Raw genomic sequence first — 54,339 nt, 5'->3', positions numbered from 1 at the left:
GCGGGAGTAAAACAGCACCAATATGTTAGCGGTATTCATAAACCAAAGCCCATTTCTCTTATTTCATTTTGTTCAATGATGGCCATATGCCCTTGCAATCTCTTATGATACGGCGATGCAGCTCATTCGTAATCCCCAATTATGGCTTGCTTTGGCCCGCGAGTTAGGTCAGCGCAATCGCCACCTGCTGCTAAATCAAGTGGCGGGCAGTTTGGCCTTTACGACGACCCTAGCCCTGGTGCCGATGTTTACCGTCGGATCGATCCTGATTGGTTATGTGCCGCAGGTCATTGAGATGAAATACGCCCTGCAAGAGTGGATATTGAATACCTATTTGCCTGGTGGCATCAATCAGCCCATATTGAGTTACATCGATCAGTTTTCCGAAAAAGCCAAGGGCTTAACTTTATTCGGTTTGGCGGGCTTATTTGTGACGACCGTGCTCACGATGGCGGTGATTGAGAAAGCCTTTAATCACATCTGGCAGATTAAAGACAAGAGGCCATTTTTCAAACGGACGGCAATCTACTTTTCAGCTACGGTGCTAGGCCCGCTGGTATTGGGTGTTGGGATCTACCTCAGCGGATGGCTGCTCAGCGAAACCCAGGGCCTTACCGAAGCAGTCTCGATGCGATTTGAGGTATTTGCCCTCATTATTCCGCTCTTGCTCACCATCAGTTTATTTACCTTGGTGTACAAAGTGCTGCCATTTACTTTTGTTGCATGGCGCGATGCACTCTTTGGCGCTTTGTTGGCCGCCATCGTCTTTGAGTTGATGAAGTACGGCTTTGGCTTTTTTGTAACTAAAGTCCCGTTTTATAAAACCGTCTATGGCACCTTTGCCATCGTGCCCTTGGCACTCATTTGGATTTACGTAACGTGGTGGGTGACCTTGGCCGGGGCTTTGCTCGTAGCCAATATGCCCCTGATTCGGTCTGGATTACTGCAGACGGAGCAATCGATGTAGGGTGTTCCGCCTTGCAAGCAGCTAAGCTTAGGGCTATATTGGAATCAGTTTGGCGGATTCAGTGGGTAGTAATCGATCAAGGAGCAATCATGAAAGTCAGTGATATTTTGCAGGTGAAGGGCAGTGTGCTCTATACCGTCGCCCCGGATACGCCCTTGCAAACTGCCATTTTGGTGATGAGTGAACACGATATTGGTTCATTGGTCGTGATGGACTACGAGAAGCTCGTTGGGATCCTGACCTTCCGCGAAGTGATTAAAACCTTGGCATTGCATCGCGGCACTGTGGATGGACTGACCGTCCGCTCGGTGATGAGTGCAGAGCCCTTAACCTGCTCGATGGACACGGAACTCGATGAGGTCCGCCGCATTATGCTCACACAGCATGCACGTTATTTGCCGGTAGTTGATCAGCAGGTCTTGATGGGGGTCATTTCCTTTTACGACGTAGCGAAGGCCGTCGTCGAGGCCCAAGACTTCGAAAACTCGATGCTCAAGGCCTATATTCGGGATTGGCCGAGCGATGAAACGGAAAAAACCGCAAACTAAGCCCCCAATGCCAGCAATGCCATAATGGCGGTATGTCTGGAAATACCTTAGGCCTTCTCTTTAGCGTCACCACGTTTGGTGAATCCCATGGCCCCGCTATTGGTGCGGTGGTGGACGGCTGCCCACCCGGAATGCTTCTGAGTGAGGCAGATTTACAGCACGATTTAGATCGTCGCAAGCCAGGTACCTCACGCCATGTCACCCAGCGCAAAGAAGAGGACCGAGTCGAAATACTGTCGGGCGTATTTGAAGGCAAAACCACTGGAACGCCGATCGCTCTGTTGATTCGCAATACGGATCAGCGCAGCCAAGATTACGGCAACATTTTGCAAACCTTTAGGCCTGGTCATGCCGACTATGCCTATCACCATAAGTATGGCTTGCGCGATCCGCGTGGGGGCGGCCGATCTTCAGCGCGATTGACGGCGCCTGTCGTAGCCGCGGCAGCGATTGCAAAAAAATGGCTAAACGAACAGTATGGCACTCGCATTTACGGTTACATGAGCCAATTGGGCGAACTTGCCGTGCCTTTTGAGAATGCCGAGCACATCGAGCGCAATCCTTTCTTTGTGGCCAATAACTCGATGCTGCCTCAGCTCGAAGACTATATGGATGCCTTGCGCAAGGCAGGGGATTCCTGCGGCGCTAAGATTGAAGTGCGAGCAACCCATGTACCCATGGGCTTAGGCGAACCCTTATTTGATAAGCTCGATGCCGATATTGCCCATGCGATGATGGGCATCAATGCCGTGAAGGGCGTTGAGATTGGCGCTGGCTTTGCTGCGGTATCGCAGCGCGGTAGTGAGCATGGCGATGAGTTGCATCCCGATGGCTTTGCAAGTAATCACTCGGGCGGTACATTGGGCGGCATTAGCACTGGCCAAGACTTGCGTGTTGCGATTGCGATCAAGCCAACCTCGAGCATCATGAGCCCAAAGGAATCGGTTGATCTGGATGGCAAGCCAATGACAGTACAAACCAAAGGGCGGCATGATCCTTGTGTGGGTATTCGGGCAACCCCGATTGCCGAGGCGATGTTGGCCTTAGTATTAATGGACCATGCTTTGCGTCACCGTGCACAGTGCGCTGATGTTCAGGTAGCGATGCCAGCTATTCCAGGCGCTCGTCCTGGCGCACAATCTTCCTAAAGCACAAGCACGAATGACGCTATCGGTACGCTGGGCCTTCGGGTCCTTTTTCTTTTTGTACTTTGCTTACGTCGGCCTGATTTCGCCTTTTGCGAGTCTGTATTTTGTAGATAAGGGATTTAGCGCAATTGAGATTGCGGTGCTGATGTCGATGCTGCAGGTAACTCGCATCTTAGGGCCATTTTCGTGGGGCTGGTTATCCGACTATCTCTCGAATCGCATTGGCATTATTCGTTTCTGCGCAGCCCTTGCTAGCCTCGTGTTCTTATGTATCTTCTTCCTCGAAAGCTACATTGCCTTTTTTGTATGGATGTTTATTTTGCATACCATCTTAAGTAGCCTGACTCCGCTAGGGGAGGCAGCTACAGTGCATGCTTTATTTAAAGATGACTCCTTTGATAAACGCTACGGGCGATTGCGTTTATGGGGTTCAATTGGGTTTATCTGCATGGTGCTGCTCGCCGGTGAATTTTTTGATCGCTTTGGTATTGCCTGGTTTCCCTGGATTGGCGCAGCAGTACTCTTTTTGCTGGCAATCGATACCTGGTGCATGCGTGAACCAAAGCTCGATCGACGCCCCATGGTGCGCGGCGAGTTGCGCAGTGTTTTGGTTAATCCCGATGTTCGGTGGTTTTTGGTCTCCGGGTTTTTTATGATCTTTGCGCACGCCGCCTTGTACGTTTTTTTCTCCTTGTACTTGGTGAGTCTTGGATACGACAAATGGGAGATCGGCCTTTTTTGGGCGCTCGGTGTTTTTGCGGAAGTGGTTTTCTTTTATTTTCAGAGCAAAGTGCTCAGCCGCCTTGATCCCGAAGTGGTGTTGCAAGCCACTTTCGGTATGGGGGTGGTGCGCTTCATGTTGATCGCCTTGTATCCGACGACTGCCGTATTAATCTTGGCGCAGGTATTGCATGCCGGTACCTTCGCTGCGCACCACAGTGCCAGCGTCAAACTGATTCAGCGCTGGTTCTCAGGCCCCTTGCAAGCCCGCGGTCAAGCGCTATTCACCACGGTGTCGTATGGCTTAGGCGGTACGCTGGGTGGCCTTGCTGCCGGCTGGGTTTGGGAGGCACTGCAGCCACGGGATGTTTTTGTGATGTCCGCTTTGGCTTGCGGTCTCGCGGGCCTGGCGATTCAGAAAGTACGTCCGCGCACTATTTAGCATGAAGAAGGTCCCATGCAGGGACCTCGCCACTACATTAAAACTACATGGATGAATAGTTGGGACCGCCGCCGCCTTCGGGCGTAATCCAAATAATGTTTTGCGTGGGATCTTTGATGTCACAACTCTTACAGTGCACGCAGTTTTGCGCATTGATTTGCAATTGCGATTCACCATTTTTTTCAACGTACTCGTAGACGCCAGCGGGGCAATAGCGTTGCTCCGGGCCGGCGTAGGTTTTTAAGTTGACCTGTACTGGCACCGATGCGTCTTTGAGTGTAAGGTGCGCTGGCTGATCTTCCGCATGATTGGTGTTGGAGATAAAAACCGAAGAGAGGCGATCAAAGGTAATCTTGCCGTCTGGCTTGGGGTAATCAATCGGACGGTGCTGCGCCGCCGGCTCAAGGCATTCGTGATCGGCGCGGCGATTATGAATGGTCCATGGTGGATTGCCGCCCAAGAGCTTTTGCTCAAGGCCGACCATAGCCGTACCCAGATAAAGCCCTTTGGCCATCCATGGCTTGAAGTTTCTGGCTTGATTGAGTTCGGTATGCAACCAACTGTTTTCAAACGCACTCGGGTAGGCCGATAAGATGTCGTTGGCACGATTTTCCGCAATGGCGTTTACTGCGGCATCGGCCGCCAACATCCCCGTTTTAATCGCGGCATGGCTGCCTTTAATGCGAGATGCATTGAGGTAGCCCGCATCGCAACCAATCAGCGCGCCACCTGGAAACACCGTTTGCGGCAAGCTATTTAAGCCGCCCGCAGCGATGGCTCTAGCGCCGTACTCGAGGCGCTTGCCACCTTCAAAGGTGGGACGAATAGCAGGGTGCAATTTGTAGCGCTGAAACTCTTCAAACGGACTCAAGTAAGGGTTCTTGTAGGACAGACCCACTACCAAGCCAACGGCTACTAAATTTGTTCCAAAGTGATACAAGAATGATCCGCCGTAGGTTTGCGCATCGAGTGGCCACCCTGCGGTATGTACTACTAGCCCAGGATGGTGCTCTTCGGGCTTTACTTCCCAGAGCTCTTTAATGCCAAGGCCATAACTCTGTGGATCGCGGCCTCGATTTAAATCAAAGCGCTGCATCAGTTGCTTGCCTAAATGGCCGCGGGCGCCCTCGGCAAAGAGGGTGTACTTCGCATGCAGCTCCATGCCAAGCTGAAAGTGATCACCGGGCGTGCCTGATTTGCTAATGCCCATGGAGCCCGTTGCAACGCCCCGGACTGCGCCCTGTTCGGTGTACAAAATTTCCGCTGCGGCAAAGCCCGGAAATACATCAACGCCAAGCGCTTCTGCTTGCGTGCCTAACCAGCGGGTCAGGTGAGCCAGACTGATAATGTAGTTGCCCTCATTTTTAAAGCACGCTGGCAAAATCCAATTGGGGAATTGGTAGGCTTTTTGCTCGGTCAAAAACAGAAATTGATCGGTGCTGACAGGGGTATTTAAGGGTGCGCCGCGCTCTTGCCAGTCGGGAAACAATTCGGTAAGCGCTCGGGGGTCCATAACAGCCCCCGACAGAATATGGGCGCCGATTTCAGAGCCTTTTTCAAGAACGCAGACACTGATCTCACGATCACGGGCAGATGCCAGCTGTTTGGCGTGGATTGCAGCCGAGAGTCCGGCTGGGCCGCCGCCCACAATAACGAGGTCATACTCCATTGCCTCACGGACGGCGCTGTTACTTGTGTCAAATTCACTCATAGCGCTAGTTTAGTTCTATTCTGGGACGCTTTTTGGAGCGTGCATGCATTTGCCGCCCTGCGGGGACAAAATTGGTAGTCACATCCCAGATGCGCTCTAGGGTTATGATTGTGTTTTTCTACTTTTGCATACATTTTTAGGACAAAAGCCCATGAATAAGACCTACCCATCGGCAATCGAAGCCTTGCGCGGTGTATTAAAAGATGGCCAGACCATTGCCGTAGGCGGCTTCGGTCTTTGCGGCATCCCTGAGGCGTTGATCGCTGCCGTACGTGACTTGGGGGCGCAAAACCTGTCGGCTATTTCAAACAATGCCGGTGTTGATGGCTTTGGCCTTGGCCTGCTACTGGAATCGCGTCAGGTTAAAAAAATGATCGCATCCTACGTGGGCGAGAACAAAGAATTTGAGCGCCAGTATTTGGCGGGCGAACTAGAACTGGAATTTACGCCCCAAGGCACTCTCGCTGAGAAGCTGCGGGCAGGGGGCTGCGGTATTCCGGGATTTTTTACCAAGACAGGCGTTGGCACATTGGTTGCTGAAGGCAAGGATGTGCGCTCTTTTGACGGCGAAGATTACATCTTAGAGCGTGCATTGATTCCGGATGTTTCATTAGTTAAGGCGTGGAAGGCCGATCGTGCCGGTAATTTGGTATATCGCTATACCGCACGTAACTTCAATCCAGTCGTCGCCATGGCTGGCAAGGTAACCATTGCGGAAGTAGAAGAGATTGTGGAAAACGGCGAGCTCGATCCAGATCAAATTCATACCCCCAGTATTTACGTGACTCGCCTGGTGCTCAATGCCAATCCCGAAAAGCGGATTGAGCAACGCACATTGACACAAGCCGCTTAAAGGAAAAGAAGATGCCGTGGAATAGAGATGAGATGGCAGCGCGCGCTGCTAAAGAATTACAAGATGGTTTTTACGTTAACCTCGGTATTGGTATGCCGACCTTGGTTGCTAACCACGTTCCCAAAGACATGGAAGTCTGGTTGCAATCTGAAAACGGATTATTGGGGATTGGCCCATTTCCGACTGAAGCGGAGGTGGATGCCGATGTAATCAATGCGGGCAAGCAAACCATTACCTTGATTCCTGGCTCTGCCATTTTTTCTTCGGCAGATTCTTTTGGGATGATTCGGGGCGGAAAAATCAACATTGCTATTTTGGGCGCCATGCAAGTCAGCGAGCACGGTGATTTAGCCAACTGGATGATTCCAGGAAAGATGGTCAAAGGCATGGGCGGCGCGATGGATTTAGTGTCGGGCGTGAAGCATGTGGTGGTCTTGATGGAGCACGTTGCTAAGAAAAAAGACGGCACCGAAGAGCTCAAGATATTGCCTAAGTGCACATTGCCCCTGACCGGATTGGGTGTAATTAACCGCATCATTACGGATTTAGGCGTGCTCGACATCACTCCCAAGGGCTTAAAGCTAGTGGAGCTAGCCCCTGGTGTGACAAAAGAAGAGATCATTGCCAAAACAGGCGCCCCGGTAGACGTTACAGGGTTTTGATTTAGTGAAATAATGGGATCAACCATGGTTGATCCCCGTTCTTCCCCTTCCCAAGCAGCATCAGCAAGCGACGCTGATCAGTACAGCCTGCTCCATATTCATAAGCGTGGCGATGCTGCGCATTCCCACCGCCGCGAAACATCCAATGCATCCCTGCTTGGCTTAGCGCTGGCGATTACCTTTTCATTTGCCATAGTTGAGGCGATTGCCGGCTACCTAGCGGGATCACTTGCCTTGCTATCCGATGCGGCGCATATGGTGACCGACGCCGCCGCACTTGGCTTGGCACTCTTTGCGCAAATCATTTCCCGACGTCCGCCATCAGCGCGCCATTCTTTTGGCTTTGGCCGGGCTGAGGCTTTAGCTGCGTTTGTAAATGCGATTGCCATGTTGCTACTGGTGGCCTGGATTGTGGGTGAGGCGATCACCCGTTTTTACACACCACACATTGTCGATGGATTAACGGTGGCGATTGTTGCTGCGATTGGCCTTGTGATGAACGTGATTGTTGCGGCGATATTGTCGCGTGATAAAAAGAGCGTCAATACCCGCGCTGCCTTAGTGCACGTCATGGGCGATCTATTGGGGTCAATTGCCGCGCTGATCTCGGGCGTCGTGATTTATTTTTCAGGCTGGATGGAAATCGATGCGTGGCTCTCGATCTTGGTAGCCTTGTTAATTCTGAAATCCACTTTCGCCATTCTCAAAGAGTCGTATCACTTTTTAATGGAAGGGGTGCCGCTGAGCATTGATTACATTGCGGTTGGCAAAGATCTCCATGCCGTGAAGGGCGTACGTGCCGTCCATGATTTGCACGTGTGGGAGATGTCGCCTAATCAGCCCGCCTTAATTGGGCATATTGAAGTCGATTCACTGCGTCAATGGCCGGCGCTCATGCGACGGATTAATGCGATGCTCCTGGAGCGGCATGGCATTGATCATGTGACCTTGCAACCGGAGCTGGTATCCGATCTGCAGGATGACGACAATGCCATCAATAATGCAGCACCAGCACCAGCATCAGCGGTAGCGCCAAAATTAATTCATCGTGGTGAACGTTTTTATGTCGAGTGCGCTAGTAGTAATGCCAGCGGCTTACATCGCATGGCGTATCACACCTGGGGTGATCCTTCCAATCCTCGGGTATTGATCTGCGTGCATGGCCTCACGCGCCGGGGCAGTGACTTTAGAACCTTGGCTGAGGCCATGTGCAAAGACTATTACGTTGTATGCCCGGATGTAGTTGGGCGAGGCGATTCAGATTTTTTAGAAAACCCCATGCTCTACGGCATTCCGCAGTACGTTGCGGATATGACCACCTTAGTAGCGCGTTTAAATGTCACGTCGATTGATTGGTTCGGAACCTCGATGGGTGGTTTGATTGGCATGGTGTATGCCGGTATGCCGGATTCACCGATACGTCGCATTTTGATTAATGACGTGGGTCCGCGGATTGAGCCTGAATCACTCAAGCGTTTAAGTTCCTATGTGGGTCAACCCTTTGCCTACTCCAATCGGGCTGAGGCATTAACGGTTTTAAATCGGATCTGCGCCAGCTTTGGTTCCCACACACCAGAAGAGTGGGAACGCTTAAATGGCCCGCTGTTGCAAGAAGTCAATGACCTCTGGTCGCTGCATTACGACCCCAAGATTGTGATTCCATTTGCAGCGGTTAATCCCGTTTTAGCGAAAGCCGGGGAGATGGCATTGTGGAATCACTTCGATGCGATTACGGTACCTATCTTGATTGTGCGCGGCGGTGATTCGGATTTATTGTCCGGCGCTACTGTTGAAGAAATGCTCAAGCGTAATCCCCATGCACGCAGCATCACGATTCCCGGGGTGGGTCATGCGCCTGCCTTTTTAAAGCCCGAGCAAATTGCCCTTGCCGCTGAATTCTTTTCATGAGCGTGAAGAAGGACCAGTCTTCCGCTGAGCTTTTGCCAACGCAGTCGGCTTTAGTGGATTCATGGCAGGGCGAGCCGCCTGAAGAGCATCAGGCTGGTGTTCTCAGCATCTTGCAGTTACTGCATTTGGATGAACCCAGTTTGCTGGCCGCAAGCCACCTGGATAGTTCTGTAGGTAAAGAGGCGCTTGCCAAAAAACTAGGTGACGAGTCTGCCCGTTTGCTGGCGGGTTATCGCAGCCTACGGCAAGCCCAAGCCAAAATAGTCAAAGCCGATGGTGGGATTAGCGTGGCCGGCCAAGAGGAAGTGCTGCGCAAAATGCTCTTGGCCTTTGGTGACGACTTGCGAGTTGTACTGATTTACCTTGCCTCGCGCTTGCAAACCTTGCGCTGGATTAATCAGGAAAAAATTCCGATGCAGGCTGCCTGGGCGCAGGCCTTTTTGGATATTGATGCCAGCTTAGCCAACCGCTTGGGTATCTGGCAAATGAAATGGGAAATGGAGGATTTGGCTTTTCGCGTTTTAGCGCCGCCGGTTTACCGCGAGATAGCCACCATGTTAGATGCCAAGCGTGCTGAGCGCGAAGGCTTTATCGTCAGCATCATTGAAGAGCTCAAGCGGGTATTGGGTGAGGCAAGCATATCGGCAGATGTGCAGGGCAGACCGAAACACATTTACAGCATTTGGAAAAAAATGCAGGGCAAGTCCTTGGACTTCGCGAATTTATATGACGTGCGGGCATTTCGTATTTTGGTAGAAGACGTGAAGGATTGTTATGCTGCGCTTGGTTTAGTGCATAACGTCTGGCAGCCCATTCCGCGCGAGTTTGATGATTACATTGCAAGGCCTAAGCCTAACGGATACCAGTCCTTGCATACCGTGGTCATGGATGTGGATGGCGTTGCGTTTGAAATTCAGATTCGCACGCACGCGATGCATCAACAGGCAGAGTATGGTCTGGCGGCACACTGGCGTTACAAAGAGGGCGCAGCGCCTGTACCTAAAAATGCGGGGGGCACCCACAGCGCGGCGGTAGCCTATGAGCGCCAAATTGCTTGGGCCAGGCAATTAATTTCCTGGAAAGAGGATGCCTGGGACCAACTGAAGAACCATGCGATTGACGATCACATCTATGTATTAACTCCGCTAGGCAAAGTGATTGCGCTGGAAAAGGGATCTTCACCCATTGATTTTGCCTATGCGGTTCACACTGATTTAGGCCACCGTTGCCGCGGCGCGCGGGTTGATGGCTCGATGGTGCCGCTCGATACGAGCCTATCCAACGGCCAAACGGTAGAGATCATTGCGGTAAAGCACGGTGGACCATCGCGCGATTGGATTAGCCCTGATCGGGGGTATTTGCGCTCCCAGCGTGCTCGGAGCCGCGTACGGGCTTGGTTCAATGCACTCGATGATGAGGAGGCGGGCGCAAGTAATGCAACGAAGTCAAACGCTGAAGCGAAAGGACCCACAAAGGACAATAAACCGGATGCGCAGCCCTTGGCGGTCGTATTGCACCAACAGACCCGCTCTACAAAGTCATCCAGCGATGTCCTGGTTGTCGGGGTTGATTCTTTATTGACACAGTTGGCGCGCTGCTGTCGCCCAGTGCCGCCCGATGCGATTGCTGGCTTCGTAACGCAAGGGCGGGGTGTATCGATTCATCGGCGCTCCTGCAGCACCTTCCGAGGTTTGCTGGAACGTGCTCCAGAGCGTGTGATTCAGACCGCATGGAATGCCATGCCCGAGCCTGAAAGCGGGCCATCGTCAACAAAACAGGGTGCCCAAAACCGATCCAAGGTCTTTCCGGCGGATTTGGCGGTGACCGGTCTTGATCGCCCCGAGCTAATGCGCGAGCTGTTTGAAGGCCTATCCCGCCAAGGAATTCATGTGATTGATTTGCGTAAATCGGTGCGTCGCGGGATCGCACAAATTTTGCTGACGGTCGAAATTGCCGATGCCGAGGCCCTGCGGCAAGTCCAAAATAGCCTAGAAGAGTTGAAAGGCGTGACCCAAGTACGCCGGCGGTGATAAACTCTTGATCTTTATAGGCTCGTAGCTCAGCTGGTTAGAGCACCACCTTGACATGGTGGGGGTCGTTGGTTCGAGTCCAATCGAGCCTACCAACGAAATACCTAGATAGGCGCGGTTGCCGCAAAGCATCCGCGCCTTTTTAGTAATGTATGACGCAGTAAGCCAAATTCAATGGAGATGGAATTTCATGGTTGCAGTCACTCTACCGGACGGATCCAAACGCGAGTTCGACGCACCGGTGCGTGTTCTGGACGTTGCGCAAAGCATCGGCAGCGGTCTTGCTAAAGCAGCCTTGGCCGGGATAGTCGACGGCCGGATGGTCGATACCAGCTTTTTGCTTGAGCGCGATAGTCAACTGGCCATCATCACCGATAAAAGCCCCGAGGCCCTTGATATTGTTCGGCACTCTACGGCACACCTCTTGGCTTACGCTGTAAAAGAATTATTCCCCGAGGCTCAAGTCACGATTGGTCCGGTGATTGAGAACGGTTTTTACTACGACTTTTCCTTTCATCGCCCCTTCACGCCAGATGATTTAACTGCCCTTGAAAAGCGCATGGCGGAGCTCGCTAAAAAAGATGAGCCAGTAACGCGTAGTGTGATGCCACGCGATGCGGCCGTGCAATTTTTTAAAGATCAAGGCGAGCATTACAAAGCCGAGATCATTGCCAGTATTCCGCAGGGTGAGGATGTTTCGCTGTATACCGAAGGTAAATTTACCGACTTATGCCGCGGCCCCCATGTGCCCTCAACTGGCAAGCTCAAGGTCTTTAAGCTGATGAAGCTGGCTGGCGCGTATTGGCGCGGCGACAGTAAGAATGAGATGTTGCAGCGGATCTATGGCACGGCCTGGCTTAAAAAAGAAGATCAAGATGCCTATTTGCATATGCTGGAGGAAGCTGAGAAGCGCGACCACCGCCGCTTAGGGCGTTATCTGGATTTATTCCATTTTCAGGACGAAGCGCCGGGCCTCGTATTTTGGCATCCCAAAGGCTGGTCGATTTGGCAAACCGTTGAGCAATACATGCGCAAGGTTTACCAGGACGAGGGCTATCACGAGGTAAAGGCGCCGCAGATTTTGGATCGAGGCCTGTGGGAAAAATCAGGCCATTGGGAAAACTACAAAGAGAATATGTTTACGACCGAGTCGGAAAATCGCTCGTATGCACTCAAGCCCATGAACTGCCCAGGGCATGTTCAGATTTTTAACTCGGGCCTCCATAGCTATCGCGAGTTACCGCTGCGCTACGGCGAATTTGGTCAGTGCCATCGCAATGAGCCATCCGGCGCACTGCACGGATTAATGCGGGTACGCGGTTTCACCCAAGATGACGGTCATATTTTCTGTACCGAAGACCAGATTCAGTCGGAAGTAGCCAGTTTTGATAAAGCGGTCCGGGCGGTCTATGCTGATTTTGGCTTCTCTGAGGTCGACGTCAAGCTAGCCTTAAGGCCAGCTAAGCGCGTGGGCGATGATGCGATTTGGGATAAAGCCGAGGAAGCCTTGCGCGGGGCCCTCCGGGCATCCGGCCAAACCTGGGAAGAGTTGCCGGGCGAGGGCGCCTTTTATGGTCCGAAGATTGAATACCACCTGAAGGACTCGATTGGCCGTTCTTGGCAGTGCGGCACGATGCAGGTGGATTTCTCCATGCCGGCTCGCTTAGGCGCGGAATACGTGGCGGAAGACAATGCTCGCAAAGTACCGGTGATGTTGCACCGGGCGATTGTGGGGTCCCTCGAGCGTTTTATTGGGATTTTGATCGAAAACCACGCTGGAAACATGCCCGTTTGGCTTGCTCCAACCCAAGCAGTTGTCCTCAATATTTCAGAAAATTCAGCTGCTTACGCTCAGCAAGTCCAGCAATTGCTGAAAAAACAAGGGTTTAGAGTGGATGCGGATTTGCGAAATGAGAAAATTACGTATAAAATACGCGAGCACGCATTGCAAAAGCTCCCTTATTTGCTGGTTGTTGGCGATAAAGAGCGTGAAAGTAATACGGTAGCCGTTCGTGCCCGTGGCGGAGTGGATCTAGGCGTAATGCCTTTAGACGCATTCGTTGCCCGACTCCAGCAGGATATATCCCAGAAGGTCGGTCCCGAGCTGAATTAAGCCTGGGGGATGACGGTTTTTATTGTTTTTGATGAAGGAATTAGAAGATCGCTACTGAAAAATTGCAACGCATTAATCGGGAAATAACTGCTCCTGAAGTGCGTTTGGTTGGAATCGATGGGGAAGCCCTCGGTGTAGTTAAGTTGAACGAAGCTTTGGCTTTGGCAGAAGAGAAAGAAACCGATTTGGTTGAGATTGCTCCGACAGCCGTGCCACCCGTAGTCCGATTGATGGACTTTGGTAAGTTCAAGTACCAAGAAGCCAAGCGTCAGCATGAAGCCAAGCTGAAGCAAAAGGTAATTCAGGTGAAAGAAGTGAAATTTCGCCCGGGTACCGATGATGGTGACTATGGTGTGAAACTACGCAATCTGATCCGTTTTTTAGAAGATGGCGATAAGACAAAGATTACGCTGCGGTTTCGGGGTCGTGAAATGGCCCACCAAGAAATCGGAGTACGGATGTTGGAACGCTTGAAGTTGGATTTGCAAGAGCATGGCCAAGTTGAGCAGTTTCCGAAGATGGAAGGTCGGCAGATGGTAATGGTGCTAGCACCAATCCGTAAGGCCAAGGCTTAAGTAGTTTAGTTTTTGTAGGGAGGCGTCGTAAGGCGCTGGCAGTTTGAAGTGCTGCTAGGTACAGGAAGAATAACCGTCGGTTATCACCTAGGTAGTGCGAATGAAAGAAGGGGAACTTCATGCCCAAAATGAAGAGTAAGAGTAGCGCCAAAAAGCGCTTCACGGTCCGCGCAGGCGGCACCATCAAGCGAGGTCAGGCATTTAAACGCCACATCCTCACGAAGAAAACAACCAAGAACAAGCGTCACTTGCGTGGCTCCACTGAAGTAGCGAAAGCGGACGTTAAGTCCATTCGCTCGATGCTTCCGTACGCTTAACCTCAGACTAATTTAGGAGAATTCAATGCCAAGAGTCAAACGTGGGGTTACAGCAAGAGCCCGTCATAAGAAAGTTACCGACGCCGCAACTGGCTATCGTGGACGTCGTAAAAACGTATTCCGTATCGCTAAAGAAGCGGTTATGCGCGCAGGCCAATACGCCTATCGCGATCGCCGTAACAAAAAGCGGGTATTCCGTGCTTTGTGGATTGCGCGTATCAACGCCGCAGTACGTGAGCATGACCTGAGCTACAGCGTATTCATGAACGGTATGAAGAAAGCGGAGATCGAACTCGATCGCAAAGTGCTTTCCGATATGGCGATCATGGACAAAGAGGCATTTGCCGCTTTGGTCACACGGATTAAGTCCGTCGTTAACGCCGCAGCTTAATTACAAGCTGAAATGGTTTCTCTCGACCACATTGTCGAGGATGCCAAACGCGATTTCTCCGGGGCTGCTGATGCAGCCGCCTTGGAGGACGCGAAAGCCAGGTACCTCGGTAAATCAGGTGTTCTCACTGAGCGTTTAAAAGCGCTTGGTGGAATGTCGCCTGAAGAACGCAAAAGTGCCGGCGCATTAATCAATCAAGTTAAATCTGCAGTAGAGGCTGCCCTACAAGAGCGCCGTCAGGCATTGGCCGATGCGGTATTGCAAACCCGTCTCGCAGCTGAATCCATCGATGTATCGCTGCCAGGTCGGACTCAGTCAGTAGGTAGTCTGCACCCGGTGATGCGAACCTGGGAACGGGTAGAAGCGATCTTTCATTCGATTGGCTTTGATGTTGCTGATGGTCCTGAGATCGAAACCGATTGGTTTAATTTCACAGCGCTCAATAGCCCCGAAAATCACCCCGCGCGTTCGATGCAAGATACGTTTTACGTTGATGGTGTCGATACCAAGGGCAAGCCTTTATTGCTGCGTACCCACACCAGTCCGATTCAAGTGCGCTACGCGAGTGAGCACGTTAAAAAGTACGCGGGCGCGAAGGTGATGCCACCTATTAAAGTGATTGCCCCGGGTAGAACCTACCGGGTCGATAGCGATGCCACGCATTCACCGATGTTCCATCAGGTAGAAGGTTTGTGGATTGCTGAAAAAGTATCCTTTGCTGATCTCAAGGGTGTTTACACCGATTTCTTGCGGACTTTCTTTGAGACCGATGCCTTAGAGGTACGCTTTCGTCCATCGTATTTTCCATTCACCGAGCCTTCCGCCGAAATTGACATGGCGTTTGCGAGCGGCAAATTAGCAGGACGTTGGCTGGAGATTTCAGGAGCAGGGCAGGTGCATCCGAATGTATTACGCAATATGGGCATTGATCCCGAGCGCTATACCGGCTTCGCATTTGGCTCGGGTCTTGAGCGCATGACCATGCTGCGTTATGGCGTCGACGATCTACGCCTCTTCTTTGAAAACGACTTGCGCTTTTTGGCGCAGTTCCCTGCTTAATACTTCCATACTGAAATTGATCTAGCCCATGCAATTTTCTGAATCCTGGCTCCGTCAGTACGTCAATCCCGCTCTGGATAGCAAGGCCTTGGGTCATGCGATGACAATGGCTGGCCTTGAGGTTGAAGAGCATTATTCCGTGGCGCCGCCATTTTCTCAGGTGGTCGTTGCCGAAATTATGTCGGCAGAGCAGCATCCAGATGCCGATCGTTTGCGGGTATGCAAGGTCAATGCCGGCACCGGTAGTGAGTTGCAAATTGTGTGTGGCGCCCCGAATGCCCGTGTTGGCATCAAGATTCCATGCGCACTCGTTGGAGCATTGCTTCCGCCTGCGGAAGAGGGTGGTAAGCCATTCCAAATTAAGGTCGGTAAGTTACGCGGCGTTGAAAGCCAAGGCATGCTCTGCTCTGGGCGTGAGCTCGGACTTGGGGACGATCATGAGGGCATCCTGGAGTTGCCACTCGATGCACCCGTTGGCGCCAATATTCGTGAATATCTCGAGCTCGATGATCAGATCTACGTGATCAAACTAACGCCGAATAAAGCGGATTGTTTATCGCTCGCTGGCTTGGCGCGTGAAGTCGCTGCGATTACCGGTGCGCCATTGTGCGGACCAAGTTGGACCGCGCCAATTCCAACCATTGCCGATACCGTAAAGGTGCAGATCGATGCGCCGGATTTATGCGGGCGGTTTGCAGGCCGCGTGATTCGCGGCGTTAATCCAAAAGCCAAAACACCAGATTGGATTATTCAGCGTTTATGCCATGCAGGTCAGCGGAGTATTTCGCCTTTAGTCGACCTATCCAATTACGTCATGCTGGAGATGGGTCAACCGACCCACGTGTTCGATCTCGATCAATTGCAGGGTGATTTGCACGTGCGCTGGGCAAAGCCGGGCGAACAGATTGCGCTACTGAACGAGCAAACGCTGAATCCAATTGTGCAGGGTGAGGTATCAAATCAATTGGCTCAAGGCGTTGGTGTGGTTGCTGACAATACCGGGCCAGTGAGTCTTGCCGGCATTATGGGCGGCAATGTCAGTGCAGTCAGTGATGACACGGTGAATATTTATGTTGAGGCTGCATTCTGGTGGCCCGCTGCAATTCAAGGCCGTGCACGGCGATTTAACTTTACAACGGATGCAGGCCATCGCTTTGAGCGCGGTGTTGATCCTGCCGCTACCGTTACGCACCTCGAGTATTTATCATCCCTCATTTTGGATGTGTGCGGCGGTCAAGCCGGCCCCATTCAGGATCAGATTACGCAATTGCCAGAGCGTAAGCCAGTTTGCTTGCGCCTGCAACGCGCTATCGATGTGATTGGTATTCCGTTGACAACCGCGATTGTGAGTGATGTTTTCACACGGCTTGGTTTTGAATTTACCGTCAATGACGGCGCTGATGCTGCGAAGACTACTTTTGTAGTGACGCCGCCCAGCTACCGTTTTGATATGGAGATCGAAGAAGATTTAATCGAGGAAGTTGCGCGCCTCTATGGTTTTGAAAACATTCCAGACTATCCGCCGACAGCCGCATTGAAGATGAGCGCTCCACCCGAGGCGCGTCGCAGTGTTCATCGCTTACGCCATGCTTTGGCACAGGCGGGCTATCAAGAGGCGGTCAACTTTGGCTTTACCGATCGCGAGAGTGAAGCGCGTTTGTCAATGCACCAAGGCGATGAAAGCCAAACAATTCAAGTGCGTAATCCCATCGCCAATCAGTATGCCGTGATGCGCAGCACCCTATGGGGTGGTTTATTGGGCAATCTACGGGCTAACCTGAACCGCAGCAGCACCCGCGTTCGTCTCTTTGAGATTGGCCGTGTATTTATGCGTAATCCCTCGCAAGGTGAGTCGCCAGGGATGGTTGCCGGTTACGATCAGCCCCGTCGCGTTGGTGGCTTAGCGTATGGCTCAGCCTTGCCAGAGCAGTGGGCTAGCAAAAGTAGGGCAGTTGATTTTTTTGATGTGAAAGGCGACCTGGAAAGTGCGTTTGCACCACTGCAGTTTATTACTGCTGCCGCCGTACACCCAGCCCTGCATCCCGGGCGATCAGCGCAAATTGCATTTAAGGTGGGTAAAAAAACCATTCCGGTTGGCTGGATTGGTGAGTTGCATCCAGCCTTGCAACAGGCTTATGAACTGCCCCAAGCACCAGTTCTATTTGAATGCGATTGGGATGCGCTGGCTGAAATCGGCCTACCAGCACCCATGGAGATTAGTAAATTCCCTGCAGTGCAGCGTGATTTAGCTGTGGTGGTAAAGCAGACTGTTGCGGCGCAAACCTTGCTGGATGCGATGGGTTCTGCCGGGCAGACCTTAGTGCGTCAAGTTGAAGTCTTTGATGAGTTCCGACCCGGGCCTGGTAGCAGCAGCATGGCTGCGGACGAGAAAAGCCTCGCGTTTCGTATTACATTGCAAAATCCAGCAGAAACATTGCAGGACGCACAAATCGATGCTGCAATTGCAGCATTGCTCAAGGCACTCGAAAAGTGCTGCAATGCTCGGCTACGATAAAAAATATTGCTACACTGAAATTAGACATCGTCATAATAGTTAAGCCATTTGAAATAGATAAGAGCCCCTCATGAATGTAAGTAATCAGACTGTGACGAAAAATGAACTATCCGAAGCCTTATTTGATCAAGTGGGCTTAAATAAGCGCGAAGCTAAGGATATGATCGATGCTTTTTTTGATCGCATTGGTGAATCCTTAGAGGTAGGTACCGAGGTCAAAATTTCTGGCTTTGGGAACTTTCAGCTGCGCAATAAGTCAGCAAGGCCTGGTCGTAATCCCAAGACTGGGGAAATGATTCCGATTGCAGCACGCCGCGTGGTGACATTTCACGCTAGTCAAAAACTCAAAGATGCGGTCGAGTCGCATGCTCGAGAAAACAGAGCTTGATTCTGGGTTGGTGCTGCTGGTCTCGCAGCTGCCACCAATACCCTCAAAGCGTTATTTCACGATTGGTGAAGTAGCCGAACTCTGCGGAGTGCGCTCGCACGTACTGCGGTATTGGGAGCAAGAGTTTGCCCAGCTCCGCCCGCAAAAACGCCGAGGCAACCGCCGCTATTACCAGCATCACGAGGTTGTTCTCATTCGCAAGATTCGGGCACTTCTCTATGAAGAAGGTTTTACCATCAGCGGTGCCCGCAACCGTCTGGATGAGGTTCGTGGCGAGCTCAAACTCCGCGATGAGCTCGAGTCAATCTTGCACATGCTATCCAGTAAATAACAAAACAGAAAGAACGCAATGCACCCATTTCATTTGGCTTTCCCGGTCGACAATTTGGAATCTGCCCGCCAGTTTTATGGCGGTCTTTTGGGCTGTCCCGAGGGTCGTAGCTCCGATGAGTGGATTGATTTCAATTTATTTGGCCATCAAATTGTTGCCCACTTAGCCCATGGCGAGGCCATCAATGATGTCCATTCCGATGTGGATGGAAAAAAAGTCCCGGTTCGGCATTTTGGAATTGTTTTATCCATGCCGGAGTGGGAGGCCATGGCCGACAAGCTCAAAAAGGCTGGTGTTGAGTTTGTAATTGAGCCCTACATTCGGTTTAAGGGCGAGGTCGGTGAGCAGGGAACCATGTTCTTCTTGGATCCATCGGGCAATGCTATCGAATTCAAGGCGATGGCTCAGCCGGATCGTCTGTTTGCCAAGTAAGCAACTGCTACAATTTTAGTTTCAGTCGGGGCGTAGCGCAGCCTGGTAGCGTACATGCATGGGGTGCATGTGGTCGGAGGTTCAAATCCTCTCGCCCCGACCATCCGTTTTCTTCATTCGCCTTTTTGCGAGCACATTCATGAGCCTTTCCCAAAAACAGCCCACATCGTATTTTGGGCTCACCATCCCTTTTCTTGACTTTATTGGCGTGGTTCCAGACTTTGCTGAGAACGGCAAGTCCCGCATTTGCCTAGACCTTCGTCCAGAGCATCTCAATAGCTTTCAGGTGGGTCATGGGGGTCTTAGCATGACTTTGCTTGACTTTGCCATGGCTGCAGCAGCTCGCAGCGCCCATCCCGATGCCAAGGGTATGGTGACAATCGATATGACCGTCAGCTTCATGCGCCCATCCACCGGCAAGCTCATCATTGAAGGCAAGCTCCTGAAGGCAGGAAAAAATATTAATTACTGCGAAGGTGAGGTGATTAATGAATCTGGGGTGATTACTGCCAAGGCGTTAGGTAGCTTTATGATGCGCCGGTAACTATTCTCAGCAATCTGAAATAAATAATAATATTTATAACGATTATGTATCAAATTATATAATTCATTGGTAATAATCATATATAAATTGCGTTAAAAATACCCCCTTGGTAATGAATTAATTATTTAATATCATCCTTTTATTTAATAATGTGTTTATAATTAATTACCCATTATTTAGATGGCTTATTCATTATTAACCAATGCCGGAGATATTCAGACTATGCCTTCCTATCAGGAATTATTAGCCCAGCGGGAACAGCTGGACAAGCAAATTAAAGAAGCAGTGCAGCGTGAAAAAGCCGATGGCATTGCCAAGGCGAAGGTAATTATTGAGCAATACGGCTTAAATGCATCGGATTTGTTTAGTCGTAAGGCCGGCGGAACACGCGGACCCAGTGGCAAGGTTGCTCCCAAATACCGTGATCCTGCAACCGGCGAGACATGGACGGGCCGCGGTAAAGCCCCAAAATGGATTGAAGGTAAAAACCGAAGTTCATACGCTATCTAATTGATTTAAATAGTTTTATTGAATAAAGGCCGTCGTTGACGGCCTTTATTTTTACTTTTAAGGTTTTAGATTAAGTCATCGCCCGCTGGCCCCATTCGCATTTACGGCCCATTCCCTCTAAAAAGACGGATTCGAGTGCAGCAAACCGGTTTGGGCTCTGATTGCTGAGTCCAGAATCAACGCTAGTTGCCGGATAACCCAGAATCAGCGGGTTTTCAGTGAGCACCATTTCTTCTGCCTCTAAAGCCTCTTTTTCACTGGGAGCTGGTTTTAGAACGCCTGCATTTTCTCCTGCCAACTGCAATACCCCAGGATGCAACTGAATAAATCCCTCATCGACCAATATGGGGATGCGTTGCGTGCGGCTGTTTTTACTTAAATAATGGATTAAATGGACCTGCTCCACTGGCGGAATTAATGCATCCAGGTAAATCAGATCGGGAGCAATGGAAACAGCCTGCATTAACCCCTCCAGGCTATCCATGGATATCTCCATATCTACTTTGAGTTGCCAATCGAGCATGGCATTCGCCAATTCAAGGCTATTTTCGGTACGGCGAAAGATGCCCATTAATACGCAATGGGTACTCGCCTTTTGCCGCATGGTGCGTTGGCGGCGCTGCAATTGCTGCTCTAGAGAGCTCGCTAGGATGCGGCGATGACCACCTCGGGTTTTCCAGGCGATTAATTCACCCAGTTCCACCATTTTTTGAACGGTGCCGAGGGATACATTAAGTACTTTAGCGCTTTGACGGGTGCTGAGGTATTCCAAATCGGGGGTTATGGCTTTCATTTTTCCTTAATTTGCTAATGTTGTAGGAGATTCAAAGCATAAAAAGCATTTCATCTTGGATCTATCAGGATCGGATGAAATAAGCGTAGGAAAGATCCTATTTAATGGTCAGGAAATTCCATAATTCGGGAAGGAAATAGGGAAGGCTAGTTGGAAGAAGCCATTATTCGTGTTAAATTGGACTTGTATTTGAATACGCAATGATCAATCTGCAGAGGGTGAAGCCCTTGTGCAGACGGTTTAATCCACAGTTTTTTTCGGGAAACCCGATGAAAGGTGAGCATCATGATTCAATCCTCTAGGGGAAGTTCGTACCTGTTTGGCGGAAACGCCCCCTATGTAGAAGAACTCTACGAATCCTATTTATTAGATCCAACGTCTGTCGCCGATCACTGGCGCGACTACTTCGATAACGTCAATCAAGTTCCTGCGGTCGATGGCTCTAGTGGCCCCGATATTGCCCATGCGCCGATTGTTGCCTCCTTTGCTGAGCGCGCGAAGCAGGGCCCTATTCGCACAGTTACGGACTCCGTCGACTCTGAGATGGGACGCAAACGCGTTGCCGTTCAACAGCTGATTGCAGCGTATCGCAACGTCGGTAATCGTTGGGCCAATATTGATCCACTCAAGCGCACTGAGCGCCCTGATATTCCAGAACTCAATCCGGCCTTCTATGGCTTTACCGATGCCGATATGGACATCGTGTTTAACACCAGCAATACCTTTTTCGGCAAAGACAATATGTCCTTGCGCGATTTACTGCAAGCCTTGCGTGAAACGTATTGCGGCACCATTGGTGCCGAGTACATGTTCATTGCCGATCAAACCATCAAAAAATGGTGGCAAGAAAAATTAGAATCGATTCGCTCGACCCCATACTTTAATGTCGAAGAAAAGCGGCAAATTCTGGATCGCGTGACTGCGGCAGAGGGTCTTGAGCGTTACCTCTCGGCAAAGTACGTCGGACAGAAACGCTTTTCGCTCGAGGGTGGTGAGAGTTTCATTGCCTGTATGGATGAGCTGATCCGCGATGCGGGTGCTCGCGGTGTCCAAGAAATTGTGATTGGCATGGCTCACCGAGGCCGCTTGAATGTTCTCGTCAACGTCCTTGGAAAAATGCCGAAGGACTTGTTTGCCGAGTTTGAGCACAAAGCTCCTGAAGATCTGCCGGCTGGTGACGTGAAGTACCACCAAGGTTTTTCGAGTGATATTTCAACGCCAGGCGGCCCAGTGCATTTGTCCTTGGCATTTAACCCATCTCATCTAGAAATCGTTAATCCGGTCGTAGAAGGTTCTGCACGTGCGCGGATGGAGCGCCGCGGTGATTTAACCGGTAGCCAAGTATTGCCCGTTTTGGTCCATGGCGATGCTGCGATCGCAGGTCAGGGCGTGATGCAAGAAACCCTAGCTATGGCGGAGGTGCGCGGCTATTCCACGGGCGGCACGATCCACATTGTGATTAACAACCAGATTGGATTTACCACGTCCGATCCGCGCGACTTGCGCTCGAGCCTCTATTGCACCGACATCATGAAAGTGATTGACGCCCCGGTATTACACGTCAATGGCGATGATCCAGAAGCCGTTGTTCTGGCTACGCAGTTGGCCGTTGAGTTTCGTAGTCAATTCAAGAAAGACGTCGCCATCGACATCGTGTGCTTCCGTAAATTAGGGCATAACGAACAAGATTCGCCGGCTATGACCCAGCCTTTGATGTACAAAATCATCAGCGCACATCCTGGTACACGAAAGCTCTATGCCGAAAAACTAGAAGCGCAGGGCGTGGTACCTGCTGGCACGGGTGACTTGATGGTTAAAGAGTACCGCGCTGCGATGGATGCCGGCGTACAAACATCGGACCCTGTACTGAGCAATTTCAAAGGGAAGTTTGCGGTGGATTGGTCTCCTTTCTTGAACAAGAAGTGGACCGATAGTGCGGATACTGCAATTCCGCTAACCGAGTGGAAGCGTTTGGCAGAAAAAATTAGCACTATTCCAGCTGATCTCAAAGTACACCCCTTGGTTGAAAAGGTATTGCTGGATCGTGCCGCCATGGGTCGCGGTGAAATCAATGTCGACTGGGGCATGGGCGAGCACATGGCATTTGCTTCTTTAGTTGCCAGCGGTTATCCCGTGCGCCTATCTGGCGAAGACAGTGGTCGTGGCACATTTACGCACCGCCATGCGGTACTGCACAACCAGAACCGCGAAAAATGGGACACCGGTACTTACGTCCCGCTGCAGCATGTGGCAAAAGACCAAGCCCCATTTACCGTAATCGACTCCATTCTTTCGGAAGAGGCGGTATTGGGTTTTGAATACGGCTATGCTGCGGCCGAGCCAAATACCTTAACGATTTGGGAAGCGCAGTTTGGTGACTTTGCCAACGGCGCCCAGGTGGTCATTGATCAGTTTATTGCCTCGGGTGAAGTGAAGTGGGGCCGCGTAAACGGTCTTGTCATGATGTTGCCGCATGGTTATGAAGGTCAGGGTCCTGAGCACTCCTCCGCACGCCTCGAGCGTTTCATGCAGTTGTGCGCAGATACCAATATGCAGGTGATTCAGCCAACAACGGCGGCACAGATTTTCCATGTGTTGCGCCGTCAAATGATTCGCCAGTTCCGCAAGCCCCTGATTTTGATGACGCCCAAGTCCTTGCTACGTAATAAGGAAGCCGCATCGCCCTTAATTGAATTTACAAAGGGTGCCTTTCAGACGGTATTGCCTGAGCGCGATGAATCGATTGATCCGAAAAAGGTCACGCGCATCATCATGTGTTCCGGCAAAGTCTATTACGACCTTGCTAAAGCGCGCGCCGATAAGTCGATTGGTGATGTGGCGATTATTCGCATCGAGCAGCTGTATCCATTCCCGCACAAAGCCGTTTCTGCTGAAATGAAAAAGTACCCTGCGCTAGAAGAGGTGGTGTGGTGTCAGGATGAACCGCAAAACCAAGGTGCATGGTTCTTTATTCAGCACAATATTTTGGAAAACATGAGTGAGGGTATGCGTATGGCTTATGCCGGCCGTCCCGCCTCTGCCTCACCGGCGGTTGGTTATGCCCACCTCCATCAAGAACAACAAAAGTCGCTGATCAATGCGGCCTTTGCCAAACTCAAGGGATATGTCGTTACTAAATAAGTACAGACAAATTCACATCACATTATTTATTAGGAAGAATCATGGCTATTTTCGAAGTTAAAGTTCCCCAGTTATCTGAGTCGGTTGCCGAGGCAACCTTATTGCAGTGGAAGAAAAAAGTAGGGCAGGCCGTGGGTCAGGATGAAATCCTGATTGAGATTGAAACCGATAAGGTGGTGCTAGAGGTGCCATCCCCATCTGCTGGTGTGCTGGTTGAGCTGTTAGTTGATGATGGCGGTACTGTAGTTGCTGATCAAGTGATTGCGAAGATTGATAGCACGGCTACTGCTTCTGCTACCGCAGCCCCCGCGATTGCAGTTGCACCGGTGGCCGCTGCAGCAAGTGCAGCGCCTGCTACAAAACCCGCTGCTGCTCCGATTGCAAGCGCTAGCGCTGCCCCTTCAGCCGCCAAAATGATGGCGGAAAATAATATGAGCGCAGCGCAGGTTGCTGGTACAGGACGCGATGGTCGCATTACGAAGGGCGATGTGATTGGTGCTGTTGCTGGTGGATCCAAGCCAGCAAAAGTAGCTTCGCCCGCTTTACCTGGAGTTGCGGTGCCGATGGGCGAGCGTCCAGAAGAGCGCGTGCCGATGAGTCGTTTGCGTGCGCGGATTGCGGAGCGCCTGCTCGAGTCCCAAGCAAACAATGCCATTCTCACGACCTTCAATGAAGTCAATATGGGCCCTGTGATTGCGATGCGCAATAAGTACAAGGACGTATTTGAAAAGACCCATGGCGTTAAGTTGGGTTTCATGTCCTTCTTTGTTAAAGCAGCAACCCATGCCCTAAAGAAATTCCCCTTGCTGAACGCATCGGTAGATGGCAATGACATTGTGTATCACGGCTACTTTGATATTGGCATTGCAGTTAGCTCGCCACGCGGCTTGGTAGTGCCAATTTTGCGTGATGTCGACCAAATGAACTTGGCTGATATCGAAAAGAAGATTGCGGAGTATGGCGCGAAAGCCCGTGACGGCAAGCTGTCGATTGAAGAGTTAACTGGCGGAACCTTCTCTATCTCCAACGGCGGCGTTTTTGGTTCGATGCTGTCGACGCCAATCATCAACCCACCCCAGTCTGCAATCTTGGGCATTCATGCTACGAAGGAACGCGCTGTAGTGGAGGATGGGCAAATTGTGATTCGTCCTATTAATTACTTGGCCTTATCGTATGACCACCGCATTATTGATGGTCGCGAGGCGGTACTTGGTTTGGTTGCCATGAAGGAAGCATTAGAAGATCCTTCACGTCTCCTGCTTGATCTGTAAGGAGCGAACACATGAGTCAAGCATTTGATGTGCTCGTTATCGGCGCGGGTCCTGGCGGTTATATTGCAGCGATTCGGGCTGCGCAGCTGGGTTTTAAAGTGGCTTGCGCAGAATCCAATGCCTACGATGATCCGAAGGGTGAGCCACGCTTAGGTGGTACCTGTTTGAATGTGGGCTGTATTCCCTCGAAGGCCTTGCTGGCATCTTCAGAGGAGTTTGAAAAGGTTAGCCATCATGTTGCTGAGCATGGCATTACGGTGGGTTCGGTTAAGCTCGATTCCAACAAAATGCTGGCGCGCAAAGATGCAATCGTCACCAAGATGACGGCGGGCATTCAGTTTCTGTTTCGCAAGAATAAGATCACAACCCTTAAAGGCCACGCTTCTTTTGTTGGCAAAACAGCGGATGGGTATCAGATTCAGATAGACGGCAAAGATGCCGGCACAGTGACTGCAAAGAACGTAATCATTGCTACCGGATCGAAGGCGCGCCATCTGCCGAACATTCCGGTGGATAACGTACTCGTTTGTGACAATATTGGTGGACTCAAGTTTGATTCCATTCCCAAGCGTTTGGGTGTCATTGGAGCTGGCGTGATTGGATTGGAGCTTGGCTCGGTTTGGCGCCGGGTTGGCTCTGAGGTAACGGTCTTGGAAGGCTTGCCTACTTTCCTGGGTGCATGCGATGAAGGCATTGCGAAAGAGGCCCATAAGATTTTTGTGAAGCAGGGCCTCAAGATCAATATGGGCGTCAAGATTGGTGAAGTCAAAGCGGATAAAAAAGGCGTTGTGGTTCAGTACCAAGATGCTGAAGGCAAGGCCCAAAAGCTCGAATGCGATCGCTTAATTGTTTCGGTCGGTCGTGTACCCAATACCGACAAATTGAATCTCGAGTCGATTGGCCTCAAAGTCGATGAGCGTGGTTTTATTCCGATCGATGACCACACTTGCGCCACGGCGGCCCCTGGGGTTTATGCAGTAGGCGACGTAGTGCGTGGTCCGATGCTGGCCCACAAGGCAGAAGATGAGGGTGTCCTGGTTGCTGAAATCATCGCAGGTCAAAAGCCCCACATCGACTACAACTGCATTCCATGGGTGATTTACACCGATCCTGAAATTGCTTGGGTAGGCAAAACTGAGCAGCAACTGAAAGCGGCTGGCATTGCCTATAAAGCAGGTCAATTCCCATTTGCCGCAAACGGACGTGCACTTGGTATGGCCCGCGCCGATGGATTTGTGAAGTTTTTAGCCGATGCAAAGACCGATGAAATTCTCGGTGTCCATATCATCGGGCCAAATGCATCGGATCTGATTGCGGAAGCTGCGGTTGCGATGGAGTTCAAGGCGGCGGCAGAAGACATCGCACGCATTTGCCATCCTCACCCCAGTCTGTCGGAGGTAATGCGTGAGGCGGCATTAGCAACGGATCAACGCGCATTAAATATGTAAGTTGAGTACGCTCGCGTTTTACCGAAAAGAGCTGGAGGCGCGCGGGTTCCATTCCGATCCCGCGCAGGAGCGCGCAGTTGAACGTCTGCAGCGCTGCGAGGATGAGTGGGTTGCGTACAAGGATGTTCGCAGCAATGCGCTCACCAAAAAGTTGTTTCACCCAGCGCTCCCCAGAGGGGTCTACCTCTGGGGTGGGGTAGGTCGCGGCAAATCCTTTTTGATGGATTGCTTTTATGCTGCATCACCCCTAGAAAAAAAGATTCGCATTCATTTTCATGAATTCATGCGCGAGGTGCATCGTGAGTTGCATGAGTTATCCGGCATGTCGGATCCCCTGGATGAACTGTCGAAGCGTATTGCTCAGCGCTACCGTTTAATTTGCTTTGATGAATTTCACATTAACGATATTGCGGATGCGATGATTCTGTATCGGCTATTGAGCGCGCTATTTGAGGATCGGGTGCAATTCATCATGACCTCGAATTACAAGCCGGATCAGCTTTATCCGAATGGCCTGCATCGAGATCGCTTATTGCCCGCTATTGCCTTGCTTGAGAGCAAGTTGGACGTGCTCAATGTGGATGCAGGTACCGACTACCGGCAAATGCAAATGGCCCAAGTGCAAGCCTATTTCCAGCCTTTAACATCAGTGAACGATGTGCTGATGATGCAAACGTTCCGTTCGGTATTAGGTAAGGAGCCCGAAGAAAAGAATCCGATTTTACGGATTGAGTCGCGCGAAATCAGGCCAATGCACCGCGCTGCCGGCGTCGTTTGGTTTGATTTCAAAACCCTGTGCATGGGGCCGCGCTCACAAAACGATTATTTAGAGATCGCCAATCTCTTTCATACTGTTTTTTTATCCGGGGTGCCTTACATGCCGCCCCGCATGACCAATGAGGCACGGCGCTTTATCTGGCTGATTGATGTGCTGTACGACCATAAAATTAAACTGATTATGAGTGCTGAACTGCCAGCAGATGAGCTTTATACCGAAGGACAAATTGTGGGTGAGTTTGCCCGAACCGTGTCCCGGCTGGTTGAAATGCAGTCCCGTGACTATTTAGATGCCCCGCGCCGTGTGGTTCATGCCGGCTTGACCTAAAATAGGGGGATGTCGACCCCTTTTATTCTGAATGCCGATTTGCACTGTCATTCCGTGGTTTCGGATGGCACATTAACGCCTGAAACCTTGGCGCTGCGTGCATTCGAAAATGGCGTTCATTTGTGGGCTCTAACTGACCATGATGAGTTGGGTGGCCAGGAACGCGCAGCGTGCGCAGCGCGTGACTTAGGAATGGATTACCTTTCTGGGGTTGAGATTTCGGTGACCTGGATGGGCCACACGATTCACATTGTTGGTCTGGGTATTGATGCTGCCCATATCGGTATTTTGGAAGGCCTACGACGCACTCGCGATGGTCGGCAGAATCGCGCCAAAATGATGGCCGAACAATTGGCTAAAGCGGGCATTGCGGGGAGCTATGAAGGCGCGCTCCTGTACGCAGGTAACCCCGAACTAATTTCACGTACCCACTTTGCTCGTTTTTTGGTGGAGCAAGGCGTATGCCGCGATACCGATCAGGTGTTTAAGAATTATTTGGTTGAGCATAAGCCCGGGTATGTCCCGCATCAATGGGCCAGCTTAGATGACGCCTTAGCGTGGATCAAAGCGGCAGGAGGTGTTGCCGTGATTGCGCACCCTGGGCGTTATAAATTAAGCGCCATGCAACTGGATGAGCTCTTTAAGCATTTCAAAGAATTGGGCGGCCTAGCAATTGAGGTAGTGACTGGGAGTCATAGTCCTGCGCAATATCAAATTTATTCAAAGGCTGCCGAACACTATGGCTTCATGGCTTCGCGCGGCTCTGATTTTCATGATCCCCAGGAAAGCTATATTGACCTGGGCAAGTTACCGCATCTTCCCGAGCACTTAACCCCAGTGTGGTCCGTGTTCCATTAGACTCCAGATTGCTATTTACTAAATTGCCGAAGAAGGCCACTTAATTATGTTTGCTCAGCGCGTACTTTCCGGAATGAGGCCAACAGGTCATTTGCACTTAGGCCACTACCATGGCGTTTTAAAAAACTGGGTCCAGTTGCAATCCCAGTACCCCTGTTTTTTCTTTGTGGCGGATTGGCACGCGCTCACTACCCATTACGAAACCCCGGATGTGATTGAGGCGTCGGTGTGGGAGATGGTGATTGACTGGCTCGCTGCTGGCGTTGATCCAAAACAAGCAACCCTGTTTATCCAGAGCCGTGTGCCCGAGCATGCTGAGCTGTTTTTGCTTTTATCCATGGGTACGCCCTTAGGTTGGTTGGAGCGTGTTCCCACCTACAAAGACCAAATTGAAAAGCTCAAGGAAAAGGATTTACAGACCTATGGTTTTTTAGGCTACCCCTTGCTGCAATCGGCTGATATTTTGATTTACCGCGCACAGCACGTTCCCGTTGGTGAGGACCAAGTGCCGCACGTGGAGATGACCCGCGAAGTGGCCCGCCGTTTTAATAATTTGTACGGTCGTGAGCCTGGCTTTGAAGTCAAAGCCCAAGAGTCAATCAAGAAACTCGGCGGCAAAGCTGCCAAGCTCTACGCCGAGTGCCGTGTGGCCTACCAGGAGCGCGGCGAGGTCGAAGCGCTGGAGCGAGCCAGAGAATTGCTGCAGCAAGCCCAAAGCATTTCTAATACTGACCGGGAGCGCCTCTTTGGTTATCTTGAGGGGTCACGCAAAGTGATTCTGCCCGAGCCGCAGGCCTTGCTCACGGCAGCCTCACGGATGCCGGGCTTAGATGGACAAAAGATGTCCAAGTCCTATGGCAATACCATTGGTATTCGGGAAGAGCCTGCTGTAGTTGAGCGCTCGATTAAAACGATGCCCACCGACCCGGCACGCATCCGCAGAACCGATGTGGGCGACCCAGCGCGCTGCCCTCTATGGCAACTGCATTTGGTGTATTCGGATAAAGCAACGCAAGAATGGGCTGAAAAAGGCTGTAAATCTGCGGGCATTGGTTGCTTAGAGTGTAAGCAGCCGGTGATCGATAGCATCTTACGTGAGCAGCAGCCGATGTTTGAGCGTGCCCAGCAATACCTGGATGACCCCAGCTTGCTGCGGGCGATTATTGCCGATGGCAACGACAAGGCGCGCGCAGTTGCAAAAGAAACCATGCGCGACGTTCGTGAGGCCATGGGCCTAGCCTATACCTAAGCTACGTGACCGCCTCTAAACCGGCAGGTACTGTGCCAACACACGCAAGCATTGCCCATCCATCGGATTGGGTCATGCGTTTTTGCCCTCTGATTCCTGAGGGTGGCAGAGTGCTGGATTTAGCTGCCGGATCGGGTCGTCATAGCGTGTATTTAGCTAAGCTGGGATTTTCAGTATTGGCAGTGGATCGTGATGCGGCAGCGCTAAAAACCCTTGCACAATTAAATTCAGGCCTTGCCATCGAAATCGAGCAGTTAGACCTGGAGGGCCCCGCATGGCCCCTGGCGGATCGGTCGGGGCTTTTTGATGCCGTGGTGGTAACTAACTACCTCTATCGACCCTATCTCCCGCTTCTCCCAGATCTACTGGCGGAGGGCGGCATACTGATTTATGAGACGTTTGCGCAGGGTAATGCCGCTTTTGGTAAGCCGAGCAACCCCGATTTCCTTCTGCAAAGAGGGGAATTGCTTGATTTTGCAGCCCACCATGGCCTTCATGTTCTTGCCTACAGTGACTTATATCAGGCCGAGCCCAAGCCTGCCATGGTGCAGAGCGTGTGCGCCGTAAAGGGGGTGCTAAAAGGGCGCCATCCGTTACAATTTCAAGGATGACGACAGTGCAATCCCAAGCCCATCCTGCGAGGTGCTCCAATGCCTAATTCGAAGCCGATGCACGGCAGTATGGTGGCTATTGTCACCCCTATGCTAGAGGATGGAAGTCTTGATTACCCCGGTTTAAAAAACCTACTCGATTGGCACGTTGCTGAAGGTACGGATGGCATCGTTATCGTGGGCACGAGTGGAGAGTCGCCTACGGTTTCAGTCGAAGAGCATTGTGAGCTGATTCGAGTCACAGTTGATCATATTCACGGCCGCATTCCAGTGATTGCTGGAACCGGTGGTAATTCCACCTGTGAGGCAATCGAGCTTACTGAGTTTGCAAAAAAAGTGGGAGCCGATGCCAGCCTCCAAGTGGTTCCGTATTACAACAAGCCAACGCAAGAGGGCATGTACCAGCACTTCAAAACGATTGCTGAAAAAGTCGACTTACCGGTCATCTTGTACAACGTCCCTGGTCGTACCGTAGCGGATTTGGCTGGCGAGACTACCGTGCGTTTAGCAGGGGTGCCTGGCATTGTCGGCATTAAAGATGCCACCGGCAATTTGGAGCGCGGTAGTGTACTGCTGGCTGAATTAAAAGCAGCAGGGCATGCCGATTTTGCGGTGTTGTCTGGCGATGATTTAAGCGCCATATTACTCATGCTAATGGGCGGCAAAGGAAATATTTCCGTTACTGCGAACGTTGCCCCACGCTTGATGCACGAACTCTGCGCTGCTGCAATGGCCGATGATGTTGCAAAGGCGCGAGCCATTCAGTACCAGTTACTTGGGGTGCACAAAGCTATGTTTATTGAGGCTAACCCGATCCCAGTGAAATGGGCTCTGCATCAAATGGGCAAGATTACAGCAGGCATCCGCTTGCCATTAACGCCACTCAGTCCCGCATTGCGCGATCCGCTTAAAAAAGCACTTATTCAAGCTGGACTATTATGAAAAACGCATTTCTGTTCACGCGCCGTACATTAATGGCTGCCAGTATTGCCAGTCTGCTTGCCTGTACTTCGGTTTCTAAAAACGATACCGTTGACTATAAGGCGGCTGGTGCAGTGCGCGGACCTAATTTAACTTTGCCGCCGGATTTGATTACGGCCCAAGCCGACCGCCGCTACATTGTGCAAGATGGCACTGCAACTATGTCGGAGTTCAATGCTGCGTCCAAAAAAATTAGCCAGACGCGTCAAAACGTACTCACCGGAATTCCAGGAATGCGCATTGCGCGGGATGGTGAAAAGCGTTGGCTTGTAGTAGAGAGACCAGCACCAGAGCTGTACCCCCTCATTAAGGATTTTTGGCAAGAAAATGGTTTCTTATTGGTAGTCGATTCGCCTTCTACCGGCATCATGGAAACCGATTGGGCCGAAAATCGCTCCAAAATTCCTCAGGATTTTATTCGCAAGACCTTAGGTAAAGTGCTGGACTCGCTCTACGATACCGGTGAGCGCGATAAGTACAAAACCCGCCTTGAAGTGCCAAGGCCTGGTGAGACCGAGGTATATATTACTCAGCGCGGCGCTTTAGAGAAATGCGTATCAGATTCGACGGGCTCCTGTATCTCCACTGTTTGGACGCCGCGCCCCAATGATCCTGAGCTCGAAGCTGTTTTCTTGGCCCGTCTGATGGAGCGTTTAGGTGTATCGCAAGAATCGGCTCGGGCGCAGGTGGCAGCTGCTGCAGCCGCTCCGGTAAAAACTCCAAAAGCGAAGTTTGTTCAAGAGGGCGTTAACACCGGTCGCATTGATATGAGCTCGAGCTTTGATCGTGCCTGGCGCGATGTTGGGCTGGCGCTTGACCGTTCCAACTTCACCGTAGAGGACCGCGACCGTTCCAAGGGCATTTACTTTGTACGTTACGTAAACCCCAAAGAAGTGGGTGAATCAAAAGGATTCTTTTCAAAACTGTTTAGTAGCAGCGATGACTCAAGCCTGAAAGCAAAGCGCTACCGAGTGGTTCTCAGGTCGAGCGGCGACAACTTAACTCAGGTTTATGTGCAGGACGATGCCGGAAAACCAGAAAATACCCCTGCAGGTTATCGTTTGTTGACTTTATTGGATGAGCAGTTGATCAAGTAAGCTGCGATTAGGGCATAAAAAAAGCCGCTTTGCAGCGGCTTTTTTGTTTTCAGCTGGAAATTACTTGCCGGCTGGCGCTGGAGCAGCAGCAGGAGCGGCGCCAGTAGCAGGGGCAGCTGGAGCTGCTGCAGGAGCTGCATCAGCAGGAGCGGCTGCGGGTGCTGGGGCAGCAGCAGGTGCTGGCGCTGGTTTTGCTTCTTCTTTTTTGCCGCAAGCAGCTAAAGTAACTGCGAAGAGGGCTGCGAGTACGAGTGAGAGCGATTTTTTCATTTGATTGATCCTTTAAAAATGAATGACTAGGGCCTTGGCCTAAATACAAAGTGAAAACAGTTCGGGTTTCCCCGCACAATATTCACCTAATATTATAGCGATCCTTCGTTTTTCCTGTTGTTAATACCCACCCCGCACAGTAGGCCTCATAAAGGGAATTATGACCAGTAGCAATATCGGCTACATAGGCACTATTTTTATCTCCCAATGGCGGCAAGGTATGCCTTTCAGAAAGAACATTCCAACAGAGTTTCACGGCCAAGGATTCCCCTTCCGTTTGATTCTCGCCGTTGCAAAAGATCGTGTTACCCAGTCGCATGAGCCGTGTTTGAGGGTGTAAGTGGAGGGGGTTTTTCTTCAGATGGTTAGCAAATGCGTTGGCAGATAGGGGTCGATCTGGGCCACTAAAAAAGGCATGTGGCTTAGGTTCACTTAAGTAGGACGCAATGCCGGGCAGCACGCCATGGATGGAGTCAAGCCTCAGGCTTTTTAAGTGCGCGCCTAACTGCTTGACGAGCTCTGGCGGCAAGGTATCCGGTTCATCGCTGGCGACCTGCCGAGGGTCTTGGTAGCGCTGATCTAGTGCCGGTACAGCCTCTAATGATTCGGCTAGGCGCCATAAGCCTTCTTGTAGTAATTCTCGATAGGTGGCTGCTCGGAAACCGACTGACCAGGTTTGGCAGCCCGCATCAAGGGATACGCCTTCGTGTGCCACATGGGGCGGTAAATACAGCATGTCACCTGGCTCTAAAACCCACTCTTCGGAGGGATCAAACTGCGCCAAAATCTTCAAAGGTAGATTGGGCTTTAGGCTTAAATCATCTTGAGTAGAGATTTTCCAGTGACGACGGCCTGACATCTGGATTAAAAAGACATCGTAGGAGTCGACATGCGGGCCCACGCCGCCGCCGGGCCCTGCCAGGCTAATCATGAGGTCATCGAGCCTGACATCGGGAATAAATCGAAACCAAGACAAAACGGTTTTAGCTGCGGGGTGGAGTGTATCTGCGCCTTGCAGTAATAGCGTCCAATTGGTTTTGCTGATCGCTGGAATCGATTTCGGGGAGAAGGGGCCGCTAGCCATTTTCCAGGGCTTGCTTTGAATCAGGCGGCATTCGCTATCAGGCTGACTTGCCAACATGACTAAATCCGCTGCAGAAATCGGGCTATCGATCGGTTCGCCCGCAGCCTGTGCCAGCTGAAATGCGGGAATGGCACCGCGCACCAATAAAGGCTTTTTGTGCCAGTACTGCCGCATAAATTGTTCAGGACTAATTCCGCCCAATAGGGCCCAAGGAGCCTTGATGGGCAAGGGATAAGGGGGTGTTGGCGGCTGGTAGGGCGTGCTCAAGTAAAATGGTTTCATCTGCAGTTCACAATTAATCTGACCATAGGCTTTTCATACAACGCGCATGAAGATCGAAAAAAATACCGTCGTGTCGCTTCGTTATAAATTAACCGATGCGCAAAACAACCTCATCGAAGAGCCTGATTCCCCGATGGTATACCTCCACGGCGGTTACGATGGCACTTTCCCAAAAATAGAGGCGCTATTGGATGGCCATGAGCTGGGTTTTGAAACTACCGTGCAGCTTGAGCCTGGCGATGCATTTGGCGAATACGACCCCGAGCTATTAAAAATTGAGCCCCGTGCACGTTTTCCGGAGCCAATTGAAATTGGCATGCAGTTTGAAGGGATCCCCGAGGCTTTAGATGAGCAAGGTGAAATTATCGCTAGCGATGATGACTCGGAAGACGACGATGAGTTGCAGCCTTTAATCTATACCGTGACGGATGTTGCCGATAACCAGGTTGTGCTCGACGGCAATCATCCTCTGGCCGGCATGGCTTTGCGATTTACCTTGCTAGTGACCGACGTCCGCTTGGCCACCGAAGAAGAGATTCAGAATCGTCATCCAGAGGGTGTTGACGCTATCACGTTTGGGATGCCAAACGACGACGAGGACGATGTTGACTTAGACCAATTAATTGATGCGGCCGCAGGTACCGGAAAAAATAATCCGCGTACCTTGCATTAAGAGGACATTACTCTTTTAGCCACTGTTTAATAGTGTCGAGATCGTGTTTGGTCTCCGCGCCAGTGTTTGACTTCGAGGAATCGCCGCCATCTACCGCCGCAGTGCCACTGAGTTTGGCTAATTGGGCCTCGAGCAACTTGATTTTGGCTTCTTGCTCTAAGGTTGCATCAATTAAGCCTTTCAGTGCCATTGATACTGGATCATCGACGTTGGGTGTAATCCCATAAGCGGAAAAGTAGGCTTTTTTGTCGTTGACATCGCTGCCACCTTCGCCAGAAGGTAAGTCGGGATGCAAGATGCGCGCAGGCACACCAACTGCAGTAGCTCCCGCTGGAATTTCCTTCAGTACAACGGCATTGGATCCAACGCGCGCACCATCGCCCACGGTGAAGCCGCCTAGTACTTTGGCGCCCGCGCTGATCACAACGCCTTTACCTAGCGTTGGATGACGTTTAACACCTTTGTAGAGTGACGTGCCGCCTAATGTGACGCCTTGATAAATAGTGCAGTCATCACCAATTTCGGTGGTCTCACCAATCACAATCCCGAGGCCGTGATCTAAAAAAACACGCCGACCAATTTTTGCCCCCGGATGAATTTCAATGCCGGTTAAGAGCCGAGCGAGCATGGACCAAAAGCGGGCAATCCACTGCAGGCCACTGTTCCATAAAAAATGGGCAACGCGGTGAAGCCAAACGGCATGCAAGCCAGGGTAGCAGGTAATGACCTCCCAGCGGTGTCGGGCCGCAGGATCGCGAGCAATAATCGAATCAACTTCGTCAAAAAGGGCGTTCAGCATGGCTTCAGTTTAAAGCGAACTGCCTATTTTCTCAGAAGCATCTGTTTTGCGATGCCCCGCAGCAAGTCAATTTCTTCGCTTTGCAGCTCTGCTCGGGCAAAAAGCGCCGAAAGCCGGACCATCAGTTTCTTGGGGTTTTCAGGGTTCAAGTAGCCAATCGACTCTAGCCCTAAACGTAAATGCTCCAGCATTGCGGCAACGGCAGCGGGATCCGCTCGGTCTTTGGCAGCCAGCTTGGGTGCCAAATCAGCCCCAGCGGTGCCGTACTCCTGGATGAGGCCCTCTCGCAGGCTGTAGGCGCACACCATGACCGCTTGGGCTAAATTCAGGGATGGGTAGGCTGGGTTGGCCTCGAGCCAAACACGGTGGCTGCATAAGGCTAAATGGGCGTTATCGAGGCCGGTGCGCTCGGGTCCAAACATCAAGGCCACCTGTTTTCCTTGGCTTAATTGTTCAAGGATGCGCCTGCGAGCCTCAAGCCAATCTAAACCGGGCGGACCAAATTCGCGATCGCGGCTGGTGAGGCCCAATACCAGGGTAGAGCCGCTGACGGCGGCACTTAAGTCAGCCATCACTGAACTGGCATCCAACACATCGAGAGCCCCACTGGCCAGAGCAATCGCCTCCGGCTCCTGCGCTATCCCCGGTGTTTTGGGGTTAACCAGACACAGATCCTGAAAGCCCATGGTCTTTAATGCCCGTGCGGTTGATCCCACATTGCCGGGGTGGCTGGTTTCGACCAAGATCGTGCGAAGCTGGGCAAATGCATTTGCCAATGGCTGATCGTCGTGGGGTGCGGGGGTCATGGCGTCCTTGTTTTTCATGGGATGGCTATCCGATCGTTTAGAATCAAGCTGTTAGCTCGCTATGCGCTTTGGGCTTGTTCTTATTTAATTTGTTCACCACTATATATGCACCCCATGTTAAATGTGGCCATCAAGGCTGCCCGTCGTGCCGGAAACGTGATAAATCGTGCCTCTCTGAATTTAGAGCGGCTACAGGTTGACCGTAAGCAGCACAATGATTTTGTAACGGAGGTCGATAAAGCCGCCGAAGAAGCCATTATCGAAATCCTGAGCGATGCGTATCCGACGCATGGTTTTTTAGCAGAAGAAACCGGTGAACATAATCCTGGTGCCGAGTCCGTTTGGATCATCGACCCCTTAGATGGCACCACTAATTTCATTCATGGTTTTCCGCAATACGCGGTATCGATTGCCCTGTCGGTTGCTGGTGTAACTCAGCAGGCGGTGGTCTACGACCCGAATCGCGACGAGCTCTTTACAGCCACCCGCGGTAGCGGTACTTACTTGGATCGTCGGCGCTTACGCGTAGCCGGCCAAACCCGCTTAAGCAGTTGCTTGCTGGGCACAGGCTTTCCGTATCGCGAAGACCAAGACCTCCAAACCTATTTAAAAATGTTTGCTGATATGACGGCGCAGTGCGCTGGATTGCGTCGCCCTGGTGCCGCCTCGCTGGATTTGGCGTATGTTGCCGCAGGGCGTTACGATGGTTTTTTCGAGAGCGGACTAAAGCCCTGGGACATGGCGGCGGGAGCGTTGCTCATCACCGAAGCCGGCGGTTTAGTAGGTACGTACAGCGGCGAAGAAAATTACCTCAATAGCGGTGAAATTATGGCGGGCAACCCCCGTATTTTTGCTCAGCTGGCACAGCAATTGGCTAAGTACAGTAAAGCCTAAATCTCAACGCAGTAATGCAGTGCAGACGGATTTAGTTTTTAACTAAATCCAAGTAACGCACGCCCTGCTGATCAATGCGCAAGGCACTGGCTTTGGGTAGGTAGGTTTCAGGATGATCTAAATCCCAGTCGGACAGAACCCAGCGTTGCCACTCTAGATCGAGGTGGTTTTCATGATGGCGTGCCGGCAAGTGGGTGTGACCATGAATGAGTTTGCGGCTTGATTGCGATCGCACTAGTGCGGCGCAGGCTTCTAGCGTGACATTGCCTTTTGGGTTTACGCCATCGAGACTAAAGCGAGTGTCACGGCGGTATTGCGCTTTGCTATTTTTTCGTAGGCGATCGGCAATCGCGTGACGCCAAGACAGTGGCAGGCGTAGAAACCATTTTTGAGTCGATGGTTTACGCGTCCAGCCGCGATACAGCTGGTAGCCACTATCGGCAGTGCACAAGCCATCACCGTGACTTAGGATGTATTCATCGCCAGCGATCTGAACGGTGCATGGATCAGCCAATAAAGTCATGCCTGTTTTTTTCAAAAACGAAGTGCCGACTAAAAAATCCCGATTGCCGTGCATGTAATAGGTTTTTACTCGACTAGAAAGGGCTGCCAAGGCATTTTTGACCTCGCTGTGGAACGGTGATTGCGCATTCGCATCATCACCCACCCAGTACTCAAACAAATCACCTAAGATAAATACAGCTTCGACTTCGCGCGCTTCTTTTTCACAGAAGTCAAAAAAGCGCTGCGCCGTCAAGGGCATTGACGGCGTCAGATGCAAATCCGAAATCAGAAAAGCACTGGCGTGACTGTGCATCAGAAAATTACATCCACAGCCGAACGATCGATAGCATATTGAAATTATTCAGCAAGTACGGTTGCCTTCTCAATCACCACATCTTCAGTTGGCACATCCTGATGAAATCCCGAGCTACCGGTTTTCACTTTACGAATGGCGTTGACGACATCCATGCCATCGCTCACAGCGCCAAACACGGCATAACCCCAGCCTTGTGCCGTTGGTGCAGTGTGGTTTAAGAAGTCATTGTCATTCACGTTAATAAAAAACTGTGAGCTGGCGGAATGGGGTTCGCTAGTACGCGCCATCGCAATCGAGCCATTGACATTTTTGAGGCCATTATTGGCTTCATTTTCAATCTCGGCTTGGGTTGGTTTTTGTTTCATACCTGGCGCCATACCGCCACCCTGAATCATGAAGTTATCAATCACGCGATGAAAGATAGTGCCATCGTAGTGGCCGCTTTTGACGTAGGCTAAAAAGTTGGCGACAGTCTTGGGCGCTTTTGCAGCATCCAGGGTGAGAGTAATGTCGCCTTTATTTGTTTTGAGGAGTACTTGTGCCATTGCTAGGTTTACTTTCTTGAGGGTTGGTAATGGGTTTGGATGCGTTAGATGGATTGGGCGCAGATGGGGCGTTACTGGCCTGGGGCGTCTTCAAAATGCCAAGCAGGGCGGTCGCACGGCGTTGGTATTCGCGCTGATTGGTGCGTTGTTTGGCAGCATCAATATAGGATTTTGCAGCGAGGCGGGTATATACCTCGCCCAAATTAGCAGATGCAATCGCGTAACTGGGTTTGAGTTTGAGGGCGAGCTCCAAATAGTCTCGCGCTTCAATCCATTGACCTTGGTTCGCAGCGAGTGCGGCTAAATTGTTGTACGGCTCGGCCAACTCCGGAAACTGCTGGGTGATTTCAATCAAGGTTTTCTGCGCTGCTGCATATTGCTTTAACTCGATCTGCAGGCGGGCTAGGACAAAACGCAATTGCACATTGCGGGGATTTTTAAGCAGCAGTTCATTAATGCGCTTGATTGCTTCGGGATACTTTTGGGCTTTGACCAGCTTTTCAATTTCAGTGGGAATGCCATTGCGCACGATGGGATCGGGCTCAATGATCAAAAACGATAAGAAAGGCAGAGCAACGGTTTCAGAGAGTTCCGGCGGCAGGGGATCGAATCCGGAATTGGTGGAAAGCCGTGGGGGTTCATTGGGTCCAAAGCCGCCTAAAAATGGGGCTAGGACCGTGCTAGGCTGATCCTGGACTGGCGCTGGATTGCCAAAAGCCTGCGCCTCTACATGGCTAGGTAGCGCTAATGCAATCAGCAGTAATCCGAGCCCGATACCCAAGGCAGATGCGTTCGCATGCGGGGGTGTCTGCAATGGCGGGCTTGAGGTCATGGTGGCAGGGCTTAAAGGGGTAAAGAGGGGGCGTATTCGATATACTCAGCGCTCAGTCTAACAAATCACGCTTGTTTTATCCGACTTGCCCCTTCTTTAGCGCCTATGCTGCAAATTTATAACACCCTTAATCGCTCCAAACAGGTCTTTACCCCCCTAGTTTCAGGACAGGTCAAGCTGTATGTCTGTGGCATGACGGTATACGATTTTTGCCACATTGGTCACGCCCGCGTGATGATTGTGTTTGATATGGTGGCGCGGTGGTTGCGTGCCAGCGGCTACGAGGTGATCTATGTTCGTAATATTACCGATATCGATGACAAGATAATTAATCGGGCGATTGAGAATGGGGAGCCGATTGCAGCCCTGACGCAGCGTTTTATTGACGCTATGCATGCGGATTCCGATGCGCTCGGTCTAATGCGACCTGATCAAGAGCCAAGGGCTACTGCTTATATTGAGCAGATGCAGGGCATGATTGGCCGCCTAATGGAGCAAGAGATCGCCTACCAGGCAGACGATGGTGATGTGAACTACGCGGTTCGCCTCTTTCCGGGTTACGGCCGCCTATCGGGCAAATCCCTCGATGATCTCAATGCGGGCGAGCGTGTTGCAGTCGGAAGCGGAAAGCGTGACCCGCTCGATTTTGTGTTGTGGAAAAGTGCAAAAGAGGATGAGCCCAGCGATACCCGCTGGCAATCCCCGTGGGGCGAGGGTAGGCCAGGATGGCATATCGAGTGCTCGGCAATGTCATGCGCGCTGTTAGGTCAGCATTTTGATATTCATGGTGGCGGCGCTGATTTGCAGTTCCCGCACCATGAGAATGAGATAGCTCAAACCGAAGGGGCGCTCTACGGCCAAGAGCGCGGTGACAGCGACGCACCTTGGGTAAATTACTGGATGCACAATGGTCATATTCGCGTAAATCAAGAAAAAATGTCCAAGTCCCTGGGCAATTTCTTTTTGATCCGCGATGTATTAAAGCAATATGACCCTGAGGTGATTCGCTTCTTTATGCTGCGTGCCCATTACCGCAGTCCCATCAATTACAGCGATGTCCAGCTCGATGAGTCCCGCTCGGGTCTCGCTCGTCTTTACACCGCCTTAGCCCAAGCAAATGGGACCACTGCGCCAGCAAAGCAGGATGCAGAGCTGGCTGCGCCATGGGTCCAGCGCTTCAATGCGGCGATGGATGATGACTTCAATACGCCCGATGCGATTGCAGTTTTATTTGATCTCGCTAGCGAACTTAACCGAAAGCATGCTGCAGGTGATTTTGATGCGGTACATGCGCTTGCTCAAGCATTGCAGAGCCTTGCCAGTGTTTTAGGATTTCTAGAGCGGGACCCATCCGCTTTTCTGCAAGGCGGTAATGCAGGTGAATTGGATGCGCCCGCCATTGAGGAATACATTGCTGCTAGGGCAGCAGCAAAGCAAGCAAAAGCATTTGATAAGGCAGATGCGATCCGTGCGGATTTGCTAAAGCAGGGCGTTGTCTTGGAAGATAAGCCAGGAGGGGTCACCGAATGGCGACGAGCGTAAAAAAACCAGCAGCAAAAAAACCGCTGGCGCGCAAAACCGCTGCAGCTAAAGCGGCAGGCAAAGCAGCGGAGCGTGTTCTACCACCCAACCAAGGTGAGCCCAGCTTAAGCCTGATGGCCCCCGATTACTGGGACCAAGCCTGCCAGGAGCTCATGAAAAATGACCGCATTCTGAAAAAGCTCATTCCCAAATATGGGACTGGTTTTTTAGTGACGCGCGGGGATCCATTTACCACCTTGGCAAGGGCGATTGTCGGCCAGCAAATCTCGGTATCGGCTGCCCAAGCCGTCTGGGATCGCATGGTGATTGCCGTTGGCAAAAAGGTGACTCCCGCCCGCATTTTGGCTGCAACGCCTGAAGCACTTCGCGCTGCAGGGCTTTCCGGTCGGAAGGTGGAATACATTCGCGATTTGGCCGATCACTTTGCCTCGGGACGGCTGCATGCCAACCAATGGCGCGATATGGACGACGAAAGCGTGATTCGGGAGCTGAGTACGATTCGGGGTATTGGTCGCTGGACTGCCGAAATGTTCTTAATATTCAATATGATCCGGCCGGATATCCTGCCTTTGGACGATATAGGACTGATTAAGGCGATTTCCCTCAATTACTTCAGTGGCGAGCCGGTCAGCCGCCATGAAGCGAGGGAAGTAGCTGCCAATTGGGCCCCGTGGAGAACGGTTGCAACCTGGTATATGTGGCGAAGTATCGACCCCATCCCCGTGGAATACTAAAATCAAGGTATGAAGACTACTTTTTTGGATTTTGAGCAATCCATCGCCGAGTTAGAGGCGAAGATCGACGAATTGCGTTTTGTGCAGGACGAGTCCTCGGTCGACATCTCCGATGAGATCAAGACGCTCTCTGAAAAAAGCCAGCAACTCATCAAAGATATTTATGCCAACCTGACTCCATGGCAGGTATCGCAAGTAGCACGCCATCCACAGCGCCCCTACACCTTAGATTACGTCGGCGGTCTATTTACTGATTTCCATGAACTCCATGGCGATCGGACATTTGCAGACGACCAATCGATTATTGGCGGCTTAGCCCGTTTCAATGGTGCGGCATGTATGGTGATTGGTCACCAAAAAGGACGTGATACTAAAGAACGGGCCTTACGAAACTTTGGTATGAGTAGGCCCGAGGGTTATCGCAAAGCGATGCGCTTGATGCGCCTTGCAGAGAAGTTTCAGATTCCTGTGTTTACATTTGTAGATACGCCTGGTGCGTTTCCAGGCATCGATGCTGAAGAGCGTAATCAGTCTGAAGCAATTGGCCACAACTTGTACACGCAAGCAGAATTAACTGTACCTATTATTGCCACCATCATTGGCGAGGGCGGTTCGGGCGGCGCCTTGGCAATTGCAATGGGGGATGTGGTGCTAATGTTGCAAAACTCAACCTATTCCGTTATTTCACCGGAGGGGTGTGCCTCTATTTTGTGGAAGACCGCAGCCAAAGCGCCTGAGGCCGCTGAGCAACTTGCCCTAACCGCACAGCGCTTAAAGGGTCTGGGCTTAATCGATAAAATTGTTGCGGAGCCCACGGGTGGCGCGCACCGCGATTACGCCAGCATGATGGACAATATGCGTAAGGCATTGACGGAGTCACTCAAGGTATTTCAGTCAATGGATGTCGATGCGCTTCTCGAGCGCCGCCATGAGCGCTTAATGAGTTATGGCAAGTTTAAGGAAACCAATCCCAAGGCCTAAGCCCACAGTAGGGCTGGCGCAATCCACCCGCGATGCTTTGCGTTTGGGGGTCGACAACCGAACAAGTGGTCCGCCAAGATTAGCGATTGCCTTAAGTGGCGGCCTAGATTCCGTAGTATTGCTGGATTCCATTTGCCGATTGCATCAGGCCCAGACGACAAAATCGGCCAGGCCAAGGATCTTCGCTTTTCACATTCACCACGGATTACAAAAGGCTGCCGATGATTGGCTTTTGTTTTGCGAGGCGCTCGCCAAAAAATATAAGATCGGTTTTGACTTTCGTTTGCTGCACATCGATACCACATTAAATCCTGGAAACATCGAGGCTAGAGCCCGTGCTGCACGCTATGAGGCTCTGACCGAGCTGTGCGTGTATCACGGCATCGAAGACCTCTTGCTTGCGCACCACCAAAACGATCAAGCTGAAACCGTGTTGCTGCAATTGATGCGTGGCGCTGGCGTTGCGGGATTATCTGGCATGCCCGAGAGTAGGATGCTGGCGATATCTAAGGAACAGGCCAGCAGCATTACGCTCTGGCGACCCTTGCTGCACTTACGTCGCGAGGAGCTGGAGGCCTATGCCCGCGAACATAAACTGAAATGGATTGAAGACCCCAGTAATCGCAGTAGTAAATATCGGCGCAATGCGATTCGCAAGAGCATCTTGCCTAAGTTGGAAGGCATTCAACCTGGGGCCACTGCCAATCTGGCGCGCAGTGCCGAGGTGTTGGCGCAGGCTCAGCAATTGCTTGATCGCCTCGCCCAGCAGGATGGCAAAAAAATGCTCAGGCTCAAGAACTATACCCTCAGCGTACAGCCATTGCTGGACTTACATGCGAGTGATTCAGCAGCGGCAAATAATGTGTTGCGCTACTGGCTTAAGGTTGCCTGCTTGACCATGCCATCCCATGAGCGCCTCCAGGCGTGGTGGCTTGATTTACAGCGTGCTCGCAGCGATGCCAAACTGGAGTGGCTTCACGATGAGCACAGTATTCGATTGTGGCGTGGGCAACTCCAGATCAGTGCATCGGCAAATCCAGAAGAGCGCGCGCAGGGTGAGTGGATTTTTGTATCCGTCTCTGCGAGGAGTGCGCAAGGAGGCTTACCAGCCGCATGGCTTACAAAGGCGAAGAAAGCTGGCTCTATGGAGCTTCGTGAGCGCAGCGGTGCTGAACGACTGCAAGTCGCCGCCAGTGGGCCACGCAAAACACTGAAAAATCTTTACCAAGAAAATGCGGTACCCCCTTGGGAGCGCCAGGCTCCGCTTCTCTATATCGATGGTGAACTGGTCGCGGTAGCAGGAGTGGGGGTGAGTTACCCCCATCTGGTCTACACGGGCAGGCGGATGGCACCCGAGTGGAAGCCATTATCCGATTCGAGGGGCGCTACTTCCTAGAGCGTTATCCCAGCCTCACGTTGGTGCCGGATTGTCAAAATCCAAACCTGCGCCTCATCTTCAATGCTGTACAAGGCAACGTAGCCTGTTTTGCCATACGAAATCACCAGCTCGCGTAAATCGCCTTCGATTGCCTGATCGCCTTGAATCAGCCTGCCAATAAATGGATGCTGTTTTAGTACTAATAGGCCATCTTCGATCAGATCAAGTGCCTTGCTTGCTGCACTTTTGTCATATTCAAGTAAAAAGTCAGTCAGGCGGATAAGGTCGTTGTAGGCGCGTTCTGTGAGCGCAACCTTCACCCTTGCTTGACCTTCAACGTTTTTTTGCTTGCTACCTGTAATCGTATGCGCTCCAATGCGTCTTCCAGCTGAGTTACTTTGCCCGTCTTGATGGTCGATTTGCGCGATTCAATTGCATCCCTGATAAAGCTATGTCGCATGGATTGTTGCTCTGTTGCGCGCTTAATGGCTTCGACCATAAAGGCATGGGTTGTCATACCCAGCTCCTTCGCTGCCGTTGCAGAATGCTTCTTTAGCGTCTCGCTCAGCTTGATCGAGGTCGTACTGGATTTGCTATCTGTTTTGCTGCTGATTTTGCTCATGGATACTTTCTGCAGTATGAAGCGATTGAGAAGAACCGGTGTAAATGCAAAATGATTGCCTTAAGGTGTTACTTTAGTAACACTTATTCTAGTTAGTCTGCAGACTGTCGTCAAGCCATCAGGGTCGATTGGGAGAAGAAGACTGTAAAATAGCTTTTTTAGCAATTTGCTTCTTTTAAAACTGCACACTTTATGGCATTAATTGTTCACAAATACGGTGGCACCTCGATGGGCTCGGTTGAGCGCATCCAGAATGTCGCCAAACGCGTCGCTAAATGGATGCGTGCTGGCCACCAGGTCGTGGTCGTTCCATCGGCAATGTCCGGTGAAACCAATCGCTTACTTGGCCTTGCTCGCGACATTAACCCGAGCGCCAATCCAAGGGAGTTGGATCAAATTGCCTCCACTGGCGAGCAGGTGAGCTCGGGTTTATTAGCCTTGGCGCTTCACAAAGAAGGCATCGATGCAGTCAGTTACGCGGGCTGGCAAGTCACCATTCATACTGACTCGGCATTCACGAAAGCGCGCATTATGGGCATCGATGATCAAAAGATCATGGCCGATCTCAACGCCGGCAGGGCAGTCGTCGTCACCGGCTTTCAGGGGGTCGACCCCAACGGCAATATTACGACCTTAGGTCGTGGCGGTTCCGACACCTCCGCGGTAGCAATGGCGGCCGCACTCAAAGCAGACGAGTGTTTGATTTATACCGATGTGGATGGGGTTTACACCACCGATCCACGAGTGTGTGAAGATGCCCGACGCCTGGATAAGATCACTTTTGAAGAGATGTTGGAAATGGCCAGCCTCGGCTCGAAGGTATTGCAAATTCGTTCGGTTGAGTTTGCTGGTAAATACAAAGTCAAAACCCGGGTTCTGTCGTCGTTGACCGACCCACTGATACCCCTCGATATGGAAATGAAGTCGGGTACCTTGATTACATTTGAAGAGGACAGCACCATGGAAGCCGCCGTTATTTCAGGCATCGCCTTTGCCCGCGATGAAGCGAAAATTACCGTACTCAGCGTACCGGATCGCCCTGGTATTGCTTATCAAATTCTGGGCCCCATAGCCGATGCTAACATCGACGTTGACATGATTATTCAGAATCAGTCGGTGGATGGCAAAACGGACTTTACCTTTACCGTACCCAGGGCCGATTACCAAAAAGCCATGGATCTGCTCAAAAATACCGTGCAGGCCCACATTGAGGCCAAAGAAATCGCGGGTGATCCTAAAGTATCGAAGGTATCTGTCGTTGGTGTTGGTATGCGTTCGCATGTTGGCGTAGCCAGCAAAATGTTCCGGACCTTATCGGAAGAAGGCATCAATATTCTGATGATTTCGACAAGTGAGATAAAGATCTCAGTCGTGATTGATGAAAAGTACATGGAGTTAGCCGTACGTGCCCTGCATAAGGCATTTGAACTCGATCAAAAGTAAGAAAATCCCATAGAAACGGCGCATCCGTTAAACTGTGGGCTGTTTTGAAATACGGAGACGTGGCCGAGCTGGTCGAAGGCACTCCCCTGCTAAGGGAGCATCGGGGCTAAAACTCTGATCGGAGGTTCGAATCCTCTCGTCTCCGCCAGATTGTGCAAATGAGCCCCTGTATTGGGGCTCTTTGTTTTTCTAGGCACTTGATTGCTTCACTGAGGTCGTAGTAATTGATAAGAGCAAAATCCAAATCGTGAACCCATTCATTACGAATCGCCTTGCCGTTTTGATAGCCTCGCTTGGTCTTGGTATTGGTTGCCTATTGGTCATTTGGCCCTTTCTAACCTCACTGGCCTGGGCCGCTATTTTAGTAACGAGTACTTGGGGTATCTTTAAGCGCCTTGACCGCTGGTTTGGTAATCGCCGCCTACTGACGGCTTTGGTAATGACTTTGCTTGTAACGGTTGTATTACTAGGCCCCATATCGGCAGTTGCGCTCGCGCTCTCCGACAACATCAGCGACATCACTGCCAATATCATTCTTAACTTTCAGGATGGGTTGCCAGAGGAGGTGCTGCAGTGGCCGCACTATGTTCCTATCTTTGGCGATGCGATCGCAAATTACTTGCAGCAATTTGTTCATGATAAAGCGCGGCTTAAAGTCGAACTGCAGACCTTGGCGGCACCCTTGCAGGCTTTTGCGTTGGCCAGCGGACGGATTGCATTGCAGGGCGTTCTGGACATGGCTCTGTCGGTATTCTTGACTTTCTTTTTCTTTTTACACGGTAGTAGTTTATCGAGCAAACTCTCGGTCTTTGCAAAACGACTGAGCGGTGAACGGGGTGAAGGTCTGATTGCCGTTGCCGCTGAGACAGTGCATGGTGTTATCTACGGTGTATTAGGTACTGCATTGGCTCAAGGCGTGCTCGCAGCAATTGGATTTGCGATAGCAGGGATACCATCCTCGATCTTGCTGGGCTTAATTACGTTCTTTTTATCGGTGGTGCCAGTGGGCCCGCCTTTAGTTTGGGGTGGGGCTGCATTCTGGCTGTTTCAGCAGAACGAAACGGGCTGGGCTATTTTCGTATTAGCGTGGGGCTTCTTACTTGTCAGCACAGTCGATAACATCATTAAACCCTTCATCATTAGTAGGGGCTCGAACTTACCCTTTGTGGTGGTTTTCTTAGGTGTGCTGGGCGGAGTGATTGCGTTTGGAGTGATTGGTGCATTCTTAGGGCCTGTTCTGCTGGCAGTGACCTATCATCTCGTTCTGGAGTGGACATCCGATGCTGAAAATAAGCGGTAGTTGAAGCTCAGGAAACAAATCTACCCCTTGCTGGGAGTGCTTAAGGTGTAACTCCCAGTCGGTATCTGACCTTGCTTGCAATAACTATAAATGCAAGGGTTATTTATATTTACGCCAGAATGCTTTAATACAGTTTGTATTTCATGCGGCTAACTGCATCATTACTAATTGGAAAACCATTGCCATGGGCAATAAAAATAAACACAAATCGCTCTTTACCTTCTTTTCCAATGCGTCATCCGGCGGCATTATTTTGGCGCTGGCCGCGATCGCTGCTCTGCTTGTAAGTAATTCCTCTTATGGCGATTGGTACCAAGCCTTTTTAGCCATTCCAGGGGAGATAGCTATCGGCGATGGTGGTTTGGTTTTATCAAAACCCCTGATTGTTTGGGTCAACGACCTATGGATGGCTGCATTCTTTTTCTTGGTCGGCCTAGAAATCAAACGGGAGTTTTTGGTCGGTGAATTATCTGGCCCGGGCCAATTAACGTTGCCAGCACTATCGGCTCTAGGCGGTATGGCTGTTCCTGCCTTGATCTACGTTGCACTCAATCAAGGAGATGCTGCCGCTTTGCAGGGTTGGGCGATACCCGCTGCCACGGATATTGCTTTCGCATTGGGCATCGTTATTTTATTGGGTAGCAAAGTACCGCTCTCGCTTAAGGTATTTTTAACCGCAGTTGCGATTATTGACGACCTCTTGGCGATTGTGATTATTGCGCTGTTCTATACCTCTTCTTTATCGCTCACGATGCTGCTCGGCGCCTTTGGTGCTGGATTCGTTTTATTTATTCTCAATAGACTCAAGATTACTCGGGTCGATGTCTACATTGTGGTGGGCATTGTGATGTGGCTTTTTGTATTGAAGTCAGGTGTGCATGCCACATTGGCTGGTGTTGCTACTGCATTAGCGATTCCAATGCGCGATAGTCAGGGCCACTCACCACTGGAAACGCTTGAACATGGATTGCATCCGTGGGTCGCATTTTTGATCTTGCCTGTCTTTGCGTTCTCGAACGCGGGGGTTGTTTTATCGGGTGTGACGCTCGATACATTGCTTGCACCCATTCCGCTCGGAATTATTCTTGGCTTGTTTGTTGGCAAAACCGTTGGGGTTTTTGGTGTAAGTTACTTACTCATTCGGATGGGCTGGGTAAAGGCGCCTGCTAGCGCCAACACCTTGCAATTACTGGGCATCAGCATTTTGTGCGGCATCGGCTTTACGATGAGTCTTTTTGTCGGCGGATTGGCGTTTATTGGCCTCGATCCGAGCTACACCTTGCAACTCAAAATTGGTGTTCTGTGCGGCTCCTTATTGTCTGGCTTAGTGGGTACTGCCTTGTTGCTCATCGCAGCAAAACACAGCAAAACTACCTAAAGAGATGCGCTGTATTGGACCGTGAAGGTCCAATCATGATGCCAGTACGCGCCGTAAAAAATGCCCAATATCAATTACCTCAATGGGGTGCAGAGAGTGCTCCATTGGGTAGTTTTTCCACTGCACATCGTAGCCATTGGCTTGCAGAAAATCACGCGACCGTTCGCTACGCTCTGGAATGATTACCGCATCCCAGTCGCCATGCGCTAAAAAGATAGGCGTATCTTGATTGGCCGGATTGCGCTCGGCCGACAAGCTCGAAGCTAAAGGTAGATAGCCGGAGAGCGCCATAATGCCGGCCAGGCGCCGTGGAAAGCGAAGTCCTGTATGCAGTACCATCGCGCAGCCTTGGGAAAAGCCAGCCAACACAATGTTCTGGTAGGCGATGCCGCGGCTCGCTTCCCGCTCTATCAGGGCGCCAATGGCTTTAGCTGAATTCTGAATACCGCTCGCATCTTCTGGGTCACTATCGCTTCTGCCAATGATGTCGTACCAGGCTGGCATTACATAGCCGCCGTTGACCGTGACGGGCATGCTTGGGGCGCTTGGAAAGACAAAGCGGATTCCGGGCAGGCCACCTAAGTCCAATTGGGGGACAAGGGAGGCAAAGTCATTGCCGTCGGCGCCAAGGCCATGCAGCCAGATAATGGCAGCGCTTGGGTTATCGGAGGTTTGCATTTCAATGCAGGGCAGGAGTTCCATGGTTGCTTTGGTAAGAAAGTGAAAACCGTATTTTAAGTCGAGTATGCTGATAGCAACTCAACTCACTGGATCAACCCCTTTTTTATGACTATTTCCATGTACCAGGCCAGCGCGCCACGCCTGATTAACAGTATGCGCAATTTATCTGCCATTTTGGATAAAACTCAGGCCTACATTGATGCCAAGAAAATCGATCCGGCAGCGCTACTGCAATTTAGACTCTTTCCAGATATGCTCAATTTCACTCGGCAGGTACAAATCGCTAGCGATACCGCAAAAGGGGTTGTTGCCCGTTTGGCTGGTGTCGATATCCCAGTATATGAAGACAATGAAACGAGCGTGGCCGAACTGCAGGCACGGATTGCAAAGACTATCGCCTTTATCGAAGGATTCACACCAGCCCAGCTCGACGGAACCGAAGAGAAGGCCATCGTGACCAAGCGGGGTGATAAAGAAACCCATTACACCGGTATGCAATTTTTACTAGGCCATGCCATTCCCAATGTGTACTTTCATGTATCGATTGCGTATGCCATATTGCGCCATAACGGCGTAGAGATTGGTAAACGGGATTATTTGGGCAAGCCATAATTACCCACCTTTGAAGTAATGCTCAAGCGCATTTACCGTTTTCTTGCTGGCCAACCTACTGCAGCCCTTGGCTATGTTCGCCATGACGGCGGCAGAATGGCTGCGGGTTTTCAGGGCGATGCGGGTGATTGTGTGGTCAGGGCCATTGCCATCGCCGCACAGCGTCCCTACCTTGAGGTCTATGAGGCCCTGCGCAATGCCAATGCAAACTATGCTGAGGGCCGCACCAGTCGCCTCGCTAAGCACATTGCAGTGCGGGGCTCTACGCCGCGCAACGGCAATCATCGTGCTGTGTTTCATGATTACATTTTGAGCTTAGGCTTTGAATGGGTGCCAACCATGGCAGTAGGGCAGGGTTGTCAAGTGCACTTGCGCCAGCACGAAATTCCCGCTGGAAGACTGATTGTGAAAGTATCCAAACACCTCAGTGCGGTGATCGATGGGGTAATTCACGATACGCATAATCCTGCACGAGGCGGGACCCGCTGCGTGTATGGCTACTATATTCAGAAGCGATAGCTGGTTGCTGCTTTCGCTGCGCGGGCCTGGTCTTTAGCTTCTTTACGAAATTCCCAAGGTGGTACCGGATTGGGGTCTGCCCACAAGCCCCGTTGCTTTGAGCGCGCATCCGCCTCTGCCTTTGCATAGCGCTGTGCTTCTTCCTTAGGCTGGTCTTTGGCATAGTGTTTGTAGAACCAGGCGTAACCATCCTGAATCATACTTTGGTTGATATCGACCCCACCAAGGTAAATCACACCAAGATGGCGTCCATACTGGTCTTTTTTTCGTAAATCTACTTCCACATCGTGTTTAAAAATGCGGCTGGCCAAATGATCGCGTGCCTTTGTGCCAAAGGCTTGCTTTTTTTCCGGGGTATCAATTCCAGCCAAGCGAATTTTGAGCTGCTGTTTGTCTTCCGTTAGCAAGGTAATGGTATCGCCATCGCTGATGGCAACCACGAGGCCAGGGGTAAGGGGGGTAGCACCGATTGCGGCCGAAGCAAATAAAACAAGGCCAATTAGAAGGGAGCGAAAGGCATTCATCGGATTATTGTTACATTTTTGGTGATTATTGCCCCGTTATTTTATGTAATCTACTAAATTAAACATACCTACATTCGAAAGCGCCCTAAATTAGGTGACAATCGCATGTGTTGTATTTCTTTTGATTGTTTGCTGAGCGAGTTTTTATGCCTTCTTATTGGTCCAGTAGCCCGTATCGCCACCTTCGTGTTAGTCCCGATAACCAGTTAATCGTGACGGATGATTTTTTGCGTACCTATTTGGAGCGGCCTGAGCTTGCCTTAATTCCCGAGTCGTGTGCGGCTGAGCGAGCCCTTCATCAGCGTTTGCTTGAAAACCCCCGCGCAGAAATCAGTGAAGCCGAAATTGTCCAGATGCAGGATGCTGACATCCAAGTCAATTACGGCATTTGGTTACGTTACCGCGCTAAGCTCCTCAAGGCGACCTCACTCGAAAACTTTTACATGAGCTTATTTGAGGGCGAGGGCGTTGATGTACCCCCTTTATTTATTACTCAGCTAACCCAGGTCTTTTTACAACACATCTTGGGTGAAGACGCCGCACCGCTTGAGCTACGAATGGCAGAGCTCTTTTTTAGAACGCAGGCGATTTCCATTCAGGAGGGCGGGGTAGTGATGGCCGCCGATGCCCAGACGATTGAGCGCAGTGCGAAGGCCGATCAGTTCGGTAGCATTGTGGATTTACTCAAGCAAGGCACGATGGCTTCCCAATCGGTCGATTTGGATGTGTTGCATGAAGAAAATGCCAGCAACTATTGGGAGCGCAATGAAGACTTTGATTTTGCGGTTCAGCTTAACTATAGTCAGCCTACAACACGTAGCTTTTGCAGTGTGCTGCAAAAATGGATTCACCATTTTTTAGGGGTCGACGTCAAAATCAAGCCCCTGAAAGAGGTTAGCGATCCCAATTGGGTCTGGCATGTGGGCCTCGATGCATCTTCGACTGAAATTCTCAATGCGCTGTACAACAAAGAATCGGTTGATGAGCCTGATATGGCGCGCTTACTGTGCTTATTTCGTTTGGAGTTTATTAATTCGACCGATACACGACCTGAGTTTGCAGGACGGAATGTGTATATGGCAATTGCAATGAACGAGAAAAATGAGCTCAAATTAAAGCCCCAAAACCTCCTGTTTAACCTCCCGCTGGCAAAATCATCGTAGTCTGACGCACTGCAACGAAATCAGGTATGATCTAAGTATTAACCCTTAGATATTAACCCTTAAATCGGAGCATTTCATGAACCAGACTATTACAAGCCCTTCAGTAAAAATTGAATTAAATACCTCATTTTTATCTGAAATAATCAATAAATTCAGTACTTTAGTGAGCATTATCCAGGAGTCTTCGGCCGAAGCAAAAGAGCAGTATAAAAAGCACTCCATTTTGGGTGGTGGCTGGGAATAAGCAGCGCATCGGCCTAAGTTAGGCTAAATGGCGAGATCCAAAGAAGGGGTGAGTCGGTTGCGACTCACCCCTTCTTCTTTTGCGCTTACAGCATATTCCTTCGGTATAGTGCCCCAATGCCTAAAATCCAGCGTACGCTACCTGCGGAATGCCTTGAGTGCGGCAATCCCCGACCATTAATGGGGCATTGCACGCATTGCGGCAGTACCGATTTGCCGCAGGCCCTCACTGATACCGTAGTCATTAATTTAGAGGCGGGCGGTCCAACGGCAGAAGAGGCCCTGGAGCGCCTTACCCAGCATGTGCGTGCTGCCAGTGAGGCTGGTATTCGGGCTTTGATTGTGATCCATGGCTATGGCTCGAGCGGCTCTGGGGGCAAGATTAAATGGGTAGTGCGCGACGCCCTAGAAAATAATTACTTCTCAGATCGCGTAGACGAGTACTATTTTGGTGAGGACTTGGCGTTTGGAAGCAATGGCTACCATGCCGTCATTAAACGCCGCTCCAGTCTCAAACCGCATTTGAGTCAGTTTAAGATAGGCAACGCTGGCATGACCGTATTGCTGATGCACTGAATAGGAAAACACATAATGACTACCCACCACAAACCCAAAGTAGATAAGTCGACTAAGGAGCCCGTTGATACAGCGCAATTACTTACCGACTTTAAGACCTTGGTAGCCGATGCCGAGGCATTACTTCAGGCGACTGCAGACCAGGGCGGTGAGGGTATCGCGCAGATCCGAGCGCAGGCACAGGACTCGCTAGCGCAAGCAAAAACCAATTTGATGGACGTGCAGGATGAGTTAACTGCAAAAGCCAAAGCGGTAGCAGCCGATGCTGATGCGTATGTGCATGAGAAGCCGTGGCAATCCATCGGTATTGCAGCAGGCCTGGGCTTGCTGATCGGCCTATTAATTAGCCGTCGCTAAGAGGATCCGCATGTCAGTAGAGGCAATGCTTTCATCGCTTAAAAATGCAGGATCGACTGCACTCGAGATTATTCAAACCCGCTTGGAGTTGTTTTCGAGTGATATTCAGATTGGCTGGCAGCGCCTTCTTTCGGTTCTAGTGCTTGTCATCGTCGCACTCTTTAGTGTGTTGTTTGGTCTAGTGCTGCTTGCCATCTTGATTGTGGTTTTGTACTGGGATACCCATCGCGTATTCGTGTTGTCATTAATGGCGGCCGGCTTTTTATCCATCGGCATCATCCTGGCTTTATTCGTGCGTGCCCAAATAAATTCGATGCCGAAATTGTTTGAGGCCAGTTTGGGCGAGTTGGTTAAAGACCGGGATCATTTGGCATGAGCGCACGCTTAAATAAACTCTTGGAGCGGCAACAGCGCTTGATTGCCAAATCGGCAGCACAGCGGGATTCCATTGCGGCCGATATGCGTGTGTGGCAAAGGCCAATGGCATGGGTTGATCGCGGTCTCGGCGTGGTTCAGTTGATGCAAAACAACCGTGTTTTGATGTATGCTGCTTTTGCCTTATT

General features: G+C 51.1%; 59 protein-coding genes and 3 tRNA genes (2 of these 62 running past the window's edge). 48 read left to right on the top strand and 14 right to left on the bottom strand.

All coding sequences use genetic code 11. The features are described from left to right. A protein-coding gene (gene wrbA / locus Q8M75_RS00885) for an NAD(P)H:quinone oxidoreductase (RefSeq protein ID WP_305485180.1) crosses the window boundary here: on the bottom strand, positions 1–39 show its start. 564 nt of this gene lie to the left of the window's left edge; 39 of the gene's 603 nt are visible here — the first part of the coding sequence; it begins with the start codon at positions 37–39; the stop codon falls past the left edge of the window. Positions 40–115: 76 nt separating this feature from the next. On the opposite strand from wrbA, the gene Q8M75_RS00880 reads away from it, so the two are divergent. The 4 genes from Q8M75_RS00880 (at position 116) to Q8M75_RS00865 (ending at position 3,825) form a co-directional block, all read left to right on the top strand. After that, positions 116–967: a YhjD/YihY/BrkB family envelope integrity protein gene (locus tag Q8M75_RS00880; RefSeq protein ID WP_305485177.1), complete on the top strand. Its 852-nt coding sequence runs from the start codon at positions 116–118 to the stop codon at positions 965–967. An 89-nt stretch (positions 968–1,056) separates the two neighbouring features. After that, positions 1,057–1,515 carry a CBS domain-containing protein gene (locus Q8M75_RS00875; RefSeq protein WP_305485174.1) on the top strand — a complete coding sequence of 153 codons (459 nt, stop codon included), beginning with the start codon at positions 1,057–1,059 and terminating at the stop codon, positions 1,513–1,515. A gap of 32 nt (positions 1,516–1,547) precedes the next feature. Next, on the top strand, positions 1,548–2,663 hold the full coding sequence (gene aroC, locus Q8M75_RS00870; RefSeq protein WP_305485172.1) for a chorismate synthase: 1,116 nt from the start codon (positions 1,548–1,550) through the stop codon (positions 2,661–2,663). 13 nt (positions 2,664–2,676) lie between these two features. Further along, positions 2,677–3,825 (top strand): MFS transporter, encoded by a 1,149-nt coding sequence (locus tag Q8M75_RS00865; protein ID WP_305485170.1) that lies wholly within the window; start codon positions 2,677–2,679, stop codon positions 3,823–3,825. 43 nt (positions 3,826–3,868) lie between these two features. Here the strand turns inward: Q8M75_RS00865 and Q8M75_RS00860 are convergent, their stop codons facing one another. Further along, on the bottom strand, positions 3,869–5,536 hold the full coding sequence (locus Q8M75_RS00860; RefSeq protein WP_305485169.1) for an electron transfer flavoprotein-ubiquinone oxidoreductase: 1,668 nt from the start codon (positions 5,534–5,536) through the stop codon (positions 3,869–3,871). Positions 5,537–5,687: 151 nt separating this feature from the next. Here Q8M75_RS00860 and Q8M75_RS00855 point away from each other — a divergent pair, with 151 nt between their 5' ends. From Q8M75_RS00855 to Q8M75_RS00770, 17 genes are all read left to right on the top strand, one after another. Beyond that, positions 5,688–6,389 carry a CoA transferase subunit A gene (locus Q8M75_RS00855; RefSeq protein WP_305485168.1) on the top strand — a complete coding sequence of 234 codons (702 nt, stop codon included), beginning with the start codon at positions 5,688–5,690 and terminating at the stop codon, positions 6,387–6,389. An 11-nt stretch (positions 6,390–6,400) separates the two neighbouring features. Continuing rightward, a complete protein-coding gene (locus Q8M75_RS00850; protein ID WP_305485167.1) occupies positions 6,401–7,051 on the top strand; it encodes a CoA transferase subunit B in 651 nt (216 codons plus the stop codon). A 12-nt stretch (positions 7,052–7,063) separates the two neighbouring features. Further along, positions 7,064–8,959, top strand: a complete 1,896-nt coding sequence (locus tag Q8M75_RS10095; RefSeq protein WP_371131723.1) for an alpha/beta fold hydrolase — start codon at positions 7,064–7,066, stop codon at positions 8,957–8,959. After that, complete coding sequence (locus tag Q8M75_RS00835) at positions 8,956–10,989, top strand: bifunctional (p)ppGpp synthetase/guanosine-3',5'-bis(diphosphate) 3'-pyrophosphohydrolase (RefSeq protein WP_305485166.1); 2,034 nt, start codon at positions 8,956–8,958, stop codon at positions 10,987–10,989. Before Q8M75_RS10095 ends, Q8M75_RS00835 begins: the two co-directional genes overlap by 4 nt. Positions 10,990–11,007: 18 nt before the next feature. Continuing rightward, positions 11,008–11,084, top strand: a tRNA-Val gene (locus Q8M75_RS00830). Positions 11,085–11,179: 95 nt separating this feature from the next. Beyond that, positions 11,180–13,102: a threonine--tRNA ligase gene (gene thrS, locus Q8M75_RS00825; protein WP_305485165.1), complete on the top strand. Its 1,923-nt coding sequence runs from the start codon at positions 11,180–11,182 to the stop codon at positions 13,100–13,102. A 47-nt stretch (positions 13,103–13,149) separates the two neighbouring features. Then, positions 13,150–13,677 (top strand): translation initiation factor IF-3, encoded by a 528-nt coding sequence (gene infC, locus Q8M75_RS00820; RefSeq protein WP_199908344.1) that lies wholly within the window; start codon positions 13,150–13,152, stop codon positions 13,675–13,677. Positions 13,678–13,796: 119 nt separating this feature from the next. Beyond that, positions 13,797–13,994 carry a 50S ribosomal protein L35 gene (gene rpmI / locus Q8M75_RS00815; RefSeq protein WP_011902674.1) on the top strand — a complete coding sequence of 66 codons (198 nt, stop codon included), beginning with the start codon at positions 13,797–13,799 and terminating at the stop codon, positions 13,992–13,994. Between the two features lie 25 nt (positions 13,995–14,019). After that, positions 14,020–14,385, top strand: coding sequence for a 50S ribosomal protein L20 (rplT, locus tag Q8M75_RS00810; RefSeq protein WP_108468905.1), 366 nt, complete (start codon positions 14,020–14,022; stop codon positions 14,383–14,385). A 12-nt stretch (positions 14,386–14,397) separates the two neighbouring features. Beyond that, entirely contained in the window at positions 14,398–15,444 is a 1,047-nt protein-coding gene (gene pheS, locus Q8M75_RS00805; protein ID WP_305485133.1) for a phenylalanine--tRNA ligase subunit alpha, read from the top strand. Between the two features lie 28 nt (positions 15,445–15,472). After that, positions 15,473–17,959, top strand: coding sequence for a phenylalanine--tRNA ligase subunit beta (gene pheT / locus Q8M75_RS00800; protein ID WP_305485130.1), 2,487 nt, complete (start codon positions 15,473–15,475; stop codon positions 17,957–17,959). Between the two features lie 70 nt (positions 17,960–18,029). Beyond that, complete coding sequence (locus Q8M75_RS00795; protein ID WP_305485128.1) at positions 18,030–18,347, top strand: integration host factor subunit alpha; 318 nt, start codon at positions 18,030–18,032, stop codon at positions 18,345–18,347. Beyond that, a complete protein-coding gene (locus tag Q8M75_RS00790) occupies positions 18,325–18,678 on the top strand; it encodes a MerR family transcriptional regulator (RefSeq protein ID WP_305485221.1) in 354 nt (117 codons plus the stop codon). Before Q8M75_RS00795 ends, Q8M75_RS00790 begins: the two co-directional genes overlap by 23 nt. An 18-nt stretch (positions 18,679–18,696) precedes the next feature. After that, positions 18,697–19,110: a VOC family protein gene (locus Q8M75_RS00785; RefSeq protein WP_305485125.1), complete on the top strand. Its 414-nt coding sequence runs from the start codon at positions 18,697–18,699 to the stop codon at positions 19,108–19,110. Between the two features lie 26 nt (positions 19,111–19,136). Then, positions 19,137–19,213, top strand: a tRNA-Pro gene (locus Q8M75_RS00780). 36 nt (positions 19,214–19,249) lie between these two features. Then, complete coding sequence (locus Q8M75_RS00775) at positions 19,250–19,654, top strand: PaaI family thioesterase (RefSeq protein ID WP_305485123.1); 405 nt, start codon at positions 19,250–19,252, stop codon at positions 19,652–19,654. Between the two features lie 222 nt (positions 19,655–19,876). Continuing rightward, positions 19,877–20,164, top strand: coding sequence for an H-NS histone family protein (locus Q8M75_RS00770; protein WP_305485219.1), 288 nt, complete (start codon positions 19,877–19,879; stop codon positions 20,162–20,164). 70 nt (positions 20,165–20,234) lie between these two features. On the opposite strand, the gene Q8M75_RS00765 is transcribed toward Q8M75_RS00770, so the two are convergent. Beyond that, on the bottom strand, positions 20,235–20,957 hold the full coding sequence (locus Q8M75_RS00765; protein ID WP_305485121.1) for a helix-turn-helix domain-containing protein: 723 nt from the start codon (positions 20,955–20,957) through the stop codon (positions 20,235–20,237). 285 nt (positions 20,958–21,242) lie between these two features. Between Q8M75_RS00765 and Q8M75_RS00760 the strand changes: the two genes are divergently transcribed. Genes Q8M75_RS00760 through bamC form a run of 9 tightly spaced genes read left to right on the top strand, consistent with a single transcriptional unit; the run spans position 21,243 to position 32,718 of the window. Beyond that, on the top strand, positions 21,243–24,098 hold the full coding sequence (locus tag Q8M75_RS00760) for a 2-oxoglutarate dehydrogenase E1 component (RefSeq protein WP_305485118.1): 2,856 nt from the start codon (positions 21,243–21,245) through the stop codon (positions 24,096–24,098). A gap of 41 nt (positions 24,099–24,139) precedes the next feature. Then, complete coding sequence (odhB, locus tag Q8M75_RS00755; protein ID WP_305485116.1) at positions 24,140–25,369, top strand: 2-oxoglutarate dehydrogenase complex dihydrolipoyllysine-residue succinyltransferase; 1,230 nt, start codon at positions 24,140–24,142, stop codon at positions 25,367–25,369. Between the two features lie 11 nt (positions 25,370–25,380). Beyond that, positions 25,381–26,817, top strand: a complete 1,437-nt coding sequence (lpdA, locus tag Q8M75_RS00750; protein WP_305485114.1) for a dihydrolipoyl dehydrogenase — start codon at positions 25,381–25,383, stop codon at positions 26,815–26,817. A 1-nt stretch (position 26,818) separates the two neighbouring features. Continuing rightward, positions 26,819–27,922 carry a cell division protein ZapE gene (zapE, locus tag Q8M75_RS00745; RefSeq protein WP_305485113.1) on the top strand — a complete coding sequence of 368 codons (1,104 nt, stop codon included), beginning with the start codon at positions 26,819–26,821 and terminating at the stop codon, positions 27,920–27,922. Positions 27,923–27,931: 9 nt separating this feature from the next. Next, positions 27,932–28,780 carry a 3',5'-nucleoside bisphosphate phosphatase gene (locus Q8M75_RS00740; RefSeq protein ID WP_305485111.1) on the top strand — a complete coding sequence of 283 codons (849 nt, stop codon included), beginning with the start codon at positions 27,932–27,934 and terminating at the stop codon, positions 28,778–28,780. A 46-nt stretch (positions 28,781–28,826) separates the two neighbouring features. Continuing rightward, positions 28,827–30,029 (top strand): tryptophan--tRNA ligase, encoded by a 1,203-nt coding sequence (locus Q8M75_RS00735; protein ID WP_305485108.1) that lies wholly within the window; start codon positions 28,827–28,829, stop codon positions 30,027–30,029. A gap of 32 nt (positions 30,030–30,061) precedes the next feature. Next, positions 30,062–30,640, top strand: a complete 579-nt coding sequence (locus tag Q8M75_RS00730; protein ID WP_371131722.1) for a class I SAM-dependent methyltransferase — start codon at positions 30,062–30,064, stop codon at positions 30,638–30,640. Between the two features lie 39 nt (positions 30,641–30,679). After that, positions 30,680–31,582: a 4-hydroxy-tetrahydrodipicolinate synthase gene (dapA, locus tag Q8M75_RS00725; protein ID WP_305485106.1), complete on the top strand. Its 903-nt coding sequence runs from the start codon at positions 30,680–30,682 to the stop codon at positions 31,580–31,582. Next, on the top strand, positions 31,579–32,718 hold the full coding sequence (gene bamC, locus Q8M75_RS00720; protein ID WP_305485103.1) for an outer membrane protein assembly factor BamC: 1,140 nt from the start codon (positions 31,579–31,581) through the stop codon (positions 32,716–32,718). The genes dapA and bamC overlap by 4 nt, the downstream gene beginning before the upstream one ends. Before the next feature lie 60 nt (positions 32,719–32,778). Here bamC and Q8M75_RS00715 read toward each other — a convergent pair whose 3' ends face one another. Further along, on the bottom strand, positions 32,779–32,988 hold the full coding sequence (locus tag Q8M75_RS00715; RefSeq protein WP_108468921.1) for a hypothetical protein: 210 nt from the start codon (positions 32,986–32,988) through the stop codon (positions 32,779–32,781). 82 nt (positions 32,989–33,070) lie between these two features. Continuing rightward, entirely contained in the window at positions 33,071–34,339 is a 1,269-nt protein-coding gene (locus Q8M75_RS00710; protein WP_305485097.1) for a cupin domain-containing protein, read from the bottom strand. Positions 34,340–34,400: 61 nt separating this feature from the next. Between Q8M75_RS00710 and Q8M75_RS00705 the strand changes: the two genes are divergently transcribed. Next, positions 34,401–35,027, top strand: coding sequence for a peptidylprolyl isomerase (locus Q8M75_RS00705; RefSeq protein WP_305485095.1), 627 nt, complete (start codon positions 34,401–34,403; stop codon positions 35,025–35,027). Between the two features lie 7 nt (positions 35,028–35,034). Here Q8M75_RS00705 and cysE read toward each other — a convergent pair whose 3' ends face one another. Beyond that, on the bottom strand, positions 35,035–35,826 hold the full coding sequence (cysE, locus tag Q8M75_RS00700; RefSeq protein WP_305485092.1) for a serine O-acetyltransferase: 792 nt from the start codon (positions 35,824–35,826) through the stop codon (positions 35,035–35,037). A gap of 23 nt (positions 35,827–35,849) precedes the next feature. After that, the gene (locus tag Q8M75_RS00695) at positions 35,850–36,650 is read right to left on the bottom strand and encodes an RNA methyltransferase (protein WP_305485090.1); all 801 of its coding nucleotides are present in this window, start codon (positions 36,648–36,650) and stop codon (positions 35,850–35,852) included. Between the two features lie 87 nt (positions 36,651–36,737). Between Q8M75_RS00695 and Q8M75_RS00690 the strand changes: the two genes are divergently transcribed. Continuing rightward, on the top strand, positions 36,738–37,526 hold the full coding sequence (locus Q8M75_RS00690; protein WP_305485088.1) for an inositol monophosphatase family protein: 789 nt from the start codon (positions 36,738–36,740) through the stop codon (positions 37,524–37,526). Positions 37,527–37,557: 31 nt separating this feature from the next. On the opposite strand, the gene Q8M75_RS00685 is transcribed toward Q8M75_RS00690, so the two are convergent. The 3 genes from Q8M75_RS00685 to Q8M75_RS00675 are packed head-to-tail and all read right to left on the bottom strand — an operon-like array spanning position 37,558 to position 39,723. Continuing rightward, positions 37,558–38,343, bottom strand: coding sequence for a UDP-2,3-diacylglucosamine diphosphatase (locus Q8M75_RS00685; RefSeq protein WP_305485086.1), 786 nt, complete (start codon positions 38,341–38,343; stop codon positions 37,558–37,560). A gap of 44 nt (positions 38,344–38,387) precedes the next feature. After that, entirely contained in the window at positions 38,388–38,891 is a 504-nt protein-coding gene (locus tag Q8M75_RS00680; protein WP_305485084.1) for a peptidylprolyl isomerase, read from the bottom strand. Then, complete coding sequence (locus Q8M75_RS00675) at positions 38,863–39,723, bottom strand: tetratricopeptide repeat protein (protein WP_305485081.1); 861 nt, start codon at positions 39,721–39,723, stop codon at positions 38,863–38,865. Before Q8M75_RS00675 ends, Q8M75_RS00680 begins: the two co-directional genes overlap by 29 nt. Positions 39,724–39,828: 105 nt before the next feature. Here Q8M75_RS00675 and cysS point away from each other — a divergent pair, with 105 nt between their 5' ends. Genes cysS through tilS form a run of 4 tightly spaced genes read left to right on the top strand, consistent with a single transcriptional unit; the run spans position 39,829 to position 44,376 of the window. Next, positions 39,829–41,265, top strand: coding sequence for a cysteine--tRNA ligase (gene cysS, locus Q8M75_RS00670; RefSeq protein ID WP_305485080.1), 1,437 nt, complete (start codon positions 39,829–39,831; stop codon positions 41,263–41,265). Next, positions 41,250–41,999 carry a DNA-3-methyladenine glycosylase gene (locus Q8M75_RS00665; protein ID WP_305485078.1) on the top strand — a complete coding sequence of 250 codons (750 nt, stop codon included), beginning with the start codon at positions 41,250–41,252 and terminating at the stop codon, positions 41,997–41,999. The genes cysS and Q8M75_RS00665 overlap by 16 nt, the downstream gene beginning before the upstream one ends. Positions 42,000–42,008: 9 nt before the next feature. After that, entirely contained in the window at positions 42,009–42,980 is a 972-nt protein-coding gene (locus tag Q8M75_RS00660; RefSeq protein WP_305485076.1) for an acetyl-CoA carboxylase carboxyltransferase subunit alpha, read from the top strand. Beyond that, positions 42,946–44,376 (top strand): tRNA lysidine(34) synthetase TilS, encoded by a 1,431-nt coding sequence (gene tilS / locus Q8M75_RS00655; RefSeq protein ID WP_305485074.1) that lies wholly within the window; start codon positions 42,946–42,948, stop codon positions 44,374–44,376. The genes Q8M75_RS00660 and tilS overlap by 35 nt, the downstream gene beginning before the upstream one ends. Here tilS and Q8M75_RS00650 read toward each other — a convergent pair. Together Q8M75_RS00650 and Q8M75_RS00645 are read right to left on the bottom strand one after the other, a co-directional pair. Then, complete coding sequence (locus Q8M75_RS00650; protein WP_305485072.1) at positions 44,373–44,678, bottom strand: type II toxin-antitoxin system RelE/ParE family toxin; 306 nt, start codon at positions 44,676–44,678, stop codon at positions 44,373–44,375. The two genes, tilS and Q8M75_RS00650, sit on opposite strands and share 4 nt — an antisense overlap. Further along, on the bottom strand, positions 44,675–44,980 hold the full coding sequence (locus Q8M75_RS00645) for a hypothetical protein (protein ID WP_305485070.1): 306 nt from the start codon (positions 44,978–44,980) through the stop codon (positions 44,675–44,677). Before Q8M75_RS00645 ends, Q8M75_RS00650 begins: the two co-directional genes overlap by 4 nt. Positions 44,981–45,172: 192 nt before the next feature. On the opposite strand from Q8M75_RS00645, the gene Q8M75_RS00640 reads away from it, so the two are divergent. The 4 genes from Q8M75_RS00640 to nhaA all read left to right on the top strand — a co-directional run bounded on the left by Q8M75_RS00640 (position 45,173) and on the right by nhaA (position 49,101). Continuing rightward, positions 45,173–46,423, top strand: a complete 1,251-nt coding sequence (locus Q8M75_RS00640; protein WP_305485067.1) for an aspartate kinase — start codon at positions 45,173–45,175, stop codon at positions 46,421–46,423. Between the two features lie 53 nt (positions 46,424–46,476). Next, positions 46,477–46,571, top strand: a tRNA-Ser gene (locus Q8M75_RS00635). Positions 46,572–46,670: 99 nt separating this feature from the next. Next, positions 46,671–47,723 carry an AI-2E family transporter gene (locus tag Q8M75_RS00630; RefSeq protein ID WP_305485065.1) on the top strand — a complete coding sequence of 351 codons (1,053 nt, stop codon included), beginning with the start codon at positions 46,671–46,673 and terminating at the stop codon, positions 47,721–47,723. Positions 47,724–47,907: 184 nt separating this feature from the next. Continuing rightward, positions 47,908–49,101 carry a Na+/H+ antiporter NhaA gene (gene nhaA / locus Q8M75_RS00625; RefSeq protein WP_305485063.1) on the top strand — a complete coding sequence of 398 codons (1,194 nt, stop codon included), beginning with the start codon at positions 47,908–47,910 and terminating at the stop codon, positions 49,099–49,101. Positions 49,102–49,134: 33 nt separating this feature from the next. Here the strand turns inward: nhaA and Q8M75_RS00620 are convergent, their stop codons facing one another. Further along, positions 49,135–49,803: an alpha/beta hydrolase gene (locus Q8M75_RS00620; protein ID WP_305485061.1), complete on the bottom strand. Its 669-nt coding sequence runs from the start codon at positions 49,801–49,803 to the stop codon at positions 49,135–49,137. Positions 49,804–49,887: 84 nt separating this feature from the next. Here Q8M75_RS00620 and Q8M75_RS00615 point away from each other — a divergent pair, with 84 nt between their 5' ends. Both Q8M75_RS00615 and Q8M75_RS00610 read left to right on the top strand, forming a co-directional pair. After that, positions 49,888–50,394, top strand: a complete 507-nt coding sequence (locus tag Q8M75_RS00615) for a DUF1993 family protein (RefSeq protein ID WP_305485059.1) — start codon at positions 49,888–49,890, stop codon at positions 50,392–50,394. An 18-nt stretch (positions 50,395–50,412) separates the two neighbouring features. Beyond that, positions 50,413–50,913 (top strand): hypothetical protein, encoded by a 501-nt coding sequence (locus Q8M75_RS00610; RefSeq protein WP_305485057.1) that lies wholly within the window; start codon positions 50,413–50,415, stop codon positions 50,911–50,913. On the opposite strand, the gene Q8M75_RS00605 is transcribed toward Q8M75_RS00610, so the two are convergent. Then, positions 50,901–51,437 carry a thermonuclease family protein gene (locus tag Q8M75_RS00605; protein WP_305485056.1) on the bottom strand — a complete coding sequence of 179 codons (537 nt, stop codon included), beginning with the start codon at positions 51,435–51,437 and terminating at the stop codon, positions 50,901–50,903. The genes Q8M75_RS00610 and Q8M75_RS00605 overlap by 13 nt on opposite strands. A gap of 146 nt (positions 51,438–51,583) precedes the next feature. Here Q8M75_RS00605 and Q8M75_RS00600 point away from each other — a divergent pair, with 146 nt between their 5' ends. From Q8M75_RS00600 to Q8M75_RS00575, 6 genes are all read left to right on the top strand, one after another. Further along, positions 51,584–52,600: a DUF6352 family protein gene (locus tag Q8M75_RS00600; RefSeq protein WP_305485054.1), complete on the top strand. Its 1,017-nt coding sequence runs from the start codon at positions 51,584–51,586 to the stop codon at positions 52,598–52,600. 76 nt (positions 52,601–52,676) lie between these two features. After that, positions 52,677–52,844 (top strand): hypothetical protein, encoded by a 168-nt coding sequence (locus Q8M75_RS00595; RefSeq protein ID WP_305485052.1) that lies wholly within the window; start codon positions 52,677–52,679, stop codon positions 52,842–52,844. Positions 52,845–52,960: 116 nt separating this feature from the next. Then, complete coding sequence (locus Q8M75_RS00590; protein ID WP_305485050.1) at positions 52,961–53,419, top strand: Smr/MutS family protein; 459 nt, start codon at positions 52,961–52,963, stop codon at positions 53,417–53,419. Positions 53,420–53,434: 15 nt separating this feature from the next. After that, complete coding sequence (locus Q8M75_RS00585; protein WP_305485048.1) at positions 53,435–53,776, top strand: YqjD family protein; 342 nt, start codon at positions 53,435–53,437, stop codon at positions 53,774–53,776. A gap of 10 nt (positions 53,777–53,786) precedes the next feature. Further along, positions 53,787–54,152: a phage holin family protein gene (locus Q8M75_RS00580; RefSeq protein ID WP_305485045.1), complete on the top strand. Its 366-nt coding sequence runs from the start codon at positions 53,787–53,789 to the stop codon at positions 54,150–54,152. Beyond that, a protein-coding gene (locus Q8M75_RS00575; protein ID WP_305485042.1) for a YqjK family protein crosses the window boundary here: on the top strand, positions 54,149–54,339 show its 5' portion. 121 nt of this gene lie beyond the right edge of the window; the window shows 191 of its 312 coding nt (coding positions 1–191); it begins with the start codon at positions 54,149–54,151; the stop codon falls past the right edge of the window. The genes Q8M75_RS00580 and Q8M75_RS00575 overlap by 4 nt, the downstream gene beginning before the upstream one ends.

The sequence above is a fragment of the Polynucleobacter sp. genome (assembly GCF_030693775.1).
Classification (GTDB): domain Bacteria; phylum Pseudomonadota; class Gammaproteobacteria; order Burkholderiales; family Burkholderiaceae; genus Polynucleobacter.
The sequence above is the reverse complement of the archived record's forward strand: the minus strand, read 5'-3'. Positions and strand labels throughout refer to the sequence as shown.

What these genes read in the sequence shown, in the direction of transcription:
- rpmI (WP_011902674.1), top strand. Translation starts at nt 13,797, where the DNA reads ATGCCCAAAATGAAGAGTAAGAGTAGCGCCAAAAAGCGCTTCACGGTC.
- Q8M75_RS00695 (WP_305485090.1), bottom strand. Translation starts at nt 36,650, where the DNA reads ATGAAAAACAAGGACGCCATGACCCCCGCACCCCACGACGATCAGCCA.
- Q8M75_RS00880 (WP_305485177.1), top strand. Translation starts at nt 116, where the DNA reads ATGCAGCTCATTCGTAATCCCCAATTATGGCTTGCTTTGGCCCGCGAG.
- bamC (WP_305485103.1), top strand. Translation starts at nt 31,579, where the DNA reads ATGAAAAACGCATTTCTGTTCACGCGCCGTACATTAATGGCTGCCAGT.
- Q8M75_RS00590 (WP_305485050.1), top strand. Translation starts at nt 52,961, where the DNA reads ATGCCTAAAATCCAGCGTACGCTACCTGCGGAATGCCTTGAGTGCGGC.
- Q8M75_RS00600 (WP_305485054.1), top strand. Translation starts at nt 51,584, where the DNA reads ATGCCTTCTTATTGGTCCAGTAGCCCGTATCGCCACCTTCGTGTTAGT.
- rplT (WP_108468905.1), top strand. Translation starts at nt 14,020, where the DNA reads ATGCCAAGAGTCAAACGTGGGGTTACAGCAAGAGCCCGTCATAAGAAA.
- Q8M75_RS00860 (WP_305485169.1), bottom strand. Translation starts at nt 5,536, where the DNA reads ATGAGTGAATTTGACACAAGTAACAGCGCCGTCCGTGAGGCAATGGAG.
- Q8M75_RS00790 (WP_305485221.1), top strand. Translation starts at nt 18,325, where the DNA reads ATGCTCGAGAAAACAGAGCTTGATTCTGGGTTGGTGCTGCTGGTCTCG.
- tilS (WP_305485074.1), top strand. Translation starts at nt 42,946, where the DNA reads ATGGCAAGTTTAAGGAAACCAATCCCAAGGCCTAAGCCCACAGTAGGG.
- pheT (WP_305485130.1), top strand. Translation starts at nt 15,473, where the DNA reads ATGCAATTTTCTGAATCCTGGCTCCGTCAGTACGTCAATCCCGCTCTG.
- Q8M75_RS00835 (WP_305485166.1), top strand. Translation starts at nt 8,956, where the DNA reads ATGAGCGTGAAGAAGGACCAGTCTTCCGCTGAGCTTTTGCCAACGCAG.
- thrS (WP_305485165.1), top strand. Translation starts at nt 11,180, where the DNA reads ATGGTTGCAGTCACTCTACCGGACGGATCCAAACGCGAGTTCGACGCA.
- Q8M75_RS00760 (WP_305485118.1), top strand. Translation starts at nt 21,243, where the DNA reads ATGATTCAATCCTCTAGGGGAAGTTCGTACCTGTTTGGCGGAAACGCC.
- Q8M75_RS00645 (WP_305485070.1), bottom strand. Translation starts at nt 44,980, where the DNA reads ATGAGCAAAATCAGCAGCAAAACAGATAGCAAATCCAGTACGACCTCG.
- lpdA (WP_305485114.1), top strand. Translation starts at nt 25,381, where the DNA reads ATGAGTCAAGCATTTGATGTGCTCGTTATCGGCGCGGGTCCTGGCGGT.
- Q8M75_RS00610 (WP_305485057.1), top strand. Translation starts at nt 50,413, where the DNA reads ATGCTCAAGCGCATTTACCGTTTTCTTGCTGGCCAACCTACTGCAGCC.
- Q8M75_RS00770 (WP_305485219.1), top strand. Translation starts at nt 19,877, where the DNA reads ATGCCTTCCTATCAGGAATTATTAGCCCAGCGGGAACAGCTGGACAAG.
- Q8M75_RS00660 (WP_305485076.1), top strand. Translation starts at nt 42,009, where the DNA reads ATGAAGACTACTTTTTTGGATTTTGAGCAATCCATCGCCGAGTTAGAG.
- Q8M75_RS00765 (WP_305485121.1), bottom strand. Translation starts at nt 20,957, where the DNA reads ATGAAAGCCATAACCCCCGATTTGGAATACCTCAGCACCCGTCAAAGC.
- Q8M75_RS00665 (WP_305485078.1), top strand. Translation starts at nt 41,250, where the DNA reads ATGGCGACGAGCGTAAAAAAACCAGCAGCAAAAAAACCGCTGGCGCGC.
- Q8M75_RS00795 (WP_305485128.1), top strand. Translation starts at nt 18,030, where the DNA reads ATGAATGTAAGTAATCAGACTGTGACGAAAAATGAACTATCCGAAGCC.
- Q8M75_RS00850 (WP_305485167.1), top strand. Translation starts at nt 6,401, where the DNA reads ATGCCGTGGAATAGAGATGAGATGGCAGCGCGCGCTGCTAAAGAATTA.
- Q8M75_RS00580 (WP_305485045.1), top strand. Translation starts at nt 53,787, where the DNA reads ATGTCAGTAGAGGCAATGCTTTCATCGCTTAAAAATGCAGGATCGACT.
- pheS (WP_305485133.1), top strand. Translation starts at nt 14,398, where the DNA reads ATGGTTTCTCTCGACCACATTGTCGAGGATGCCAAACGCGATTTCTCC.
- Q8M75_RS00740 (WP_305485111.1), top strand. Translation starts at nt 27,932, where the DNA reads ATGTCGACCCCTTTTATTCTGAATGCCGATTTGCACTGTCATTCCGTG.
- Q8M75_RS00715 (WP_108468921.1), bottom strand. Translation starts at nt 32,988, where the DNA reads ATGAAAAAATCGCTCTCACTCGTACTCGCAGCCCTCTTCGCAGTTACT.
- Q8M75_RS00640 (WP_305485067.1), top strand. Translation starts at nt 45,173, where the DNA reads ATGGCATTAATTGTTCACAAATACGGTGGCACCTCGATGGGCTCGGTT.
- Q8M75_RS00620 (WP_305485061.1), bottom strand. Translation starts at nt 49,803, where the DNA reads ATGGAACTCCTGCCCTGCATTGAAATGCAAACCTCCGATAACCCAAGC.
- Q8M75_RS00865 (WP_305485170.1), top strand. Translation starts at nt 2,677, where the DNA reads ATGACGCTATCGGTACGCTGGGCCTTCGGGTCCTTTTTCTTTTTGTAC.
- Q8M75_RS00605 (WP_305485056.1), bottom strand. Translation starts at nt 51,437, where the DNA reads ATGAATGCCTTTCGCTCCCTTCTAATTGGCCTTGTTTTATTTGCTTCG.
- Q8M75_RS00875 (WP_305485174.1), top strand. Translation starts at nt 1,057, where the DNA reads ATGAAAGTCAGTGATATTTTGCAGGTGAAGGGCAGTGTGCTCTATACC.
- nhaA (WP_305485063.1), top strand. Translation starts at nt 47,908, where the DNA reads ATGGGCAATAAAAATAAACACAAATCGCTCTTTACCTTCTTTTCCAAT.
- aroC (WP_305485172.1), top strand. Translation starts at nt 1,548, where the DNA reads ATGTCTGGAAATACCTTAGGCCTTCTCTTTAGCGTCACCACGTTTGGT.
- Q8M75_RS00585 (WP_305485048.1), top strand. Translation starts at nt 53,435, where the DNA reads ATGACTACCCACCACAAACCCAAAGTAGATAAGTCGACTAAGGAGCCC.
- Q8M75_RS00735 (WP_305485108.1), top strand. Translation starts at nt 28,827, where the DNA reads ATGTTTGCTCAGCGCGTACTTTCCGGAATGAGGCCAACAGGTCATTTG.
- Q8M75_RS00615 (WP_305485059.1), top strand. Translation starts at nt 49,888, where the DNA reads ATGACTATTTCCATGTACCAGGCCAGCGCGCCACGCCTGATTAACAGT.
- Q8M75_RS00690 (WP_305485088.1), top strand. Translation starts at nt 36,738, where the DNA reads ATGCACCCCATGTTAAATGTGGCCATCAAGGCTGCCCGTCGTGCCGGA.
- Q8M75_RS00855 (WP_305485168.1), top strand. Translation starts at nt 5,688, where the DNA reads ATGAATAAGACCTACCCATCGGCAATCGAAGCCTTGCGCGGTGTATTA.
- Q8M75_RS00595 (WP_305485052.1), top strand. Translation starts at nt 52,677, where the DNA reads ATGAACCAGACTATTACAAGCCCTTCAGTAAAAATTGAATTAAATACC.
- dapA (WP_305485106.1), top strand. Translation starts at nt 30,680, where the DNA reads ATGCCTAATTCGAAGCCGATGCACGGCAGTATGGTGGCTATTGTCACC.
- odhB (WP_305485116.1), top strand. Translation starts at nt 24,140, where the DNA reads ATGGCTATTTTCGAAGTTAAAGTTCCCCAGTTATCTGAGTCGGTTGCC.
- Q8M75_RS00785 (WP_305485125.1), top strand. Translation starts at nt 18,697, where the DNA reads ATGCACCCATTTCATTTGGCTTTCCCGGTCGACAATTTGGAATCTGCC.
- Q8M75_RS10095 (WP_371131723.1), top strand. Translation starts at nt 7,064, where the DNA reads ATGGGATCAACCATGGTTGATCCCCGTTCTTCCCCTTCCCAAGCAGCA.
- Q8M75_RS00705 (WP_305485095.1), top strand. Translation starts at nt 34,401, where the DNA reads ATGAAGATCGAAAAAAATACCGTCGTGTCGCTTCGTTATAAATTAACC.
- cysE (WP_305485092.1), bottom strand. Translation starts at nt 35,826, where the DNA reads ATGCTGAACGCCCTTTTTGACGAAGTTGATTCGATTATTGCTCGCGAT.
- Q8M75_RS00680 (WP_305485084.1), bottom strand. Translation starts at nt 38,891, where the DNA reads ATGGCACAAGTACTCCTCAAAACAAATAAAGGCGACATTACTCTCACC.
- Q8M75_RS00675 (WP_305485081.1), bottom strand. Translation starts at nt 39,723, where the DNA reads ATGACCTCAAGCCCGCCATTGCAGACACCCCCGCATGCGAACGCATCT.
- cysS (WP_305485080.1), top strand. Translation starts at nt 39,829, where the DNA reads ATGCTGCAAATTTATAACACCCTTAATCGCTCCAAACAGGTCTTTACC.
- Q8M75_RS00775 (WP_305485123.1), top strand. Translation starts at nt 19,250, where the DNA reads ATGAGCCTTTCCCAAAAACAGCCCACATCGTATTTTGGGCTCACCATC.
- Q8M75_RS00685 (WP_305485086.1), bottom strand. Translation starts at nt 38,343, where the DNA reads ATGCACAGTCACGCCAGTGCTTTTCTGATTTCGGATTTGCATCTGACG.